At 72.4% G+C, this 57,355-nt stretch carries 50 protein-coding genes and 1 pseudogene (2 of these 51 cut by a window edge); 31 read left to right on the top strand and 20 right to left on the bottom strand.

Translation table 11 applies throughout. The features are described 5' to 3' along the window. The 3 genes from ACFWYM_RS25220 to ACFWYM_RS25210 all read left to right on the top strand — a co-directional run. On the top strand, positions 1-2,305 hold the 3' portion of the coding sequence (locus ACFWYM_RS25220) for a CARDB domain-containing protein (RefSeq protein WP_384841421.1). 746 nt of this gene lie to the left of the window's left edge; the window shows 2,305 of its 3,051 coding nt (coding positions 747-3,051); the start codon falls outside the window, past its left edge; its stop codon occupies positions 2,303-2,305. Between the two features lie 233 nt (positions 2,306-2,538). After that, positions 2,539-4,539 carry a hypothetical protein gene (locus tag ACFWYM_RS25215; RefSeq protein ID WP_384841418.1) on the top strand — a complete coding sequence of 667 codons (2,001 nt, stop codon included), beginning with the start codon at positions 2,539-2,541 and terminating at the stop codon, positions 4,537-4,539. 42 nt (positions 4,540-4,581) lie between these two features. Beyond that, entirely contained in the window at positions 4,582-5,052 is a 471-nt protein-coding gene (locus ACFWYM_RS25210) for a hypothetical protein (protein WP_384841416.1), read from the top strand. Positions 5,053-5,080: 28 nt separating this feature from the next. Here the strand turns inward: ACFWYM_RS25210 and eno are convergent, their stop codons facing one another. Further along, positions 5,081-6,364, bottom strand: a complete 1,284-nt coding sequence (gene eno / locus ACFWYM_RS25205) for a phosphopyruvate hydratase (RefSeq protein ID WP_384841413.1) — start codon at positions 6,362-6,364, stop codon at positions 5,081-5,083. A gap of 184 nt (positions 6,365-6,548) precedes the next feature. On the opposite strand from eno, the gene ACFWYM_RS25200 reads away from it, so the two are divergent. After that, complete coding sequence (locus tag ACFWYM_RS25200) at positions 6,549-6,977, top strand: MarR family winged helix-turn-helix transcriptional regulator (RefSeq protein WP_384841410.1); 429 nt, start codon at positions 6,549-6,551, stop codon at positions 6,975-6,977. Positions 6,978-7,057: 80 nt separating this feature from the next. Here the strand turns inward: ACFWYM_RS25200 and ACFWYM_RS25195 are convergent, their stop codons facing one another. Then, on the bottom strand, positions 7,058-7,726 hold the full coding sequence (locus ACFWYM_RS25195; protein ID WP_384841407.1) for a DNA alkylation repair protein: 669 nt from the start codon (positions 7,724-7,726) through the stop codon (positions 7,058-7,060). A 208-nt stretch (positions 7,727-7,934) separates the two neighbouring features. Between ACFWYM_RS25195 and ACFWYM_RS25190 the strand changes: the two genes are divergently transcribed. Next, entirely contained in the window at positions 7,935-9,125 is a 1,191-nt protein-coding gene (locus tag ACFWYM_RS25190) for an MFS transporter (protein ID WP_384841404.1), read from the top strand. A gap of 14 nt (positions 9,126-9,139) precedes the next feature. Continuing rightward, positions 9,140-9,679 (top strand): hypothetical protein, encoded by a 540-nt coding sequence (locus ACFWYM_RS25185; protein ID WP_384841401.1) that lies wholly within the window; start codon positions 9,140-9,142, stop codon positions 9,677-9,679. A gap of 21 nt (positions 9,680-9,700) precedes the next feature. Here the strand turns inward: ACFWYM_RS25185 and ACFWYM_RS25180 are convergent, their stop codons facing one another. From ACFWYM_RS25180 to ACFWYM_RS25170, 3 genes are all read right to left on the bottom strand, one after another. Beyond that, positions 9,701-10,117 (bottom strand): hypothetical protein, encoded by a 417-nt coding sequence (locus ACFWYM_RS25180; protein ID WP_384841398.1) that lies wholly within the window; start codon positions 10,115-10,117, stop codon positions 9,701-9,703. A 204-nt stretch (positions 10,118-10,321) separates the two neighbouring features. Further along, on the bottom strand, positions 10,322-10,651 hold the full coding sequence (locus ACFWYM_RS25175; protein WP_384841396.1) for a 5-carboxymethyl-2-hydroxymuconate delta isomerase: 330 nt from the start codon (positions 10,649-10,651) through the stop codon (positions 10,322-10,324). 300 nt (positions 10,652-10,951) lie between these two features. After that, entirely contained in the window at positions 10,952-11,779 is an 828-nt protein-coding gene (locus ACFWYM_RS25170) for an aldo/keto reductase (RefSeq protein ID WP_384841393.1), read from the bottom strand. On the opposite strand from ACFWYM_RS25170, the gene ACFWYM_RS25165 reads away from it, so the two are divergent. After that, positions 11,773-11,925: a hypothetical protein gene (locus tag ACFWYM_RS25165; RefSeq protein ID WP_384841390.1), complete on the top strand. Its 153-nt coding sequence runs from the start codon at positions 11,773-11,775 to the stop codon at positions 11,923-11,925. The genes ACFWYM_RS25170 and ACFWYM_RS25165 overlap by 7 nt on opposite strands. 8 nt (positions 11,926-11,933) lie before the next feature. Here the strand turns inward: ACFWYM_RS25165 and ACFWYM_RS25160 are convergent, their stop codons facing one another. Beyond that, positions 11,934-12,653, bottom strand: a complete 720-nt coding sequence (locus ACFWYM_RS25160) for a Clp protease N-terminal domain-containing protein (RefSeq protein WP_384841387.1) — start codon at positions 12,651-12,653, stop codon at positions 11,934-11,936. Between the two features lie 120 nt (positions 12,654-12,773). Here ACFWYM_RS25160 and ACFWYM_RS25155 point away from each other — a divergent pair, with 120 nt between their 5' ends. The 3 genes from ACFWYM_RS25155 (at position 12,774) to ACFWYM_RS25145 (ending at position 15,821) form a co-directional block, all read left to right on the top strand. Then, on the top strand, positions 12,774-13,484 hold the full coding sequence (locus tag ACFWYM_RS25155; RefSeq protein WP_384841384.1) for a helix-turn-helix transcriptional regulator: 711 nt from the start codon (positions 12,774-12,776) through the stop codon (positions 13,482-13,484). 31 nt (positions 13,485-13,515) lie between these two features. Then, entirely contained in the window at positions 13,516-14,100 is a 585-nt protein-coding gene (locus tag ACFWYM_RS25150; RefSeq protein ID WP_384841381.1) for a DUF3291 domain-containing protein, read from the top strand. A gap of 140 nt (positions 14,101-14,240) precedes the next feature. Beyond that, on the top strand, positions 14,241-15,821 hold the full coding sequence (locus tag ACFWYM_RS25145) for a PucR family transcriptional regulator (protein WP_384841378.1): 1,581 nt from the start codon (positions 14,241-14,243) through the stop codon (positions 15,819-15,821). Positions 15,822-15,857: 36 nt separating this feature from the next. Here the strand turns inward: ACFWYM_RS25145 and ACFWYM_RS25140 are convergent, their stop codons facing one another. Next, positions 15,858-17,003, bottom strand: coding sequence for a serine hydrolase domain-containing protein (locus tag ACFWYM_RS25140; RefSeq protein ID WP_384841375.1), 1,146 nt, complete (start codon positions 17,001-17,003; stop codon positions 15,858-15,860). Positions 17,004-17,290: 287 nt separating this feature from the next. Here ACFWYM_RS25140 and ACFWYM_RS25135 point away from each other — a divergent pair, with 287 nt between their 5' ends. From ACFWYM_RS25135 to menC, 4 genes are all read left to right on the top strand, one after another. Beyond that, positions 17,291-18,430: a dipeptidase gene (locus tag ACFWYM_RS25135; RefSeq protein ID WP_384841372.1), complete on the top strand. Its 1,140-nt coding sequence runs from the start codon at positions 17,291-17,293 to the stop codon at positions 18,428-18,430. A gap of 91 nt (positions 18,431-18,521) precedes the next feature. Beyond that, positions 18,522-19,604 (top strand): M20 family metallopeptidase, encoded by a 1,083-nt coding sequence (locus ACFWYM_RS25130; RefSeq protein ID WP_384841505.1) that lies wholly within the window; start codon positions 18,522-18,524, stop codon positions 19,602-19,604. Between the two features lie 89 nt (positions 19,605-19,693). Next, positions 19,694-20,431 (top strand): GNAT family N-acetyltransferase, encoded by a 738-nt coding sequence (locus tag ACFWYM_RS25125; RefSeq protein ID WP_384841503.1) that lies wholly within the window; start codon positions 19,694-19,696, stop codon positions 20,429-20,431. A 14-nt stretch (positions 20,432-20,445) separates the two neighbouring features. Beyond that, positions 20,446-21,567, top strand: coding sequence for an o-succinylbenzoate synthase (gene menC, locus ACFWYM_RS25120; protein WP_384841369.1), 1,122 nt, complete (start codon positions 20,446-20,448; stop codon positions 21,565-21,567). A 129-nt stretch (positions 21,568-21,696) separates the two neighbouring features. On the opposite strand, the gene ACFWYM_RS25115 is transcribed toward menC, so the two are convergent. Beyond that, entirely contained in the window at positions 21,697-22,359 is a 663-nt protein-coding gene (locus ACFWYM_RS25115; protein ID WP_384841367.1) for a TetR/AcrR family transcriptional regulator, read from the bottom strand. A gap of 139 nt (positions 22,360-22,498) precedes the next feature. On the opposite strand from ACFWYM_RS25115, the gene ACFWYM_RS25110 reads away from it, so the two are divergent. Further along, complete coding sequence (locus tag ACFWYM_RS25110) at positions 22,499-24,004, top strand: serine hydrolase domain-containing protein (protein WP_384841364.1); 1,506 nt, start codon at positions 22,499-22,501, stop codon at positions 24,002-24,004. Between the two features lie 15 nt (positions 24,005-24,019). On the opposite strand, the gene ACFWYM_RS25105 is transcribed toward ACFWYM_RS25110, so the two are convergent. From ACFWYM_RS25105 to ACFWYM_RS25095, 3 genes are all read right to left on the bottom strand, one after another. After that, positions 24,020-24,559: a DUF4436 family protein gene (locus tag ACFWYM_RS25105; protein WP_384841361.1), complete on the bottom strand. Its 540-nt coding sequence runs from the start codon at positions 24,557-24,559 to the stop codon at positions 24,020-24,022. A gap of 35 nt (positions 24,560-24,594) precedes the next feature. Next, a complete protein-coding gene (locus tag ACFWYM_RS25100; protein WP_384841359.1) occupies positions 24,595-25,761 on the bottom strand; it encodes an agmatine deiminase family protein in 1,167 nt (388 codons plus the stop codon). 251 nt (positions 25,762-26,012) lie between these two features. Then, positions 26,013-26,615, bottom strand: coding sequence for a TetR/AcrR family transcriptional regulator (locus ACFWYM_RS25095; RefSeq protein ID WP_384841356.1), 603 nt, complete (start codon positions 26,613-26,615; stop codon positions 26,013-26,015). Between the two features lie 232 nt (positions 26,616-26,847). On the opposite strand from ACFWYM_RS25095, the gene ACFWYM_RS25090 reads away from it, so the two are divergent. The 4 genes and pseudogenes from ACFWYM_RS25090 to ACFWYM_RS25075 all read left to right on the top strand — a co-directional run bounded on the left by ACFWYM_RS25090 (position 26,848) and on the right by ACFWYM_RS25075 (position 31,069). Beyond that, positions 26,848-28,575 (top strand): serine/threonine-protein kinase, encoded by a 1,728-nt coding sequence (locus ACFWYM_RS25090; protein WP_384841353.1) that lies wholly within the window; start codon positions 26,848-26,850, stop codon positions 28,573-28,575. Positions 28,576-28,658: 83 nt separating this feature from the next. Next, positions 28,659-29,240 (top strand): TetR/AcrR family transcriptional regulator, encoded by a 582-nt coding sequence (locus ACFWYM_RS25085; protein ID WP_384841351.1) that lies wholly within the window; start codon positions 28,659-28,661, stop codon positions 29,238-29,240. Positions 29,241-29,472: 232 nt separating this feature from the next. Further along, positions 29,473-29,871: pseudogene (locus ACFWYM_RS25080) on the top strand (ATP-binding cassette domain-containing protein); the annotation flags it as partial. Positions 29,872-29,905: 34 nt separating this feature from the next. Further along, entirely contained in the window at positions 29,906-31,069 is a 1,164-nt protein-coding gene (locus ACFWYM_RS25075) for an agmatine/peptidylarginine deiminase (RefSeq protein ID WP_384841348.1), read from the top strand. Positions 31,070-31,111: 42 nt separating this feature from the next. Here ACFWYM_RS25075 and ACFWYM_RS25070 read toward each other — a convergent pair whose 3' ends face one another. Beyond that, positions 31,112-31,420: a hypothetical protein gene (locus ACFWYM_RS25070; protein ID WP_384841345.1), complete on the bottom strand. Its 309-nt coding sequence runs from the start codon at positions 31,418-31,420 to the stop codon at positions 31,112-31,114. A 269-nt stretch (positions 31,421-31,689) separates the two neighbouring features. On the opposite strand from ACFWYM_RS25070, the gene ACFWYM_RS25065 reads away from it, so the two are divergent. Continuing rightward, entirely contained in the window at positions 31,690-32,430 is a 741-nt protein-coding gene (locus ACFWYM_RS25065) for a Type 1 glutamine amidotransferase-like domain-containing protein (protein WP_384841343.1), read from the top strand. 55 nt (positions 32,431-32,485) lie between these two features. On the opposite strand, the gene ACFWYM_RS25060 is transcribed toward ACFWYM_RS25065, so the two are convergent. Both ACFWYM_RS25060 and ACFWYM_RS25055 read right to left on the bottom strand, forming a co-directional pair. After that, complete coding sequence (locus ACFWYM_RS25060; RefSeq protein ID WP_384841341.1) at positions 32,486-33,784, bottom strand: chloride channel protein; 1,299 nt, start codon at positions 33,782-33,784, stop codon at positions 32,486-32,488. 84 nt (positions 33,785-33,868) lie between these two features. Further along, positions 33,869-35,092, bottom strand: coding sequence for a DUF418 domain-containing protein (locus tag ACFWYM_RS25055; RefSeq protein WP_384841338.1), 1,224 nt, complete (start codon positions 35,090-35,092; stop codon positions 33,869-33,871). 357 nt (positions 35,093-35,449) lie between these two features. On the opposite strand from ACFWYM_RS25055, the gene ACFWYM_RS25050 reads away from it, so the two are divergent. Then, entirely contained in the window at positions 35,450-36,061 is a 612-nt protein-coding gene (locus ACFWYM_RS25050; RefSeq protein WP_384841335.1) for a TerD family protein, read from the top strand. After that, positions 36,054-36,581: a SigE family RNA polymerase sigma factor gene (locus ACFWYM_RS25045; protein ID WP_384841333.1), complete on the top strand. Its 528-nt coding sequence runs from the start codon at positions 36,054-36,056 to the stop codon at positions 36,579-36,581. Before ACFWYM_RS25050 ends, ACFWYM_RS25045 begins: the two co-directional genes overlap by 8 nt. Before the next feature lie 15 nt (positions 36,582-36,596). Here the strand turns inward: ACFWYM_RS25045 and ACFWYM_RS25040 are convergent, their stop codons facing one another. The 3 genes from ACFWYM_RS25040 to ACFWYM_RS25030 all read right to left on the bottom strand — a co-directional run bounded on the left by ACFWYM_RS25040 (position 36,597) and on the right by ACFWYM_RS25030 (position 39,052). Further along, positions 36,597-37,685: a sensor histidine kinase gene (locus ACFWYM_RS25040; protein ID WP_384841500.1), complete on the bottom strand. Its 1,089-nt coding sequence runs from the start codon at positions 37,683-37,685 to the stop codon at positions 36,597-36,599. A gap of 83 nt (positions 37,686-37,768) precedes the next feature. Further along, positions 37,769-38,431, bottom strand: a complete 663-nt coding sequence (locus ACFWYM_RS25035) for a response regulator (RefSeq protein WP_384841330.1) — start codon at positions 38,429-38,431, stop codon at positions 37,769-37,771. 135 nt (positions 38,432-38,566) lie between these two features. Next, complete coding sequence (locus ACFWYM_RS25030) at positions 38,567-39,052, bottom strand: hypothetical protein (protein ID WP_384841327.1); 486 nt, start codon at positions 39,050-39,052, stop codon at positions 38,567-38,569. Positions 39,053-39,167: 115 nt separating this feature from the next. Here ACFWYM_RS25030 and ACFWYM_RS25025 point away from each other — a divergent pair, with 115 nt between their 5' ends. Continuing rightward, on the top strand, positions 39,168-40,211 hold the full coding sequence (locus ACFWYM_RS25025; RefSeq protein ID WP_384841325.1) for a DUF5954 family protein: 1,044 nt from the start codon (positions 39,168-39,170) through the stop codon (positions 40,209-40,211). An 80-nt stretch (positions 40,212-40,291) separates the two neighbouring features. Beyond that, on the top strand, positions 40,292-41,935 hold the full coding sequence (locus ACFWYM_RS25020) for a GMC family oxidoreductase (RefSeq protein WP_384841322.1): 1,644 nt from the start codon (positions 40,292-40,294) through the stop codon (positions 41,933-41,935). Between the two features lie 25 nt (positions 41,936-41,960). Here the strand turns inward: ACFWYM_RS25020 and ACFWYM_RS25015 are convergent, their stop codons facing one another. Together ACFWYM_RS25015 and ACFWYM_RS25010 are read right to left on the bottom strand one after the other, a co-directional pair. Continuing rightward, complete coding sequence (locus ACFWYM_RS25015) at positions 41,961-43,916, bottom strand: protein kinase (protein ID WP_384841319.1); 1,956 nt, start codon at positions 43,914-43,916, stop codon at positions 41,961-41,963. Positions 43,917-44,041: 125 nt separating this feature from the next. After that, positions 44,042-44,329, bottom strand: a complete 288-nt coding sequence (locus ACFWYM_RS25010) for an SDR family NAD(P)-dependent oxidoreductase (RefSeq protein ID WP_384841317.1) — start codon at positions 44,327-44,329, stop codon at positions 44,042-44,044. Positions 44,330-44,631: 302 nt separating this feature from the next. Between ACFWYM_RS25010 and ACFWYM_RS25005 the strand changes: the two genes are divergently transcribed. Beyond that, a complete protein-coding gene (locus ACFWYM_RS25005) occupies positions 44,632-45,720 on the top strand; it encodes an alpha/beta hydrolase (RefSeq protein WP_384841314.1) in 1,089 nt (362 codons plus the stop codon). Between the two features lie 20 nt (positions 45,721-45,740). Then, a complete protein-coding gene (locus tag ACFWYM_RS25000) occupies positions 45,741-48,113 on the top strand; it encodes an FAD-dependent oxidoreductase (protein WP_384841311.1) in 2,373 nt (790 codons plus the stop codon). 86 nt (positions 48,114-48,199) lie between these two features. On the opposite strand, the gene ACFWYM_RS24995 is transcribed toward ACFWYM_RS25000, so the two are convergent. Next, positions 48,200-48,496: a hypothetical protein gene (locus tag ACFWYM_RS24995; RefSeq protein WP_384841308.1), complete on the bottom strand. Its 297-nt coding sequence runs from the start codon at positions 48,494-48,496 to the stop codon at positions 48,200-48,202. Positions 48,497-48,890: 394 nt separating this feature from the next. On the opposite strand from ACFWYM_RS24995, the gene ACFWYM_RS24990 reads away from it, so the two are divergent. The 5 genes in view from ACFWYM_RS24990 to ACFWYM_RS24970 are tightly spaced (at most 14 nt apart) and all read left to right on the top strand, a layout consistent with a single transcriptional unit that may run on beyond the window. Then, positions 48,891-50,516, top strand: a complete 1,626-nt coding sequence (locus ACFWYM_RS24990) for an ABC transporter substrate-binding protein (protein ID WP_384841304.1) — start codon at positions 48,891-48,893, stop codon at positions 50,514-50,516. A gap of 12 nt (positions 50,517-50,528) precedes the next feature. Further along, the gene (locus ACFWYM_RS24985; protein WP_384841301.1) at positions 50,529-51,524 is read left to right on the top strand and encodes an ABC transporter permease; all 996 of its coding nucleotides are present in this window, start codon (positions 50,529-50,531) and stop codon (positions 51,522-51,524) included. Continuing rightward, positions 51,524-53,500, top strand: coding sequence for a dipeptide/oligopeptide/nickel ABC transporter permease/ATP-binding protein (locus tag ACFWYM_RS24980; RefSeq protein ID WP_384841298.1), 1,977 nt, complete (start codon positions 51,524-51,526; stop codon positions 53,498-53,500). Before ACFWYM_RS24985 ends, ACFWYM_RS24980 begins: the two co-directional genes overlap by 1 nt. Then, positions 53,497-54,501, top strand: coding sequence for an ABC transporter ATP-binding protein (locus ACFWYM_RS24975; protein WP_384841295.1), 1,005 nt, complete (start codon positions 53,497-53,499; stop codon positions 54,499-54,501). The genes ACFWYM_RS24980 and ACFWYM_RS24975 overlap by 4 nt, the downstream gene beginning before the upstream one ends. Before the next feature lie 14 nt (positions 54,502-54,515). Next, positions 54,516-57,355: the 5' portion of a serine hydrolase gene (locus ACFWYM_RS24970; RefSeq protein WP_384841292.1), read on the top strand. The gene runs 565 nt beyond the window's last position; 2,840 of the gene's 3,405 nt are visible here — the first part of the coding sequence; its start codon is at positions 54,516-54,518; the stop codon falls past the right edge of the window.

The raw sequence follows: 57,355 nt of genomic DNA, 5'->3' as shown, positions 1-57,355 counted from the left end.
CGTCGGCAGCGCCCCGGTCGCGGGCCTGGACGCCGGAGCGAGCGCGACCGTTCCGGTCACCGTCGGCAAGCGCAAGCAGGGCAGTTACACCGTGTCCGCGGTGGTCGACCCCGACGACACCGTCCCCGAGCAGGACAACGACAACAACAGCCGCGTCGCCGACAAGAAGTTGACGGTCGGCCGGACTCCGGGGCCCGACCTGGAGGTCACCGGCATCACCTCCGACCCGGCCAGCCCGGCGGTCGGCTCGGACGTCACCTTCGCCGTCAAGGTGCACAACCGCGGCACAACCGCCGTGGGCGCCGGCTCGGTCACCCGCCTCACCGTGGGCGGCACCACCTTGAACGGCACCGCGCCCGCCATCCCCGCAGGCTCAGCCGCCACCGTCGACATCGGCGGCAGCTGGAAGGCGACCAGCGGCGGAGCCACCCTCACGGCCACCGCCGACGCCACGAACACCGTCCCCGAGACCGACGAGGACAACAATGTCTTCGCCCGCTCGATCGTCGTCGGCCGCGGCGCGGCCGTGCCCTACACCGAGTACGAGGCGGAGGACGCCAGGTACGACGGCACGCTCCTGGAGAGCGACGCCCAGCGCACCTTCGGGCACACCAACTTCGCCACCGAGTCCTCGGGCCGCAAGTCCGTGCGCCTCAACTCCACCGGCCAGTACGTGGAGTTCACCTCCACCAGCGCCGCCAACTCCCTCGTCGTGCGCAACTCCATACCCGACGCCCCGGGCGGCGGCGGCCAGGAGAAGACCCTCAGCCTCTACGCCGACGGAACCTTCGTACAGAAGGTGACCCTCTCCTCCAAGCACAGCTGGCTGTACGGGAACACCGACCAGCCCGAGGGCCTGACGAACCGGCCGGGCGGCGACGCACGGCGCCTGTTCGACGAGTCGCACGCGCTGCTCGAGCAGACCTATCCCCAGGGCACCACGTTCCGGCTGCAGCGCGACGCCGGAGACGACGCCGCCTTCTACGTCGTCGACCTGATCGACCTGGAGCAGGTGGCCCCGCCGAAGGACAAGCCCGCCGAGTGCACGTCGATCACCGAGTACGGCGCCATCCCCAACGACGGCATCGACGACACCACCGCGATCCAGAAGGCGGTCACCGCCGACCAGAACGGCGACATCTCCTGTGTGTGGATCCCGGCGGGGCAGTGGCGCCAGGAACAGAAGATCCTCACCGACGACCCGCTGAACCGCGGTGACTACAACCAGGTCGGCATCCGCGACGTCACCGTCCGTGGCGCGGGCATGTGGCACTCCCAGCTCTACACCCTGACCCCGCCCCAGGACGCGGGCGGCATCAACCACCCGCACGAGGGAAACTTCGGCTTCGACATCGACGACAACACCAAGATCTCCGACCTCGCCATCTTCGGCTCGGGCACCATCCGCGGCGGTGACGGCAACCAGGAGGGCGGCGTCGGACTCAACGGCCGCTTCGGCAAGAACACGAAGATCAGCAACGTGTGGATCGAGCACGCCAACGTGGGCGCCTGGGTTGGCCGGGACTACAGCAACATCCCCGAACTGTGGGGCCCCGGCGACGGCCTGGAGTTCAGCGGCGTCCGCATCCGCAACACCTACGCGGACGGAGTGAACTTCTCCAACGGCACCCGCAACTCCACCGTCCACAACTCCTCGTTCCGCAACACCGGAGACGACGCGCTCGCGGTGTGGGCCAACAAGTACGTCAAGGACCCCGCCACCGACATCGGCCACGACAACACCTTCCGCAACAACACCATCCAGCTGCCCTGGCGCGCCAACGGCCTGGCGGTCTACGGCGGTTACGGAAACAAGATCGAGAACAACCTGGTCCACGACACCATGAACTACCCCGGCATCATGCTCGCCACCGACCACGACCCGCTGCCTTTCTCCGGCCAGACACTGATCGCGAACAACGGTCTCTACCGCACGGGCGGCGCCTTCTGGAACGAGGACCAGGAGTTCGGCGCCATCACCCTGTTCGCCCAGGGCCAGGACATCCCGGGCGTCACGATCCGCGACACCGACATCCACGACTCGACGTACGACGGCATCCAGTTCAAGACGGGCGGCGGCGCCATGCCGGACGTGAAGATCAGTGACGTGACGATCTCCAAGTCCACCAACGGCTCCGGCATCCTCGCCATGAGCGGCGCCCGCGGCAGCGCGACGCTGACCGGCGTGAAGATCAGCGACTCGCGCGACGGCGACATCCTCACCGAACCGGGCTCACAGTTCGTGATCCACGGCGGCAGCACGAAGTCCGGCGCCACCGCACCACCGAAGCGGCGCGAGCGGTAACGCTCCCACCCCTGGCCTCCCCGCCGGGCCGCCCGGACCTCATCTCACTGGGGTCCGGGCGGCGCACTCGGCACCGCGGGCGTGGCGGCGGCCCGGGCTACATCGCCCATGGTGCAGGGCTGAACGGCCCGGCCGAATGGCCCGGGACAGGGACCCGACGGTCCCTGCCTCGCACACGGCCCGACCGGGAACGCTGCCGAGGAGAGAGATGACGCGGGGAAACGGGGGACCGCATGAGCTGCTGGCCGCCTTGCTCGGAATGGTGCGAGTGTGTCGACGGTGGGTGCAGGCCCGCGCCGCTCAAGGCCAACGCCCTGCGCATCCGTACCGGCGACGGCCGGTACCTGAGGGCCATCAACGGGCCGACCGGGTACGCCGGTTACCTCGGGCCGACCTCCGAAGTGCCGGGCCCCTGGGACACGTTCCTCATCGACGAGCCGACGACGTGGCCGGTGCGCAGCGGTGACCAGATGGTGCTGCGCGCCGTCGACGACACCTGGCGGCCGCTGCCGGACGTCCTCGTGCGCATCGACCACGGCGTGCTGTTCCTGCCCAAGAAGGGCAAGAAGGATCCGCAGCTGGTGACCTATCAGTTCGGCGGTCCCGACCGTTCCGTCCTGGTGACGTCGCCGCTCACCGCCGGATACCCGGCCTACCGGCCCGGCGACCCGATCGAGTGGACGTTCACCATCACCAAGATCGAGGGCGGCAGCCCGGCCCCGACGGGTACGCCGATCGGGAGCGGGGATCAGGCGACGTTCACCTTCCGTACGCGCAACGCCGTCCAGCCGCTGCGGAGCTGGCGGCTGCGTGACGACACCGGCCCCCGCCGCGTCGACGGCGACGCCGCACCCGGCGGGGCGGCGGCCACCGTCTTCACCGTCGAGTTCAACGAGGTCCGGCCCGACTTGGGCTGGCGGCCGCCCACCGACACCCCCTGCCGCACCTGCGCGGGCGTCACCGCCGTGGTCACGAGCAACGCCACGGGGCGGCCCGTGGCGGGCGCGCACGTCACCGCCCTGGCGCCGAGCGAGCCGTTCGCCGGTGACACACCGCCCGCGCCGTCCGACGGCCGCGCCCGGTTGACCGCTGTCGTCGAGGGAGCCGTCCGCGACTGCGTGCCCGCCGGCTCCCTCCAACTGCAGGCCAGTGCCGACCGCTTCCAGACCAGGACGGTCACCGCCCAGGTCCCCGACCGGGGTTCCGTGGATGTGCCCATCGGCCTGGACTGCACCATGGTCACCGGACGGGTCACCGACACCGCGGGCAGCCCCATGCCCGGCGAGTGGGTCTACCTGACCGACCTGCAGGGCAACGCGCTGCTCGACCTGGACGGCAATCCGTACCAGACGAGGACCGACCTGAGCGGGCGCTTCCAGTTCGCGTGCGTGCCGCACCGGCAGCTCAAGGTGTCCACCGACCAGGACCCCAGCTCCGACCGCGTCGTGACCATCGGCCCCGAAGGCAAGCACATCGAAATCGTCGTGCAGTTCAGCGCGGCCACCGTCGTCGTCCGTGTCCTGGACGCCGACAACGACCAGCCCCTCGACGCCGCGGCCGTCCGCCTCACCACCAGCGACACGGCGGTGCGCACCGCCACCACCGGCGGCACCCCGCCCCAGGCCACCTTCACCGCCGTCCGCCCGGCGGGCGGCGCCACCGTACGGGCGGGCAAGTCCGGGTATCTGCCGAGCACCGTCAGCGCGAGCATCCCGGGCTCCGGCACGCTGACCGTCACCATCCGGCTCCGCCGCGACATGGCGGTGCTGGCCCCGTCCGCGTTCATCGTGCAGCTCGACTGGGGCGCCGCCCCGCGCGACCTCGATCTGCACGCCTCCGGCCCCGACAACGCGAACGGGCGCTTCCACTGCCTGTTCACCACCATGCAGCCGGTGCCCTTCGTCCGCCTGGACGTCGACGACCGCGACGCCACCGGCCCCGAGCGCATCACCGTCAGCCGGGTCGCCGGGGCCTTCGTCGCGGGGGAGTACCACTGCTGGATCGACAACTACTCCGGCGAGAAGACGTTCACCGACTCCGGCGCCTCGGTGACGCTGCTCAGCCTCGACGCCAACTCCGTGCCCGCACAGCGCGGTCGCTGGGTCGTCACCGATGTCCCCGGCGAGCCGGACCGGCTGTGGTCGGTGATGGGGTTCACCCTCGACGCCCAGGGACAGCTGACCGTCGCCTCCGTCATGACGTACCAGCACGGGGACTGGTCCACCCGCCTCTGACGGACCCGCCGCTGACGCACCGCCACGCCTTGGAGACCGCCCATGCCCGACAACCCGCACCAGGTCACGCTCCAGCGCCTGCTCGAAGGCCACCGGCAGGATCTCGCCGACCTGCGCGAGCAGTCGGCCAGGCTGCGCCGACTGCTCCGCCGCAGGCCGCCCTGGCCCGACGAACCCAAGCCGGGCCCGTCGCGGTCGGCGCTGGAGAGCGACCTCGCGGATGTCGAGCGGTCGATCGCCAAGCACGTCCGCCTCATCGCCCTCGGCGACGACGCACACATCGGCGAACTCCTCCAATCGCTGGCCGCCGACCCCGACTTGGCCCGGGAGGCGGTCGCGGACCCGTACGCCTTCGCGACCCGGCACGGCATCGATCTGCCCACGACCACGGACATCACCCTGCTCGTCGCCGACCGCGACATGTCCGCACGGATCCGCAACCTCGACCCCGACATGCCGTTCGAGGCCACCTGGACCCAGGACGGCTTCCAGGCGCCGCCGGAACCGCCGTAGGCCGTGTCCGGCCTGGCGGCTGTCCGCCCTAGTGGCGCAGACGCAGCGCCTCCGCGCCCGCGTACCGGGCGCTGTCGCCCAACTGCTCCTCGATCCGGATGAGTTGGTTGTACTTGGCGGTGCGGTCGGAGCGGGACAGCGATCCGGTCTTGATCTGGCCGCAGCCCGTGGCCACCGCCAGGTCCGCGATCGTCGTGTCCTCCGTCTCGCCCGAGCGGTGCGACATGACGACGGTGTAGCCCGCGCGGTGGGCCGCGTTCACGGTGGCCAGGGACTCCGTCAGGGTGCCGATCTGATTGACCTTCACCAGGACCGAGTTGGCGACACCGGAGGCGATGCCCTCGCGCAGCAGGGTCTCGTTCGTGCAGAACACGTCGTCACCGGTGAGCTGGCAGCGCGCACCGACCCGCGCGGTCAGCTCCTGCCACCCCGCCAGGTCGTCCTCGGCCATCGGGTCCTCGATCGACACGATGGGGTAGGAGTCGATCAGCTTGGCCAGGTAGTCGGCGTTCTCGGCGGGCGTGCGCCGTACGCCTTCCCCGGCGTAGTCGTAGACGCCGTCGCGGAAGAACTCGGACGACGCCGGGTCCATGACCAGGCCGATGTCCGTGCCCGGCCGGTACCCGGTGCGCTCGACGGCGGCGACGACGAAGTCCAGGGCCTCTTCGGCGGTGCGCAGCGAGGGCGCGAAGCCGCCCTCGTCGCCCACACCCGTGGAGTGCCCGGCGGCGAGGAGGTCGCGGCGCAGGGTGTGGAAGATCTCGGACCCCATCCGCACGGCCTCGGCGAAGGTCTCCGCGCCGATCGGGGCGATCATGAACTCCTGGAAGTCCAGTGGATTGTCGGCGTGCGCGCCCCCGTTGACGATGTTCATCATCGGTACGGGCAGCAGCCGGGCGTCGGAGCCGCCGAGGTAGCGGTAGAGCGGCAGGCGGTGGGCGGCGGCCGCGGCCTTGGCGGTGGCCAGGGAGACCCCGAGGATCGCGTTGGCGCCGAGCCGCGACTTGGCGGGGGTGCCGTCCGTGGCGACGAGCGCGGCGTCGAGGCCCGCCTGGTCCTCGGCCTCGCGCCCGATGACGGCCGCTGCCAGCTCCGTGCCGACGTGGCGCACCGCCTGGTCGACGCCCTTGCCGTGCCAGCGGGCCGGGTCCCCGTCGCGGAGTTCGACGGCCTCGCGGGCGCCGGTCGAGGCGCCGGAGGGGACTGCGGCCCGGCCTGTGGATCCGTCCGCCAGCTCCACGTCCACTTCGACGGTGGGGTTGCCCCTGCTGTCGAGGACGCGGCGGCCGGTGACGGTGGTGATGGCGGTCATGGGAGCCCTTCCCGTTGGTCGCATGCGTGCCGGGGTCCGGCTGCGGCGACGGTGGCGCTGAACCCGGCACCGAAAACTCTACAGCAATGCTGTGCAGTCGTGCTGTTTAGCTTTGCTATTCAGTGTTGCTGTACAGTCCTGCTGTGCAGGGCGGCTGAGCAGCAGTGCTGCGTTAAAATCCGGTATGCCCCTGACGACTCCGGAATCCGCCACCGTCGCGGCCGAACTGCGCACCGCGATGGGAAAGCTCACGCGGCGCGTGAAGCTCGAGGACCAGATGCCGCACGGTCAGGTGGCCGTCCTCGGCGCGCTGGACCGCAGTGGCGCGATGACGACCAGCGAACTGGCGGCCGACCAGCGGGTGCGCCCGCAGTCCATGGCCCGAGCCGTCGGACTGCTCATGGAGCAGGGGCTCATCACACGCCGGGCACACCCGACCGACGGCCGCAAGAGCCTGGTCGAGCTCTCCGCCGCGGGGCAGGAGCTCCTGGAGGAGGAGCGGGGGCGCCGGGCGGACTGGCTCGCGCGGGCGATCGAGGCGGAACTGACGCGCGAGGAACGGGAGTTGCTGGCCCGGGGGATCGGTCTGGTGGAGCGGCTCGCGGCGCACTAGCGCCCGTCGTCCGGGTCGATCCCTCGGCCCGGCCCGGGGGGGAGGGGGAGTGGGAGAGTCGGCGGAACCCGCCGGTCCGCCTACTCGCCCTGGCGGCGCACCATCTCGTTGATCCACGTGGGCGCGTACGGGGACGTGCAGCCCGGGGGAGTCGGATAGTCCTTGAACACCTGAAGGCGCTCCCCGATGGCGAGGGCCCGGGCGCGGTACTCGGCGTGCTTGACCCCGATCTGGGCCAGGCAGAAGTTCATCGCCCACTGCAGCCGGTCGGGGGCGTCCTTCAGCTCCGCCTCGATGACGTCGAGCAGCCCCGCGAGGTCGAGACCCTTGGGCTTCTTCTGTACGCGGTCGGTGGTCAGCGCCCAGCCCGCGCTCGCGACGGCCGGATCCGGGTCGGCGGTCCAGGCCAGGCGCAGCTCCTCGGCGTGCGGGCTCTTCTTCGCCACGTTGACGACGAGCCAGTCATGGACCTTGGGCGTGCGCGCCTCGCGCAGCATGCCGTCCAGCTCGTCCCGCCCGAACTCCTTCGGGCGGCAGACCAGGGTCGCGAGGAGCCGTGCCGCGCTGTCGTCCGTCGCCCAGAGCTCCCGGGCGAGGTCCTGCCGCGTCCCCAGCCGCTTGGCGATCGCGCGCAGCTTCGTGAGGTTCACACCGTGATCGTCACCGTGCTTCTCGTTCACCGCGCGTGCCTTCGGGTCCTCGAGCCCGGCCAGCTCCGCCCTCACCTCGGCCGGAGTCGTCTCGGCCACCGCAGCCTCCTGTCCGTCACCCGGGTCCCTGACATGCGCCATCCACCCTAAGCCGGAAGCCAGGACGAGGCCGTCCGGGGCCGGTCGCCCACGCCCGGACGCTTGTACACGGTTTCCGATTCATCTAACCTTCCCGGGTCTCTTCGCCATCCAGCCGGGATAACCGAGGCCGCGTGCCCGAAACCCTCTACCGGGAATCGGGGCCACCATGGATCTTCGCCTCCTGCTGCTGACTCTCTGTACGTTCGCCGCCGGGCTCGCCGAGGCGATCCTCACCGGCGTCCTGCCCTCGCTCGCCGCCGACCTCGACGTCTCGCTCAGCCTCGCGGGCCAGCTCACCAGCCTGTACTCGCTGAGCTTCGCCGTCGCCGCGCCCCTGCTCGGCTGGCTGACCCGCGGCGCAGACTGCCGCCACCTGCTGGTGGTCACCCTGGTGGTGTCCGCCGCGTTCAACGCGGGCGCCGCGCTGAGCCCCGGCTACGTTCCGCTGCTGCTGATGCGCATCGGCATGGCCGCCTGCAGCGGGCTGCTGATCATGCAGTCCAGCCTGCTGGCGGTGGAGCTGGCACCGAAGGCACAGCGCGGACGCGCCATCGGGCTGATCTTCATGGGCATCAGTGGTGCGCTGGTGTTCGGCGTACCGGCCGGAGTGCTGGTCGACGAGTGGTTCGGCTGGCGCTGGATCTTCGCCGCCATCGCCCTGTACTCGCTGCCGCTGGCCGCCCTGCTGCGCTTCGCCCTGCCGCGCCGCGCCCTGGACAGCGCGGCCGACGGCGCCGCGTACCGCCGCCAGCTGCGCGACCCGGCCCTGAATCTGGCCCAGTTGGTGTCGATCCTGCTGCTGGGCGGCCACTTCACGCTCTTCGCCTACATCACCCCCTGGTTCGAGCAGGTCGCGGGCATCACCGACAGCCAAAGCATCGCCCTGACCCTGCTGCTGATCGGCGCGGCGGCGATCGGCGGCGGCTACCTCGGCGGCTGGCTCAGCGACCGCATCGGCCACCGCCGTGCGCTGGTGGTGGTCCCGGTGCTGTTCGCCGCATCCATGCTGGCGATCCCCCTCACCCGCGCCGTCGGGCAACGGTGGCTGCTGCTCTGCGCGTTGATGGTGTGGTCCACTGTCAGCTGGATGATCTCGCCGGCGGTGCAGAACTATCTGCTGGGCAGCGACCCGGACAGCGGCAGCGCCGGGGTGGCCCTGAACACCTCGGCGATGCACCTGGGCGTGGTCCTCGGCGCGGCGCTGGGCGGCGCGGTGATCAGCCTGGCCGGCATCGACTGGACCCCATGGGTCGGCATCGCCCTGGTCGCGCTGTCGGTGCTCTGCGCCACGGGGTCCCTGTGGCTGCGCCGCGAGCCCGCCGACTCCCCTCCCGGCCTGGAGGCCGCCCACGGCTGACAGAATCTCCGGCCATGGCGAACAGCGGACTGTGGGTCGGCGTCCTCACCGCGCTGACCGCGCTCGGAGCGAGCTACATCACCGCGCGGGCGACCTCGCGCGCGGCCCTGGCCCAGGCCCGAACCACCGCGCGAGCACAGGCCGTTCGGGAGCAGCGCGACCGGCGCCGCTCCACCTACCGGGAGTTGATGACCTGCGCGCACGCCTTCAACGAGGTCGTCTGGCAGATCGACGCCGTGGACGCGGCGAGCGACCGGGCCGACAAGGACCGCATCCTTGCGCAGATGTACGAGCGCATCGGCCCGGTCATCGGCGGCATGAGCAAGGCGCTCCACGAGGTCCGGCTCGACGGCCCCGCCGAGGTGTCCACCGCCGCCGAGCAGGTACGGCACCGGGCACGCCGCGTCCAGCCGCTGCTCAAGGCGCTGACAGGCGACGACGACCCCGGGCGCCGGCACGCATACGACGCCGCGTACCGGGACTTCCGGGACGCCCATCTCGCGTTCGTGGGCCTGGCGAGACGGGCGTTGGAGGTCAAGGACGACGAGGGCTGACGCCGTCGCGCCGTCGCAGGGTCACCACTTCCCGGAGCACTCGTAGTCGCCGCACAGCTGGAGCAGGACCTTCTTGGCCCCGTAGTAGACGTACGACTTGCCCGGCTTCAGCTTCTTGAACTGATAGCGGCCCGAGTTCCAGTAGATGTGCGCGTAGACGTCGGCGCCGTTGACCCGGCTCGCGCCGAAGTGCCCCTTGTAGCCGCCACCGCTGTAGCGGTACCAGGTCTTCCACACCCGGGCGTTGGCCCCCTGGATGTACAGGGTCGTGGACGCCTTGCTCTGGATGTGCACGTCGTCGGCCGCCGCCGGTGACGACGACGGCGCCGCCGTCGAGTGGGCGGGCGCGGCGAGCGCACCGCTCGACAGCAGGCCGAGGCTGAGCCCCGCGGCCAGCACACCGGCCGTGAGGGACCTGCGAAGGGTCCGAGTCGCCATGAGTTCCGTTCCTCCCCTTGGATCACCCGTGGTCGCCGCGCCGCCAGGGCACCGCAACCCCTACGACCACCAGGCTCACCGCCACCGCCGCACCCCCACCACAACCACCGCCGAGATGACGACAATCTGGGACGTACACCGTTATGGCCTGCGCAAACAACCCGCGTCATGACAACGCCCTGGGACGCGTCCCGCCCCGAACTCCTACGGCGTGTGGATGCGGTAACTCGTGGGCAGGTCCCGGACCTCGGCGGACGTCACGGTTCCAGGGGTGGTGATGTGTTTGCCGAGCAGCGCCAGCACATCGTCCGCGAGCCGGTCCTTCACCGCCTCGGTGCGGCCCGGCATGAGCCCGATCGTGACGTGTGCGACGCACGCGTGGGGGCCGTCGCTGTGGCTCTCGACCGCTCGGCACAGGGTCTTGCACACGCCGCGGGTCGCGGACCGCTCCCGCACCATCGGATGGAGCTCCTCGATGAACGCCCGGCAGTCGAAGTCGAGCGTCGCCGTGTAGTCGACGGTGATGTGCGGCATGGGGTCCTCGGTGGCGCGGCAGTGTTAAGTGTCAGGTGCACCTATATTGCCGTACGGCCTCGTCGGCGGAGACGGGAGCCCCGCCGCACGGGGCAGAGCCCCACCCCGGCCACCTAGGGCCTGTCCGGCGGATCTTGCCGCGGTCGCGGGCTGTTCCACGCCGGTCTGCGGCGTTGTCGTCGGTTGCCGACGCTCCGCGTTGTCGCCCTCCTCCGCCTTGCATCTCGACGCACCACAGCCCGCTCACCAGCGACGGACGGCACAGCTCGGAATCATGCGGCCTGATCCGCCGGACAGGCCCTAGGCCAGGGCGTCGAGGCGGTCGCGCTGGGCCGGGGTCAGGCGGAGGTGTTCGGCCCCCAGGTTCTCCTCGAGGTGGTCGATCCGGGTGGTGCCGGGGATGGGCAGGATCACCGGGGAGCGGCCGAGGAGCCAGGCGAGCGCCACCTGGGTGGGGGTGGCGTCGAGGTCGGCCGCCACGGCGGTGACCTCGGAGCTCGCCCCCGCCTCTCCCCAGGCGACCGGGCGCCACGGCAGGAACGCGATCCCCGCCGCCGCGCACGCCGCGAGCACCGGCTCGTGCTCGCGGTCGAGCAGGTTGTAGTGGTTCTGCACGCTCGCGATGTCGACGATCTCCCGGGCCTCGTCGAGCTGGCCGACGGTGACCTCGGACAGCCCGATCCGGCCGATCCTGCCCTCGTCCCGCAGGTCCCGCAGCGCGCCGACCTGGTCGGCGAGCGGAGTCTCCGGATCGACGCGGTGCAACTGGAGCAGCTCGATCCGCTCCACGCGCAGCCGGCGCAGCGCCTGCTCGACCTGGTCGCGCAGCACCTCCGGTCGGCCGTTGAGCTGCCACTCGCCCGCAGAGTCCCGGGCGACGCCGACCTTGGTGGTGATCAACAGGTCGTCCGGGTAAGGGTGCAGGGCCTCGGCGAGGAGTTCCTCGTTGGCGCCCCCGCCGTACAGATACGCCGTGTCGATGAGGGTGATGCCGAGCTCGACGGCCCGCCGGGCGACCGTGAGCGAGGACGCGCGGTCCGGACCGGGTTCGGTCGGCAGGCGCATGGCCCCGAACCCGAGCCGCCGGACCTTCAGGTCTCCGCCGATGCTGAACGTCGTCGATGCCACGTGCTGCCTTCTCCCCCTCGATCAGCTGGATCAGCCGGATCAGCTGGATCAGCCGGATCAGCTGGATCAGCTGGATCAGCTGGATCAGCTGGATCAGCTGGATCAGCTGGATCAGCTGGATCAGCCGGATCAACGGCCCACGCTAGCAGCGCAGTTACCCCTGCTGTGCCGGACGGTCGGCGTCCGCGATCAAGGCGTCGAGGGCGGCCGCGTCGAATCCGGCTCCCCTCAGGACGTCGGCGGCCACTCCACGGCCCACCTCGGCCAGGCCGAGCAGCAGGTGGTGGCAGTCGATGCCCTCGGAGTCGTCGTGCCCGGACCGCGCCTCAGCGAGCGCGATCGCCTTACGGGAGTAGGGCGTCCACGCGATCCGCTCGGCCGCCTGGGAGGCACCCATACTCAGCCGGTCGCCGACGCCCCGGTGGACCTCCTCCGCCGCCACGCCCGCGGCTTGCAGGAGCCGGGTGGCGCTGTTGTCCTCCGCGGTGAGGCCCCAGAGCAGGTGCTCGGTGCCGATGTAGTTGTTGCGGTGCTGCACCGCCGCCTTCTTGACGTGCACCATCGCCCGGCGCAGGTCCTCGGTCATCGTCTCGGGGCCGTAGCGCTTGTGCGGTGCGTGGAAGCGCTGCTGGACCGCCTGCCGGGTCACGCCGAGCGCGGCGCCGATGTCGGTCCACGAAGAGCCGTGCATCCGGCAGTGCTCGACATAGTCCTCGACCAAGTCGTCGGCCAGTGACTGGAGTTGGCCCGAGAGCTGCGCGGCGACCGTCAACAGGGCGAGCCAGTCGGGCTGTTCCTGTCCGTCGGGGCGGTGCGCGGTGTCGCAGCGCCGGTCGACTTCGGCAATGAGATCGTCCAGGTCTGGAAGGGCCATGAGGCAAGTACGTCTTGACAATCCGAAACTGTCAAGGAGTGGTTGCCTTTTCGAGGGCGCCGATGGTGGTCTGCCGCCCACCTTTCTATCTCTAACCTGCGTTGTTTCTAGAATGTCCGCGTGGAAGACATCGAGGCGATCGCGGCGCTGCAGGATCCGGTACGGCGCCGCCTGTACGAGTACGTGGCGGCACGGGGTCGAGAGGTCGGCCGCAACGAAGCGGCCGAGGCGGCGGGGGTCGCGCGCACGCTCGCGGCCCACCACCTGGACAAGCTGACCGAGGCCGGGCTGCTCGAGAGCGGCAGCCGCCGGCTGACCGGGCGCTCGGGGCCGGGGGCGGGCCGCCCCGCCAAGGTCTACATGCGGGCGCGCGCCGAGCGCTCGGTGTCGCTGCCCGCCCGCGACTACCGCACCGCCGCCGAACTGTTGGCGGAGGCCGCCGAACAGGCCGGTCTCGACGCCGGACTGTGGGCGGCCGCGCGCCGCCGGGGCGAGGAACTGCGCGGCGAGGCGGCGCCCTGCGGCGGCCTCGACGAGGCGATGGAGGTGCTGGCCGCCCGCGGCTATGAACCGCACATGGAAGGCGCCGCAGACGCAGTAGACGCCGCAGGCGCCGAAGAGAAGGAAGAGGCAGCAGGTGCCTCTGCGGTGCGCATGCGCAACTGCCCCTTCCATGCCGTCGCCGAACGCTTCCCGCCGCTCGTCTGCGGCATGAACCTCGCACTCCTGGAGGGGCTGCTCGGCGCGGACGGTCCGGTCCGCGCCCGCATGGACGCCCGGCCGGGGGAGTGCTGCGTCGTGGTCGAAGCTTCTAAAAACAATGGGCGTTGACATAGAAAGTCGGGACTGCTGGGATGAAGCCATGACCGCATCCGTGCCTCCCGCTTCCTCCGCGCCCTCCGCGTCCTCCAGGTCCTCCAGGTCCTCCGCTTCTTCCGCGCCCGCCCCGCCCGCCGCCCACCTCGCCCAACTCAACGTCTCCACGCTCCTCCACCCCCTCGACCACCCGAGCCTGGCCCCGTTCGTCGAGATGCTCGACCCGGTCAACGCCGCCGCCGACGGCGCACCCGGCTTCGTATGGCGGCTCGTGGAGGACGGGGCACCCGACGCCACCGGTCTGCGTCCGGCGGGCGAGGACGTCATCGTCAATCTCTCGGTGTGGGAGACCCAGGAGGCGCTGTGGGACTTCGCGTACCGCAGTGGGCACTTGGAAGTGATGCGGCGGCGTCGCGAGTTCTTCGCGCGGCACGTCGCATCGCACCTGGTGCTCTGGTGGGTGCCCGCAGGTCACATCCCGACCGTCGGCGAGGCCCTGGAGCGGCTGGCTGAGCTGCGGGCGCACGGACCGTCCCCGCGCGCGTTCACGTTCGCCTCCTCGTACACCGCGGCCGAATCCGCCGCCCACCTCCAGGACGCGCCGCCGACGGGGAACGCGGCAGCGGTGTAGCCGGCGTGCCCCGATCTTCGAAGCCGCCTGAACCTCCACGGCCCAACCGTCATCATCCTTGTGGCTGCCACGGTGGCAGCCGACCCGGGACGGCGGTGCGGCCGGGCCGGGGGCCGAGGCAGTGAGGAGCACCCGGGCCCATGGACGTCTGTACGCTCGGCGACTTGATCGACGTCGTGGGCAGCCCGGCCCTGCGGCTCCACACCGCCTCCGCCGGAACCGGCTCGCCGGTCACCGAGGTGCTCCTGTACGACGCGCACGCCCCGCTGCCCCACGCGCCCGGAGCCCTGCTGCTCGCGGTCGGCGTACGGGCCGCCGAGGCCGGTCCGCTCGTGCGGGCCGCCGCGGAGGCGGGCATGACCGGAGTCGTGGTGCGGGGCACGGACGGGCCGGCCGCCGAGGCCGAGGCGCACGGCGTGGCGCTCCTGACGGTCGGCGAGGACACCGCCTGGCACCACGTCCATCTGATGCTGGCCGCGGCCGTCGACGCCCGCTCCGCCCAGGGCGCCGGACTCGGGGACCTGTTCGCGCTGGCCGACGCGATCGCGGCGGCGACCGGCGGCGCCACCGCCGTGGAGGACCCGCGCCAGCGGATCCTGGCGTACTCCACCGTGCCGGGCCAGCCGGTCGACGAGGACCGCCGTCAGGGCATCCTCGGCCTTCAAGTCCCGGGCAGCGTGGACAACTCGGAGCAGGTCCGGCAGGTGTTCGCCGCGCCCGCACCGGTGCGCCTGCCCCCGCTCACCGCGGCCGACCTGCCCCGCCTCGCCTGCGCGGTGCGGGCCGGCGGCGAACCCCTCGGCTCGATCTGGGTGGTCGACACCGGCACCCTCGCCCCCGACGCGGAACAGACCCTGGCCCAGGGCGTGTCCACGGCCGCGCTGCTCCTGCTGCGCCGCCGCGCCGCCCAGGAACTGACCCGGCATCAGAACGCCGACCTGCTGCGCCGGTTGCTGGACGGCGCGGCCGACGCGGCGACGGCGGCGCACCGGCTGGGCTGGAACGCGGTCCGGGTGGCCGCCTTCGCGCTGGACTCCGCGGCCGGCGTGCCCGACGCCGAGCGGACCTCGCTGCGCCTCCTGGACCTCGTACGACTGCAGTGCGATGCCCGCTACGGACGGCACGCCTGCGTACTCCTGGACGGGGTGGTGTACGCGCTGCTGCCCGCCCCCGAGGCAAGCGGCGGGGCGGGCGGACCGGAAGCGCGGACGACGGCCGACCGGCGGCACCGGCAGCTGGCCGAGGACATCGTGGGCCGGGCCGGGCCTTCGCTGCGGGTGCCCGTACGGGCCGCGCTCGGCGCGGTGGTGTCCTGCCGCGACGGGGTGACGGCCTCGCGCGCGGACGCGGACGCGGTGCTGCGGCTGCTGGACGACGCCCTGCCGGTGGCCGCCGTCGACGAGATACGGCCCCGGGTGACGCTGCTGCGGCTGGCCGATGTGATGCGGGAGCGCGGGGAGTTGAGGGCGGGCGCCTGGCAGCGGGTGCTGGACGCGGACGCCGAGTACGGCACCGAGTACGCCCGCACCCTGACGGCCTGGTTCGGCACGGGCTGCGACGTGGCGAGCGCCGCCAGACAGCTCTCCGTGCACCCCAACACCTGCCGCTACCGCCTCAAGCAGATCGGCGCACAGCTCGGCATCGACCTCGACGACGCCGACGAACGGCTGGTGCTGTGGCTGCAGTTGAGGGTGCTGGCAGAGCCCGACGCCCCTGCCTGAGCCAGGCTCAGACAGGGGCGCCGGGCCGGTACCCGGTCAGCGCAGGTCGTGGATGAGCCTGCCGATGATGGCGTCCACCTTGTCGGAGTCGAAGCGCTCCGAGCCGATCAGCAGCGTCACCGCCCGCCGGCCGTCCCCGGTGACGGCGTTCCTGAGCTTGTGCCCGGACTCCATGGAGCCGCTGTGACCCCAGGTGACGAAGCCGGGGACGGTCTCGTAGCGCTCGACACCCAGGCCGTAGCGCTCGCTCGGGGCGTCCGTCGTGATGGTCTTCTCCATCTCGGCCAACTGGGCCGGGGCCAGCAGCTTCCCGCCCCGCAGCGCCGACCAGAACGCGGTCACGTCGGCCCCGTTGGAGACCAGCGCCCCCGACGCGTCGGCGCCGGAGACGTTCCACTCCGTACGGTCCGCCAGCTTGCCCTTGCGCTCCGCGTAGCCGCGCAGCTCCGGCTTGGGCAGCGTGGTCCGGTCGCCGGGCCAGGACGTGTGCCGCAGCCCGAGGGGACGGATGATGCGCTGCTTGATCTCGGTGCCGATGCCGCGCCCGGTGACCTTCGAGACGATCATCCCGGCGAGGTTGTAGTTGGTGTTGGAGTAGGCGAAGCCGGACGGTGTCCGGTCGTCGGGCGGCGGCAGCTTCAGCGTCATCCTGACCGTGTCGAGCGGTTCGAGGTGGTCCCAGCGGTAGTCGTCCTCGTTCTCGTACGCGTCCAGGTAGTCGGGCAGGCCGCTGGTGTGCTGCAGGAGCTGGCGCACCGTGATCCTGCGCCCGTCGTAGTGGTCGGTGCGGATCAGGCCGGGGAAGAAGTGGTCGACCGTGTCGTCGAGCCGGAGCCTGCCCTCGCCGACCAGCTGCAGCACGACCGTGGCCACCCAGGTCTTGGTGTTGCTGGCGATGCGGCTGTGCTCGTTGCCGACGACCTTGCGGCCCGTCTTGAGGTCGGCGAGGCCGATGCCGGTGGTGAGGAGGCCGCAGTCGGGGCTCTTCACCGTCACGCTGATGCCGGAGGCGCCGACGTGCTCCAGCGCGTCCAGCGCCTTCTGGATCGGGTGGGCGTCACAGCCGGAAGCCGGGGCGGATGCGCCCGACGAGGCCGACGCGGCGGGGGCAGCCATCAGCGAGGCCGTGACTGCCAGTGCTGCGGCAAGAGTGGTCCTTCGTCGCAAGGTGTCCTTGTGCATGCCGTACACCGTCGGGCCTGGGCAGGCCCGGTGCATGCGGTGCCCAGCCAAACATCCGGGGCGGGTTTTGGCCGTGCGGCCAAGGGGCCGTCTCGCGCGATCTGCTAGCCCGCGTCCGGGGCTGCGCGGACACGAGGCCGATCGGCGGCCTTGTGCTGCCGTCCAAGTGGAGGGCCACTGATTTGTTCTGCAGGCCAAAGAGCGGGGAGGTCCGACCTGCCTACGTTGAGGTCCTGACCCAGGCCCCTCCCCGAAACCCTGGGCTCCGCACCGTGAAAGGCCCCGTCGTGTCCTTGGACCTGCATCACCGCGCCGTCGTCGCCGACGCCCACAACGACCTTCTCATGGCCGTCGCCGCCCGCCCACCGGAACGCTGGGGCAGCTTCTTCCGGGAGCGGTGGCTGCCACAACTGCGCGCGGGCGGCATCGACATCCAGGTCCTGCCCGTGTTCATCGACGAGCAGTACCGGCCCGAGGGGGCGCTGCGGCAGACCCTCCGCATGATCGAGTGCGCCCACGTTCTCGCCGAGGAGAACGCCGAACACGTCGCGCTGTGCCTCGACGGCGCGGACATCGACAGGGCCCTGGCCGAGAACAGGATCGCCCTCGTGCTCGCCCTGGAGAGCGCACCGGGCCTCGACGCCTCCGTCGAGCTCTTCTCCACCGTCCACCGGCTCGGCGTGCGGATCGCCTCGATCGCCCACTGGGGCCGCACCCCGCTCGCCGACGGCAGCCGCGAGGACGCCACCGGCAGCCGCCTGACCGCCCCCGGAACCCTGGCGGTCCAGGAGATGGAGCGCCTGGGCATGCTCTTCGACATCTCCCATCTCGGCGCCTCCGGCGTCGCCCACGTCCTGGAGCTCGCCACCCGCCCGCTGATCGCCACCCACTCCAACGCCCGCGCCCTGCGCGACCACCACCGCAACCTCACCGACGAACAGATCCGCGGCGTGGCCGCCACCGGCGGCGTGGTGTGCGTGAACTTCATCCCCGACTTCCTCACCGACGACCAGGCGAAGGTCGGCGTCGACCGCGTCGTCGACCACATCGAACACATCGCCTCCGTGGCCGGGACCGACCACGTCGGCCTCGGCGCCGACTTCGTCCGCGAGGTCATCGCGGACGTCACCCCGCCCTGCTGCGAGAACACCGACGGCGAAGACCCCCACTTCGACTTCCCGGAACTCGAGGGCCCGGCCGGGATGCCCCTGGTCACGGAGGCGCTGCTGCGCCGTGGCCTGCCCGAGGAGGACGTCCTGAAGGTCCTGGGCGGAAACATGCGGCGGCTCATGGCCGCGCACCTGGGAGTCCGCAAGGAAGACCTGGGAGTCCGCGAGGAACACCTGGGAGTCCGCGAGGGCCGCACGGCCGTACGCGACGAGCACAAGGCAGCACGCACGGAAGGAACCGCCCATGCCGCACGATGACGCCCGCACGACCACGCCGGAGGGCCACGCGCCGGAGGGCCACGCGTCGGACGGCCATGCGCCGGACAACCCCGCCCCGGCGCTCGACGCCATGCTCGCCGACCTCGAAGAGCTCGTCACCTGCGAGTCCTTCTCCGCCGACCACGACGCCCTGGCCCGCAGCGCCCAAGTCGTCGCCGCGCAGGGCCGCCGACTGCTCGGCGCCGCACCCAAAACCCTCGTCAGCGAAGGCATCACCCACCTCCAGTGGACCTTCGGGACCCCGCGCATCCTGCTGCTCGGCCACCACGACACCGTCTGGCCCACCGGCACGCTCAGGACCCACCCCTGGTCGGTGGAGCAGGGCATCGCCCGCGGCCCCGGCGTCTTCGACATGAAGGCGGGGCTGGTCCAGATGTTCCACGCCCTGTCTCAACTCCCCTCCCTGGACGGCCTTTGCGTGCTCGTCACCGGCGACGAGGAGACCGGCTCGGCGACCTCCCGCCCGCTCATCGAGGACCTCGCGCGCCAGTGCTCGGCCACGCTCGTCCTGGAGCCCTCGGCACCCGGAGGAGCCCTGAAGACCAGCCGCAAGGGCGTATCGCTGTACGAGCTCACCGTCCACGGCCGCGCCGCCCACTCCGGGCTCGAACCGGAGAAGGGCATCAACGCGGGCACCGAACTCGCCCACCAGCTCCTGGCGTTGGAGCGCATCGCCACCGACGTCACCGCCGCCACCGGACCCGGGACGACGGTCACCCCCACACTGCTGCGCGCCGGAACGGCGAACAACACCGTGCCCGCCCTCGCCGAACTGACCGTGGACGTCCGCGTGCCCGACCCCGCCGCGCAGCAGGCCGTCGACCGCCACATCAAGGCCCTCACGCCGCGGGTCCCCGGCGCCCGCCTGGACATCGGCGGCGGACCCAACCGCCCGCCTCTGGACGCCGGTTCCTCCCGGAAGCTCTTCGCGCAGGCCGCCGAGGAGGCCGCCCGGCTGGGCCTCGAACCGCTGCGGCAGGCCGCCGTCGGCGGCGCCTCCGACGGCAACTTCACCGCCGGGGCCGGCTGCCCCACGCTCGACGGCCTCGGCCCGGTCGGCGACGGCGCGCACGCCGACCACGAACACGTCGTCACCGCCACCATGCCGGACCGCGCCCGGCTGCTGACCCGCCTCGTCGGAGCACTCCAGTGACCCCCATGACCCCCACGAGCCCGATGAGCCCGCTGAGTTCGACGACTCCGGCGGGCGGCATACGACCGACCGTACGAGAGCTCCACGGCATGGCGGACTTCGAAGCCGTCAGCCACCTCTACGCCGACATCTGGGGGAGCGAACCCGGCAGCACCCCCATCTCCGCCGAGGTCATCAAGGCCCTCTCGCACGCGGGCAATTACGTCGCCGGAGCCTACGAGGGCGACCGCCTGACCGGTGCCTCCGTCGCCTTCTTCGGCGATCCCGTCGGCAGCTGCCTGCACTCCCACATCACCGGCGCCGTCATGGGCCGCGGCGCGGGCCTCGCCCTCAAGCTGCACCAGCGGCAGTGGGCCCTGGAGCGCGGCCTCCAGCGCATCACCTGGACCTACGACCCGCTGATCCGCCGCAACGCCTACTTCAACCTGGTCAAGCTCGGTGCCCGCCCCGAGGAGTACCTGACCTCCTTCTACGGAGAGATGGACGACGCCATCAACGGCGGCGACGAGTCCGACCGGGTGCTCGCCGTCTGGGAGTTGACCGAGCCCGCCCCGCCCGCCGCCGAGCTCCCCCCGGGCACCGCGCACGCCCTGCGCGACCACGGCGGCCTCCCCGAGCCCCTCGCCACCGACGCCGAGACCGTGCTCATCGACCTCCCGGACGACATCGAGTCCCTGCGCCGCACCGACCCGGCCGCCGCCCGCGCCTGGCGCCTCGCCGTACGCGAGACCCTGGGCGACCTCCTCGCCGAGGGCGCCGAGGTCACCGGCTTCCACGAACGCCGCCGCTACGTCGTCCGCCGCCCCCGCCCCGACCGCCAGCCCTGAGGAGCCCCCACCCCATGAAGACGAAGATCTCCGGCGTCGAACTGCGCCGCATCGCGATGCCGCTGGTCGCCCCGTTCCGCACCTCCTTCGGCGTGGAGACCAGCCGCGACGTGCTGCTGGTGCGCGTCGTCACCGCCGACGGCGAGGGCTGGGGCGAGTGCGGCGCGATGTCCGAGCCCCGCTACTGCTCCGAGTACGTCGACGGCGCCCAGAACGTCCTGCGCTCCTTCCTGATCCCCGCCCTGCTGGGGGCGGGCGCCAAGGACGGCGTGGACGCGCAGGAGGTGGGCCGGATCCTGGACCCCTTCACCGGCCACCGCATGGCGAAGGCGGCCCTGGAGACAGCGGTCCTCGACGCCCAACTCCGCACCACGGGCGAGTCGTTCGGCGGATACCTGGGCGCCGCCCGCGATCGCGTCCCCTGCGGCGTCTCGGTCGGCATCATGGACACCGTCCCGCAACTCCTCGACGCCGTCGACCGCTACGTCACCGAGGGCTACGTCCGCATCAAGCTGAAGATCGAGCCCGGCTGGGACATCGAGCCGGTCCGCGCGGTCCGTGAGCGCTTCGGCGACGACCTGCTGCTCCAGGTCGACGCCAACGCCGCCTACACCCTCACCGACGCCCAGCACCTCGCCAAGCTCGACGCCTTCGACCTGCTCCTGATCGAACAGCCCCTGGCCAACGACGACATGGTCCAGCACGCCCAGCTCGGCAAGGTGATGCGCACCCCGATCTGCCTGGACGAGTCCATCGAGTCCGCCGCCCACGCGGCCGCGGCCATCTCGCTCGGCGCCTGCTCCATCATCAACGTCAAGCCCGGCCGGGTCGGCGGCTACCTGGAGGCCCGCCGCATCCACGACCTCGCCCGCGCGCACGGCATCCCGGTCTGGTGCGGCGGCATGCTGGAGACCGGCATCGGCCGCGCCGCCAACGTCGCCCTGGCCGCCCTGCCCGGCTTCACCCTGCCCGGCGACACCTCCGGCTCGCACCGCTACTTCGCCACGGACATCACGGAGCCGTTCGTCCTCGACGACGGCCACCTCGACGTCCCGACGGGCCCCGGCCTCGGCGTCGCACCGCTGCCCGACCTGCTCAAGGAGGTCACCACCTCCACCGAATGGATCGAGCTCTAAGACAGCCCGGTCACGACGAGGGCGGCACCCGCAACACGACTGCGGGCGCCGCCCTCGTCAACATGCCCCAGAACATACGGAGTTGTGGCGTGCCCGAGCAGCCGGGCACCCACCCGTGCCGCGCGACCGTCAGGCCGGTCCGGTGCCCCCGGCCGCGGCGTACTGCCGGCACTCGCCCGTGAAGACGACCGCGAGTTCGTCCGCGATGACGGCGGCGGCCACCTCGCCCGCGGACGGCCCGGTGCCCTGGGCGGCGTCCCGGTAGACCTGCATGGCGAGGCCCTCCGTGACCGCGGTCAGGCGGACGGCCGCGGGCCACGGGTCCAGCTCCGGCGCGACCTCGCCGCACTCCTTGCCGTTGTGCACGGCCCGCGCCACGTCCTCGCGCAGCCGGTGGGCGGTCTCCACGTCGACGACGGCGAGCGCGGCCGCGTCCAGGGCCCGCCCGGCGAACGCCCGCGTCACCCGGAACTCGGTGCGGCGCGTCTCGTCCAGCGGCAGGAACTCGGCCAGCGCCTCGGCCAGGACGTGTGAGATCGGCCGCCGGTGCTCGATGCCGGCCCGGATCCGTTCGTCGGCCCGGCCCTTGATGCGCGCGCTGACCTCCTTGAAGGCGTGCAGCAGCATCTCGTCCTTGGAGCGGAAGTAGTGCTGCACGAGCCCGACCGACATCCCGGCGGTCGCGGCGGTCCGCGCCACGGTCACCGCGTCCAGGCCCTGTTCGGTGATGAGCCGGCAGACGGCGTCCGCGATCTGACGGCGGCGTTCTTCGTGGTCGGCGATCCTCGGCACTTGATAACCGTAGCAGCGTACGGTAAAAACCCAATAACCATATGGCTGTACGGTTATTCGTTCCGGCCCTGCTCTTCATGTGGCCTGCTCCTTCAACTGCCCTGCCCTGCCAGGGCGTTGACGACGATGAGGAAATCCCATGTCACGGCACTTACGACGGGTGGGCGCGCACGCGGTCGCCCTGCTCCTCCTGCTCCTGCTGATCCCGGCGCCCGCGGCCTCGGCGGCTGACACCTCGTCACCGTCCGGGCGCTACGCGGCGATCGACGCCTACGTACGGGAACGCATGAAGGCGACCCGCGTGCCCGGCCTCGCCTACGCGGTGGTCGGACCCGACGGGCCCGTCCACCAACGGGCCTGGGGCAGGGACGGGCGCGGGCGGCAGGTGACGCCCGACACCCCCTTCCTGTGGGGGTCGGTGGCGAAACCGGTGGCCGCGACCGCGGTGATGACGCTGGTCCAGGACCACCGGCTGGGCCTGGACGACCGCGTGGCCGACCACGTGCCCGCCTTCCGGTTCGGCGGATCCGCGCACGCCTCCCGGGTGCGGGTCCGTCACCTTCTCGGGCAGACCGCCGGGATCCCGGCGGCGGCCACGTTCAAGGTCACCGACTGCTTCGCCGACGACTGCCCCCGACCGGCGGAGCGCGTCAGCGCCCTGGACGGGGTGAAACCGCTGGGCCCGCCCGGTGCGAAGTACGCCTACAGCAGCGCGAATTACCTCGTCCTGGCCGCGGTCGTCGAGGCCGTCACACGGCAGCCCTTCGCCGCGTATCTGCGCCGCGCGGTGCTCGCCCCGGCAGGCATGGACAGCGCCGTCGTCGACCGGGCCTCGGCCCGCGAGCGGCAGCTGGCTCCGGGGCACCAGTACGTGTGGGGGCTGCCGGCCGCGACCGCCGACGGCGTCGACGCGCACGGGGCCGCCTACGGCTACACGGGCGGGGACCTGGGCGACCTCGCCGCCTTCGCCGCGCTCCAGCTCCGCGCCGGAGTCGGTGACACATCCGTGCTCACCCCCGCATCCGTGCGGGCGATGCGTACGGAAGGCCGGCTCCAGCCTTCCGGGGACGGTACGGGCTACGGCCTCGGCTGGCGCGTCGGCGGCCTGGACGCCCCGCTCGACCGGGCGGTCTGGCACACGGGCGGCACTCCCGGCTACGCGGGGATGCTGTTCCTGCTGCCCGAGCGGAACACCGCCCTCGTACTGCACCAGAACCTGTACGAGCTCCTCGACGACGACGAGGTCATGAAGGTCGGCTTCGGTGCCGCCCGGATCCTGGCCGGCGGTGCGGCGCCGTCGAGCGGCACGGCGTGGCTGTCGCCGTACACGTCGATCCTCTGGGGCACCACCGCGCTCGCGGTGCTGCTGCTGGGGGCGGCCGTCCGCTCGGTCTTCCTTCTGCGCCGTCCCGTCACGCGGTCGTCCCGCCTGCGCCGCCTTCTCGGCACCCTTCCCTGGTGCGTGGCCGCGGCGGTGGTGCCGGTCGCGCTGCTGCTTTTCGCCGACGGGATGAGCCCGGGCAGGCTGTGGATCTGGGCGCCCGACGTCCTGATCGCCGCCGCCGGGGCGGCAGTTGCCGGGCTGGTGACCGTGGCGCTCCGTGTCGTCCATGTGATCCGCCCGGCCCGCACCGGAGACGAGTGACCGGCCGGGCGCCGTCTAGGGAGCGGGCGGGTCCGACGGGTGGGACTCGGCCCGCATCCCCATGACGAACAGCGCGTCGCTGTTGGTCAGCGTCATCCGTACGGGCACCGCCTCGGCGCCCTGCACCGCGCCGAACTCGAGAGTCGTCCCGTAGGCGTCGAACGGATAGTCCGTGATCGATCCCGACGACAGGGTCACGGGCACGTCCACGGTCGAGATGCGGCTGTGGGCGGGGAAGCTGAGGTCGCCCCGTACCGAGGGCGAGGTCTGGAGCGTCAGGGTCTCGGCGGGGGAGACGCCGCCCGCCTCCGCCAGGCTCCCGCGCGGGGTGACCAGGAGACGGAGCACCAGCTCCCGGCCCGCCGCGTCGACCCGCTGCACCGATGCGGCGATGTCCACCCGGTCGGGGGCCGAACCACCCGCCCGGTAGCGGGAGTCCAGCGCCTGGCGCTCGCCGAACTGCAGCCAGACCCCGACGGCGACGGCCGCGGCCACGGCGCACAGCACCAGGCACACGGCCAGGATGCGGCCGCGGGACCGGGGGAGACGTCGCATCGTGACCACAGCCGCTCCGTGGGGGTGGGCCGGGGTCAGTCGACCGGCTTGCCGGGCTCGTCGTGGGTGGAGCAGTGGATGCCGCCGCCACCCGAGGCGATGGTGTCGATCTGGACCTGCACGATGTCGCGCTTGGGGAAGTGCTCCTGGAGGATGCCCTTGGCCCGCTTGTCGGCCTTGCGGTCGCCGAACTCGGGCAGGAACACGGAGTCGTTGGCGACGTAGAAATTCGCGTACGTCGACACGAAGTCGTCGCCCTCGCCGGTGATCTCGTACAGGTCGGGCTGCGGCAGGTCGACGATCTCGAAGGAACGTCCCCTGGCGTCGGTCGCCTTGCTGAGCACGGCCTTGGCCTGGTCGGCCGCGCGCGACCAGGAGTCGGCGGGGGTGTCGGGGTGCGCCCGGTCCAGCAGCACCACGCCGGGCTCGGTGAACCGCACGAGGCTGTCCACGTGGGCGTCGGTGATGTCCTGGCCGCGCACACCGGCCAGCCAGATCACCTTCTTGACGCCCAGGGTCTGCTCGAGCTCGGCCTCGATCTGATCGCGGCTCTTGCCGCGGTTGCGGTTGTCGTTGACGATCGAGCTCTCGGTGACCAGGAGCGTGCCCTCGCCGTCGGTCTCGAACGAGCCGCCCTCGGCCACCAGCGGTGCCTTCGTGCGCGGGATGTCGTACTCGGCGAGCAAGGTCTTGCCCACCTTGCCGTCGTTCGTGTGCTCCTGCTTGTTGCCCCAGCCGTTGAAGTTGAAGTCGACGCCCAGGACCTTGCCGTCCTGCTCCACGAAGACCGGCACGGTGTCGCGGGCCCACAGGTCGTCGACGGCCAGCGGGATGACCTCGACGTCGCGCCCGCACGCCTTCTGGGCGGCCTTCTGCTGGTCGGGCCGCGCCATCATCACGACGTACTCGTACTCCGCGATGGCCCGGGCGACGCGGGCGATGTCCTCGCGTACATAGCGCAGGTCGTCCTCCCACACGGACTCCAGGGCGGGCCACGACATGAACGTGCGCGCGTGGCTCTCCCACTCGGCGCCCATGCGGCGCCCCTTGGTGTGCGTGTCCGTGTCCGTGTCCCGGTCGGTGTCGGCGGCGCTCGCGACGTCGGAGCCGCCGGGGCCGCAGGCCGATGCGCCGAGGATCACGGCGCCGATGCCGCCGATCGCGCGCAGGGCCGAGCGGCGGGAGGGAAGGAGGTGGGACACGGTGAACTCCGATCATCGTGATGGGGACAAGCTAGCCGCCGGTGTGGCGGGCCGCTCGACGAGCGCGTGGGGTGCGGGCGGCGGGGGAGGAGGGGTGTGGGGGTGTGAGCCGGTGCGCGCCCGAGTCATGTGCACGGTCGGCGGTGCGTGCCGCGCCGAGGGACGGCCGGATGCCGCGAGGGCGGGTGGGCTGGGTGGGGTGGCCGTGCCGGCACGGTGTTCCTTCACTGTCGCATGGACTGAAAATTCAGTCAAAGAGCGACGGCGGTGCGCCGCTCCAGCTGCGCGACTTCCACCGCGATCGCCTCCCGCATCAGCTCGCGCGCGTGCTCCAGGCGCAGGAGCCCGCTGAGCCAGCGTGTGCTGAGGCCCTCCAGCGTGGCGGTGAGCCGCTCGGCGCCGAGGGTGCGGGCGGATGCGGGAGATGCCGGATGGATGCGGCCGAGGGCGTCGGTCAGCCTGCGGAGCCAGATCAGTCGGGCCCCGGCGAGCGCCTCGCGCAGCTCGGGGTCGAAGACCGCGGTCGCCTGCAGCTCGCCCCAGGCCGTGCTGTTCTCGCGCACCTCGGGGCGGTCCTGGAACTCGAGGAGCAGCGAACGCTCAAGCGCCTGGCGGGGGTTGTCCTCGCGGCTCCCTTGCCCGGGGTGTCCGCCGGTGTAGCGCTCCGCGCGGTCGCTGATGAACTCCAGGGTCCGGTGCAGGATGCCCGCGCGGTCCTTGAAGTGGTAGTAGACGAGCGCAGTGGAGATGCCCGCTTCGGCGGCGACCTCCGACACGCGAAGGCCGCGGACCCCGCGCCGGGCGATGACTCTGGCCGCCGCTCTCAGGATGTCCGTCCTGCGGTCCGCCCCCACGCCATGCCCTCCTGGTGCGCCAGCTGATCATCGATTCCGCGATCCGCATCGTCTCACATTGACTGAAACTTTAGTTAGCGGCACGATCATGCCTCGTGGCGGCCCACGGCCGTCGCGCCCCCGTGAGCCGGACCCCTCCCGCCCCGCCTTCTGCCCTGCCCCGCGTCCCAACCCCTGCCCCGCGTCCTGTCCCGCATCCCGGCCCCTGCCCTCTCGCCGAAAGAGCCACCGCATGTCCCCTCAGCCTCCCGGCGTGCCGTCGGCCCCCGCGCCTCTGTCGGCCGACGACCCCCGAGAGATCGGCGGCTACCGCCTCCACGCCCGGCTCGGAGCCGGCGGCATGGGGGTCGTCTACCTCGCCCATACGCCGGGCGGGCGGCCCATCGCCCTCAAGGCAGTACGGGCCGAATTCGCCGCGGACCCCGAGTTCCGCAGGCGCTTCACCCACGAAGTGGCCAGCGCCCGGAGCATCCACGGCCTGTTCACGGCGCAGGTGGTGGACTCGGGCGTGGACGCCCCCACGCCGTGGCTCGCCACCGCCTACGTCCCCGGACTCTCCCTCCAGGAGGTCATCAGGCGGCACGGACCGCTGCCCGTGCGCACGGTGCTGCTGCTCGTGGCGGGCATCGCCGAGGCGCTCCAGGCCATCCACCGGGCGGGCGTCGTCCACCGCGACCTCAAGCCCGCCAACGTGCTCATCGCCGGGGACGGCCCCCGCGTCATCGACTTCGGCATCGCCCGCGCCGCCGACGCCACGGGCCTGACCGGCACCGGACTGCGAATCGGCACCGCCGCGTACATGGCGCCGGAACAGGCGCAGGGCCTCGCGGTGACCCCGGCGACCGACGTCTTCGCGCTCGGCGCGGTCGCCGCGTACGTGGCCGGGGGAGTGCTGCCCTTCGGAGAGGGGCCCGAATCCGCGGCGCTGTACCGGGTCGTCCACGAGGAGCCCAACCTGTCCCGGGTCCCCCCTGACCTGCACGCCCTGATCGGCCACTGCCTCGCCAAGCACCCCGCGCACCGGCCCGGCCCGGGCGACCTGATCGCCGCCGCGCACGCCCACCCCGCCATGGGCGCACGGCCGGAGTTCACCGAGGGGTGGCTGCCGCGCGGGGTCAGCAGCGAGATCGCGACGCGCGACGAGACGAGGGACCCGCAGGATGCACACGACCCGCAGGGCGCACGGAACCCGCAGGACGCACAGGATCCGCAGGACGCACAGGATTCGCAGGGTTCACAGGTGACGCACCAGGGCCCGGTACGTGGGGCCGGTGGCACCGAGCGGGTCCACGCCCAGCCCACGGTCATGGCCATCCCCGCCGCTCGGCGGGCTCCCGACGGCGAGGGGCGGACCGGTCGCACGCGGCGCCGCGGCCGACGGCGCAGGACCGTGGTGGCCCTGGCGGTCGTGGCCGCGGTCCTGGTGCCGCTCGGCGCCGCCGCCCACTACCTGCTGGACCGCCGCCACGAGCCGTCGCGGAACCCGTCCGACGCCTCCCGCCGCTCGCACGCACCGACCGGCCGCCCTTCGTCGCAGCAGCCCTCGCCCCCGCCCCTGTCCACACCCTCGTCCTCGCCAGGGAGCGCGTACGTCCCCGCCTACACGGACGCCGAACTCACCGCCCCCGACCCGGACTACGAGTTCGACCTGGCGGCCGGGAAGGTCGTCCCCGCCGAGACCGCCGAGTGGTACCTGGCGCGGACCGGCACCGAGTTCGTCCTGCCGGACGACAGCGACGCCTTCGTGGCCGCCGGATACGTGCTCAGCCCCGCCGACTGCGTACGGGGGATCGAGACGGAACCGGTGACCGAGCTCCCGTTCGACGAGCTCGCCGACGAACGCCCCTTCTGCGTCCGCAGCCCGGACGGGAAGAGCATCGCCATCGCGCGCCTGGTCGAGGCCGCATCCGACGAAGGCCCCGTGGCGGCGGTCATCAGCCGCCTCCGCAGGAGCGGTTGACGCCCGCCCGGTGCCCCGGCGTGCGATGTCCGGCGCTCGGCCGAGATCACCGGGCCGGGAACGGGCGGGTAGGGTTCGGATCCATGGCGCCCCGCACTACTCAGATCCTCGAAGCTGCCGCACGGCTGATCGCCCGTCGCGGTGTACGCGGCCTGCGTGTCGAAGAGCTGGCCGCCGAGGCGGGTGTCTCCACCGGGCTGATCTACTACCACTTCAAGGACCGCACCGGGATCCTGCGCCACACCCTGGAGTTCATCAACGACCGGGCCGAGCGCTACACCACCAGCCGCGACAGCGACGCCGAACCGCTCCCTCCCCGTGAGGAGCTGGAAGAGACCCTCCTCCTGGAACTCCAGGACACCCCGGAGGTCCGGGAGAACAGCTCCGCCTGGGGCGAGTTGCGCGCGAGCGCCGTCTTCGACGAAGTGCTGCGCGAGGACCTGGCCAGGGCGACGCTGGTGTGGGTGCAGGAGGTCGCGGCCCTCATCGGACAGGTGCAGCCGATGACCCCGGCGCCCGCCCTGGCAGCGGCCGGCGAGCGGCTCACCGCTCTCGTGGAGGGGCTGAGCATGCGCTGGCTCAGTGGTGGCCTCCAGATCGAGCATGCGCGAGACCTGGTGCGCGGCGCCATCGACGCCGAACTGGCGCTGCTGCGGGAGAAGTAGCCGCTCCCGATCCCGCTCCCGATCCCTCTCTGGCTCCGGCTCACTCTCTGCCGGGTCACCTGCCGGGTTCTGTCGGGTTCTGTCGGGCCTTGTGTCGGGTCTTCTGCCGGGCGGGGTTTCATCCCGTAGCCCGGCGGGTCTAGCCGTTCCCGAAGTATTGACTGAAAATTCAGTCAGTGTCATGGTGATGCCGCTGGCCCGCCGATGAGCGGTCGATGGCCATGCCGAACCTCGCGCCGCCGACGCCCTGCCCCGCCGGCTCTCCGGCGGCCAGCGCCAGCGCGTCGCCATCGCGCGAGCCCTGGCCGTCGAGCCCGCGGTCCTCGTCCTGGACGAAGCGGTCGCCGCGCTCGACGTGTCGGTGCAGGCCCAGATCCTCAACCTGCTCGCCGACATCCGCGACCGCACCCCCATCGGCTACCTGTTCATCACCCACGACCTCGGGGTGGTCCGCCACATCACGGACGACGTGATCGTGATGCGCCACGGCCGCGTCGTCGAGGCAGGCACCACCGCGGACGTCCTGTCGGCGCCCAGGCACCCGTACACCCGGCTGCTCCTGGAATCGGTCTCGCGCCCGGGCTGGGACCCGGAACGGATCGCGGCGGCCCGCCGGGCCCTGACCGCCTGACCGCACATCCCACTCACAGCACGAGGAGGCACCAGTGAACGACCACCCCACAGCGCGCAGCCACACGAGACCGTCACCGAGCAGGCGTACGTTCCTGACGGCGGCCGCGGTCGCCACGGCGGGCGGGGCTCTCGCGGGCGCCGAAGCGTGGGCCGGATCGTCGTCCGCGTCGCGCACGGCGGCCAAGGCAGGCTCCTTCGCCGTCCCCGCCGAGGACGTCCGGCACACCAGGACATGGATGGCGTGGCCGGACAGCAGCTCCATCTGGGGCCGCCGACTCGGCGGCGTCCAGGCCGACATCGCCCTCATCGCGCGGACCGTCGCCCGGCACGAGCCCGTCACCCTGTGCGCCAATCCGGCGAGCGCCGCCACAGCCCGCTCGATGTGCGGGAGTTCGGTCGAGGTGATCACGACCGTCCCGGTCGACGACTGCTGGATGCGCGACTCCGGGCCGGTGTTCCGCACCGACGGCGCGGGCGGCCTCGACGCGGTGGGGCTGCGCTTCAACGGCTGGGGCGGCAAGCAGCAGCACGCCAAGGACGCGCGCGTCGCCGAGGGGATCGCCGCCCTGGCCGGGGCGCCGTTCACCGGCGCCGACCTGGTGGGCGAGGGCGGCGCGATCGAGCAGGACGGCGCGGGCACCCTGATGGCCACGCGCAGCAGCCTCCTCAACTCCAACCGCAACCCCGGGATGTCCGAGGCGGAGCTGTCGGACGCGATGTGCGCGGCCTACGGCGCCGACAAGGTCATCTGGTTCGACGGCGTGCGCGGCCAGGACATCACCGATGACCACGTCGACGCCACGTCGCGCTTGCTCACCCCCGGCAAGGCGCTCGTGCAGTGGCCCCTGGACTCGGACGACGACGCGTACGCCAAGGACGCCCGCGCCCAGTACCGGGTCCTGTCCGAGGCCACGAACGCCGCCGGACAGCCCATCGAGGCGACCAAGCTCCAAGGCCCCGACTACGACAAGATCCGCTCCCGCGACGCGGAGTTCCTCGCCTCCTACGCCAATTACTACCTCTGCAACGGCGCCGTGATCAGCGCCCACTTCGGCGACGCCACCGCCGACGCGGCGGCGAAGTCGGCCCTTGCCCGGCTGTACCCGGGACGCGTCGTCGAGCAGCTCGACATCGACCGGCTCGGCGCGGGCGGCGGCGGAATCCACTGCGTCACGCAGCAACAGCCGGCCGCCTAGGGCCTGTCCGGAGGCTCAGGCCCTGGACGCGCCGCACTCGGCTCAGTCGCCGTCCTCGCGCGTGGCGAACCGGCGTGCCTCGCGCCGCCCCGCGTAGCGCTCCTTGCGATTCGCGGTCTTGTTCATCCCCTGCCGCTCCTTGTTGCAGGAGCGCACGGTGCATCCCGCACAGCAGCTGTGGCCGAACAGCAGGGCGCCGGGGTGTTCCCAGCGGCAGCGGGTGTCGTCAGTGTCCTCCTGAGTCGGGGTCGGCGGCAGGTCGCAGGCGCCGAAGCGGTGGTCGTGCACCGACCGGGGGTGGTGTTCGAGGTGGCGCACCCACAGCGGTTTCGTCTTGTCCGTACGGGACATCGCGTTCCTTCTGGAACCAGCCGCCCGGGCTCCCGGACCTTCCGGGCGGGCGGCTGGGTTCGCCACTTCACGGCGGAATGCATGACGCCCTCCCTGTCTTCAGCCATGGCCCCGATGGAACGGAACCTGACAGCCTATGGACCGGCCCGGGGGAGAGGAAAGGCATTTTCGGTGGCGGTGTCGCCGCTGTCGCCGGGGTATTCGATTGCGCGGGCCGCCACGGCTTGGCAGGGTTCGGGGAACCCGTCAGCCCGTGAGGAGGCGTTCCTGTGTCGGTCGTCGCGGAGCCCCGGCTGGCCCTTCTCGGGGGAGGCTTCTCCACCGACGACGACGGCCTGCTGGACGACTGGCTGCTCGGACACGTGCGCGCTCCGCGGCCCAAGGTGTGCTTTTTGCCCACTGCCAGCGGCGACGCTCCCGCCTACGCCGAGCAGTTCCACGCCGCGTACGACGCACGCGCCTGCGAGCCGAGTGTCCTGCCGCTGTTCCGGCGGGACAGGGACGACGCCGCCCTGCGGGCGTTCCTGCTGGCCCAGGACGTCATCTACGTGGGCGGGGGCAACACCGCCAACCTGCTGGCGGTCTGGCGCGTGCACGGCGTCGACCGGATCCTGCGTGCGGCGTACGAGCGCGGCACGCTGCTGTGCGGTATCAGCGCCGGTGCCAACTGCTGGGCCGAAGGCTCGCACACGGACTCCTTCGGGCCGCTGACACACCTGTCCGACGGGCTGGGGCTGCTGCCCGGCTCGGTCTGCCCCCACTACGACAGCGAACCGGGGCGGCGGCCGTCCTATCGGGAGGCCGTGGCGAGCGGCGCGCTTCCGCCCGGCTGGGCGGTGGAGGACGGCGCCGCCGCCGTCTTCACCGACGGCCGGCTGACGGAGGCGGTGACCCGCACCCCGCAGGCCGGTCTCCACCGGGTGGAGCCCGACGGCGACGGGGGAGCGGTGGAGCAGGCCCACCCGTGCCGCCTTCTCGACGGAGCACGGCGCCCCGCCCCGCCCGTATGACCTGTGAGGAGGGCGGCCCACACCCCAGGCCGGGCCGCCCTCCTCACCACGCCCCTCACGACGGGGATGCCCCGGCCCCGGCCCGCTGCCCTTCCCGCCGCACCGTGGCCCGGGCGGCCATCCCGCGCACGCACAGCGCCCGCACCGCCATGGCCCCCGCGACCGTGAGCAGCAGGGGCACCCCCAAGTCCCAGGGGGCATCGGTGAATTCGAGGGTCAGGACGACGGCGGTGACGGGCATGCGCTGCGCGACGGCGAGGAACGCTCCGGCGCCCACGACCGCGTACGCGCCGATCGAGGAACCCGGCCACAGCAGCACCCAGGCACCGCCGGTCACCACTCCGAGCAGCGCCCCGTTCGCGAACGACGGGGTGAGCAGGCCACCGGAGGCGCCCGCGCCCAGGCACAGCACGACGACCACCGTGCGCAGGACCAGCAGGACGGCGGCCAGGGCGATGCCGGACTGTGCGGAGAAGGCGACCTCGGCGGGTGCCTTGCCGTTGCCGAGGATCTGCGGGTAGGGGATGGCGAGCAGCCCGGTGGCCAGGAACGCCGCGGGCAGGGTCAGAAGCAGCGTCCGGCCGCGCGGGGCCCGGGCGCGCGCGGCCCGCGCGGTGGCGCCGAACAGGTAGGCGCAGCCGCCGATGACCGGCCCGGTGAGCACCGACCAGACGATCAGTGACCCGTCGACGTCCAACTCCGGCAGGTGGTAGATCGGTTCGTCGGGCAGCGCCAGCCAGGACACCCCGGTGGCGAGGGCCGCGACGGTGGCCGCCGGGATCACCGCGCCCGCCGCCCAGGTGCCGAGCAGCACCTCCAGGGTGAAGACCAGGGCTCCCAGCGGCACGTCGTACACGGCGGCGAGACCGCCCCCGGCCGCGCACGCCACAAGCACCTGGCACTGACGCTTCGTCAGCCCCGCCCGTCGGCACGCCTCCCCGGCGAAGGCGGCCGCCAGCTCGCGCGGCGCCACCTCCCTGCCCAGCGGAGAGCCGAGCGCCACGGTCAGGATCTGCAGCAGCGCGTGGACGGTGGTGGTGAGCAACGGCATCCCCGGCCGCTCGGCCCGCACCGCGTCCCCGACGCCGACCAGCGGCCGCCCGAAGCGGTACAGGGCCCACCAGCCCACGCCGCCGACGACGCCCGCAAGGACCATCACGGCCACGCGCCGCAGCGGCGACGCCGCCTCCACACCCGCCAGGAACGGACCGCTGGAGTAGCCGTACGCGAGGTGCTGCACCGCGTGCAGCAGCAGGGCCAGCACGGTGCCGGCCGCCCCGGCGATCACACCGACCACCACGGTCATCAGGGCGAACCGGTACGGGCGCACACCCGGGGAGTCACGGTCGGTCACGGGTGAACACTAACCGTGAAGGAGAGGGTGAGACCGCCTCCACGCCGGTGCCCGCGACTTCGGGCGTGGGACCGGACTGCCGGGCTACTTCACGTACTGAGCCGGCCGCGTCGCCATGCCGAGCAGCCACTCCAGCGGACCCCGCCCGAAGAACCGGGACCACAGCGTCGCGAACACCATGGCCGCCACGATGAAGCCGAGCAGCACGTGCAGCGAAGGGCCGGGCAGTTCCTCGACGCCGAGGAGGCGGATGCCGACGATGTGGAAGACGTACGCGGTCAGGGACATGGTGCCGACCGCGATGACGGGGGTGGCCAGGCGGCGGAAGCGGGGGAGCGCGTCGGCCGCGATGAGGCACAGAGCCAGGACCGCGACGGCCACGCCGGTGTTGGCGACGATGGACAGGGTCGTCTCGCTGTGCGGCGAGGCCGCCAGGAGCCAGGCCGCGGTGTCCCCGGTGGGATAGCCCGCGATGTCCGACCACCACGCCGACAGGGCCGAACTGCCCTCCCCATAGCCGGAGTCGGCGAGCGCGGCGGCGGCGCCGGGCACGAGGTGCAGCGCCAGCCAGGAGCCGCCGTAGCCGACGACGGCCAGGCAGACGCCGGTGACGGCCAGGCGTATGCGCACCGCCGTGGCCGCCAGGTCGAGCCGGGCCACGGCCATGCCCGCGATGACGAACGGGACCCACGACAGGGCCGGGTAGCTGCCCGTGAACAGCAGCGAGACCAGGCCGTCGGCGTTGTCCGGCCACGTCCAGAGGGAGCCGGAGCCGGTCTCGTACGGGAGGTGCTGCTGGATGACGTACAGGACTTGGGGCAGGACGAGCGCGCTCGCCGCGGCGATCACGGCCAGGGGCTTGGCGGAGAGCCGGTACAGGGGCAGGACCAGCAGGAAGTACAGGCCGTAGAAGGCGAGGATGACCTCGACCGGGGTGCCGTAGAGGGTCAGCGCCGTGCCCAGGAGCAGCAGGATCAGGGCCCGGATGACGACCTTGGCGACGGCCTGGCGGCCGGCCCGGCCCGTCTTCGGCGTCCGGCGGCCGGTCATCAGGACGATCGAGAACCCGGCCAGGAAGGCGAAGAGCGCCGACGCCCGGCCGTGCGCGAGCTCCATCAGGAACCCGGTCGCGCCACCCCGGGACGGGTCCGGGCCGACATGTGCCGCGTACATCCCGAACACCGCCAGGCCGCGGGCGAGGTCCACGCCGATGAGACGTCCGGTCGAGGCAGGACCGGGCGGGGTGGCGGGTGCGGAGGGTGTCGGGCGGCCGGGCGCAGGGAGGGTTCGAGCTGCGTTCTGCGTCATGCATCCGAGGCTGACCGCCGGGTCCGGGGGCGGGTATCCGGCAGCGGTCCGGACCGCCCCCGCCGACCGGCTGCGGAGCGACCCCCACCCGGCGGGTGGCGCACCGGGGCCCGGTGGGCAGGGCCGGGGCGCGGGAGCGCCGCCCCGCCGGGCGGCGGGGGCGGACCTGCCGGGCGGCGGGGCAGCGCCGGACACCTGCCGGATATCGGCCGCACGCCCCTGTCGCGAGGCTGATGTCACCGGCTCAGGCCCCCGCAGAAGCAGAAGCAGAAGCCGACGCCGAAGCCGAAGGGCCGTAGCCGTAGCCACGGCCCTTCGACCGTGCCGCTCCGCCCGCACTCACGCTCAGGAACCCATATGCCCGTGCTCATGGCCAAGGGCCAGCAGATCGAACTGACCAAGGACAACGGCCGCCCCCTGGGCCTGATGCGGATGGGTATCGGCTGGCACACCACCCCGCACCACGGGCTGCTCGGGGCCCTGGGGCGCCGCCACCGCGTACACCTGGGCACCTTCGCCGTCCTGTACGGGCGCGGGCGGTTCATCGACGTGATTTTCACCGAGAATCCGGCGAGCCCGGACGGGTCGATCGAGCACACCGGCAGGCCACTGCCCAGGGGCATCGGAGCGGAGGGCGACAAGAGGGCCAAGGGAGACAGGGACGACAAGGAATACGTCTGCGTCAATCTGTCGCGGCTGCCGGCCTCCGCGGACCGGATCGTCTTCGTCGTGAGCTCCTTCTCGGGCCAGACCTTCGAGCAAGTGGGCAACGCCTACTGCCGCCTGGTCGACGAGAGCTCCGGACGGGAGTTCGCGCGCTACACGTTCACCGAGGCCGGCCCGCACACGTCGCTGATCATGGCGGACGTGCGGCGCAACGGCGGCGGTTGGGGCATGTCGGCGATCGGCAGGACCGCCGCGGGCCAGACCTTCCCCGATCTGCTGCGGGTGATAGACGACCATGCCTGAGCCCACGGTGTGCTTCCCGCGGCACGAGGAGTTCGCGGAGTACGTACGGCTGCGCAGACCGGCCCTGCTGCGCAGCGCGCGCCGCCTCATGGCCGACCCGGCCGACGCCGAGGACCTGTTGCAGACGGCCCTGATGCGCACGCGCGCGCACTGGGCGGGCATCGCCGACAAGTCCCTCGCCGACGCCTATCTGCTGCGCGCCATGATCAACCTGCGGACGGAGTGGTGGCGGGCGCGGCGGCTGGAGGAGGTGCCGATCGAGCACCTTCCGGAGACGGCCGGGGAAGAGATCGCCGTACAGCAGCTGCTCGACCGGCACCAACTGCTGGATGCGCTCACGGCGTTGAGCGTCCGGCAGCGCAGCGTGGTCGTGCTCCGGTACTGGGAGGAGCTGAGCACCCAGGAGACCGCGCACGCGCTGGCGATGTCGACCGGGACGGTCAAGAGCACCCTGCACCGGTCGCTGACGATCCTGCGGCAGGAACTGACCGCGCAGGAGACAGCTGTCGGAGCCGGGTGAGCCGCGGGCGCGCGGTCAGTCGGCGCGGGCGGGGATGCCGAAGCTGATGCGGTAGCCGCCGTCGGGCAGCGGGCCCGACACGAACGTGCCGTCCAGCAGCTCGGCCCGCTCCCGCAGCCCGACCAGACCCTGGTGCGCGCTGGGCAGGGTCAGCGAGGGACGGGTGGGGGCGGTGTTCGTGACGGTCACGCCGAACTCGTCGCCGCGGTCCCACAAGTCCACCGTCGCGCGCGCTCCCGGGGCGTGCTTGCGGACATTGGTGAGGGCCTCCTGGACCGCGCGGTACAGGGCGCGCTGCGCGGGGGTGGCGATGTCCGCGGGGAGGTCACCGGTGACGGTCGTCTCGATGCCGCTCCCCGCGATCAGCTGACGCAGGTCGGCGAGGGTGGGCTGCGGGGTGAGTTCCGTACCGCTGCTCCCCGAGGCGCGCAGCAGCGAGACCATGTGCCGCAGTTCGTCCAGGGTGTCGACGCTGAGCGAGCGGATGGTGCGGGCCGCGTCCTGGGTGCCGGAGTCCTTGGCGGAGACCTGGAGCGCGCCCGCCTGCACGGCGATCAGGCTCACCTGGTGCGAGACCACGTCGTGCATCTCGCGGGCGAGCTGGGTGCGTTCGCGGGCGACGGCGGCCTGGGCGTGCAGGGCGCGTTCGTGCTCGCGGGCCTCCTCGATCTCGTCGAGCTGATGCGACAAGTCCCTTCTGGCCTGGACGAGTTGGCCGACGAGGACCGGTGCGAGCACCATGCAGAGCACATAGCCGAAGTAGACCAGGGTCCAGGTGCGGTCACTGGCGTCGAGGTCGGTCGGCGGCCAGGTGATCGACGAGGCGAGCGCGGACAGCAGTGCGAGGACGGCGAGCAGCCGGCGGTTGCGGGTGCGCTCGGCCAGGGTGAACAGGGCGATGACGGGGGCCGCCACGACGTCCAGGAACAGCGAGCCCGGCAGGGTCAGCACGGTGACGGTGATCGGGAAGCGGCGCCGGAAGAAGAGGCAGCCGCAGGTGAGCGCCGCGACTGCCTGCTCCAGCGTCGAGGGCTCTTCCAGGTTCCACCACACGTCGAAGACAGAGACGGCGACGAGCGCGCAGTCGATGAGCCAGGCGGGCAGCCTCCCCAGGATTCCCGTGAGCCCCGCGGACCTTGCGGCCTTCGCAGCCTTGGCGCTCTTCGCGGCTTGCGCAGTCGTCGGGGTCACTGTGGTGCCTGCCGGTCGTCCAGGAGCCCGGCGCGCTGGGCGAGCAGCGCGGCCTGGACGCGGCTGCTCACGCGCAGCTTGCCGAGGATCGCGCTGACGTAGTCCTTCACCGTGCCCGGGCTCAGATGGATCCGGGCCCCGATCTCCCCGTTGGAGAGCCCTTCGGCGATCAGGACGAGGACTTCGCGTTCGCGGTCCGTGAGATGGCCGATCCGCGCGACCTCGGCGTCGTCGCGCGCGGGCCCGGCCGGGTGGCCGCGCAGGACGGCGTGGGACGCCTTGGGTGACATCACGACGCCGCCTGCGGCCAGCGTGCGCACGAGCTGCGCCAGCTGGGCGGGGTCGGTGTCCTTGAGCAGGAACCCGGCGGCACCGGAGCGCAGCGCGGTCAGCACGTACTCGTCGGTGTCGAAGGTCGTCAGCATGGCCACGACGGGCGGATCGGGCAGCGCGCGGATGTCGCGCAGCACGGTGAGCCCGTCGACATCGGGCATCCGGATGTCGAGCAGGACGACGTCCGGCTCGGCCGCGCGCACGGTCGCGAGGGCGTCGCCGCCCGTCGCCGTGGCGACCACCCGCACGTCGTCGGCCGCGCCGAGGATCAGCTCGAAACCGGACCGGACGAGCGCCTCGTCGTCCACGACCACTACCCGGATCACGCGTTTCCCTCCGTACGCCGCCCGACCCTGACCTGTCGAGGCTATGTCCACCAGCGGGCGCCGGCGTCCCAGCGCGGGAGAGAGCAGCCGGTCAGCGGGGTGTCTCCAGCCGGTTGGCGGGACGTCCGGGGCCGCTCATGCTGTGTCGTCCTGCGCCTGCGCCGCCCGGGCCACGAGGTCTGCGGCCGTGCAGTCGGGTCCTGTTTTGGCGAGGACCTTGGAGGTCAGCTCCTCGAGACAGTTGCGCAGGCGTGACCAGTACAGGGGAGTCATGCCGGTCGCTCGCACCGAGACCACCCAGATTTCCCGTACGTCCTCCAAGCCGCGGTACTCGGCTGAACTCCTGATGGGGGCGAACAGCTCGGCCGACGAGCTGTCTCGCAAGACGTCGAGGAACCGTTCCAGACGGAGACCGACGACATCGCCGCGTGGGGCGTCGACGGCCAGCGCGTAGCAGACGATCAGGGCGAGGGTGGACAGGCGGCTTCTGAAGTGGTCGCCGTCCACCTCCCACGCGTCGCACCGTACGTCCAGCCACACCTTCACGTCACGCGTGCTGTCCACGAACGCCATGAGCGCACCGCTGACTTCTCGGCAGCGGACCACCAGAGACTGGGACACGTCGGCACCCCCCGAGGCAGAGCGAAGGTGATCATTCGGCGTCCTCCGGCAGGAGAATTCGATCAGTTGCGGCCTTCCGACCTGCCGTGTTCCCCGAGGGCACCACGATGGCGCCATGACCGAAGACTGGCAACGGCGTCTGGCCCGGCTGCATGCGGATCTCGTGGACCGGGACGATCCCGTCGAGCTCGCAGCGGAGTCCGACGCAGTGGACGCCTCGGTCCGGTATCCGCATCTGGCCCTGCGCGGGCCGGTGTTCGGGCTCGCGGTGCAGGATCCCGCGGACGGGCCCGAGTGGCGGGTGCTCTCGCCGGTGGTGGACGGCACGCCCCAGCAGGCCCGCGACGCGCTCAACTCGCACCTGTGGTTCAAGGCCAAGGACGAGGCGGACGGGCCCGCGATGCGACGGGACCTGCTCGCGGCGGTCAAGGTGCTCGAGAGCGAGCCGGTCGACGAGATGGAGGTGCTGGGGCTCCGCTACCGGGTGGTGCGCGGGGACGAGATCGCGCGGATCGGCGAGGACGGCCTGGAGCCGCCCCGGCCCACCGACCGGGACGCGACCGACCGGACCTGGCGGGAGCACCGCAGGACGGCCGCGTCGGCAGGGGCGGACGGGATGATCGACATCGGGTTCGAGGTGAGCAGCGGCACGCGGACGGGCAGCCCGATGACCGGCGCCCTGCTCGCGGCGCTGCGGGACTTCGCCTACCGGGGCGCCCGCTTTCCCGACGAGGTGACCGCCGACTCCGAGCGGGCCGTGGTCACCCACCCCGACATCGCCCTGCTGCCCGTCGGCTACGGCGTGGCCGAGCACAGCGCCGAGGAGGGCTGGCAGCCGCGCACGGGGCCCAAGTCCACTCCGCACGAGGCCCGGCGGACCCTGTACGGAGCGATGACGGAGAGCTGGCCGATGGTCCACGAGTTCGACGCCGAGGAAAGGGCCCGGTACGCGCGGGCCGCCGAGGAGTTCCGGGCGGCGGGCGACGCCAACGAGGTGCGCGTGGGGGAGCTGCTGTTCCGGATCTGCCGCATCCAGCGCCTGGTCCGCATCGGACCGGACGGGCCGGAGACTCCCCGCCCCAGCGACGAGGACACCTACGGGCCGATGAAGATGCACCCGACCATGGACGACGACGGCACTGTTCATTTCGGCACCTGACGTCACAGGCGCAGGCAGGGCCAGGGGTACATCTGTCCTGCGTATTGTCCGTTGGCCTGGAACGTGTTTCACTGCGCCGCGTGACTGACACACCATCAGATCTTGAGGCGGACTACATCGTCGTGGGCGCGGGCAGCGCCGGCTGCATCGTGGCGCGCAGGCTCGCGGACACCGGGGCGAGCGTGATCCTGGTGGAGGCGGGGGCCGGGCGCCTTGAGCGATCGCGCGTCATCCGGGTCCCCGGCATGATCTCGGTCATGCACTCCGTGCCCCAGGTCAAGAAGCGCTTCGACTGGGGCTACTACACCGTGCCGCAGAAGCACGCCGCCGACCGCCGCATCCCCGTCACCCGCGGCAAGCTGCTCGGCGGCTCCAGCGCCATCAACGGCATGCTGTTCGTGCGCGGCCACCGCCGCAACTACGACGACTGGGCCGCGGCGGGCTGCACCGGCTGGTCGTACGACGACATCCTGCCCTCGTACCAGCGGATGGAGGACTGGGAGGGCGGTGCGAGCGAGGTGCGCGGCGCAGGCGGCCCGGTCGCGGTCACCCGGCAGAGCGGACTCACCCCGGCCTCCCACGCCCTGATGGAGGCGCTCGCCGAGGGCCTGGACACGCCCCGCAACGACGACTACAACGGCGCGGAGCAGAGCGGTGTCGGCATCGTGCAGATGAGCGCGCGCGACGGCGTCCGCTACAGCGCTTCGCACGCCTACCTCGGCGACGACCGCCCGCCGAATCTGCGCATACGCTCCGCCGCCATGGTCACGCGCGTCGTGCTCGACGGCGACCGGGCCGTCGGCGTGGAGACAGCCGACGGCAACCGGCGCCAGGTGCTGCGCGCCGGACGCGAAGTCGTCCTGTCCGCCGGGGTGGTGGGCTCGGCTCAGCTGCTGCTCCTCTCCGGCATCGGCCCGGCCGAGCAGCTGCGCGGCCTGGGCCTCGACGTCGCCGCCGACCTGCCGGTCGGGCGCAACCTGCACGACCACCTCTTCGTGCCGATGACCTTCCTCGCCCCCAGCGCCCAACACCGGGGCACCGCCTCGCACTTCTTCGGCGGCATGCTCGCGGAGACGCTGCGCGGCGGCAGTTGGCTCGGCCGGACCGTCTTCGAGGCGATGGGCTTCGTCCGGACGGCCGCCGCCGAGACCCCCGCCGACCAGCCCGACCTGCAGCTGCACGCCCTGCCCTGGTCGTATCCGAGCCCGAACCAGGACGCTCCGGTCCGGCACAGCGTCGACAAGCGGCCCGCGCTGACCGTGATGCCGACCCTCATCTACCCCAAGAGCCGCGGCGAGTTGCGCCTGGCCTCCACCGACCCGGCCACCGCCCCGCTGATCGACCCCGGCTTCCTCTCCGACCCCGCCGACGCCCGCTTCCTCATCGAGGGCATGAAACTCGTACGGGACGTCATGGCGCACAAGCGGCTCGACGAGGTCGTCACCGGCGAGCTGCACCCGGGTGCGGCGCTCGCCACCGACGCGGACCTCGCCCGCGAACTGCCCCAGCGCATCCACTCTGTGTACCACCCGGTCGGCACCTGCAGGATGGGCGCAGCCGACGACGCGGACGCGGTCGTCGACCCGGAGCTGAAGGTGCGCGGAATCCAGGGCCTGCGCGTTGCCGACGCCGCCGTGATGCCGTCCATCACCGGGGGCAACACCAACGCGCCGGCGATGCTCATCGGGGAGCGGTGTGCGGAGCTGATGACGAAGAAGAGCTGACATCGGCCGGAGCGGGTGCGCCGCGTCAGCGCCGCGGCAGCTGCCGGGCGATGTTCTTCACGACGGTGGCCGCGAACGACCGTGCGCCGTCGCAGAGTTGCTTGTCCGGCTGCGGCGCGTACACGGTCAGCTGGAACAGCTCGACCGTGTGGTCGCCGACGGAGTTCGTGTAGGTGCGGTGCGGTGTCCGGACCGTACAGCTGTCGTCCTCGGCCTCGTCGACGACGGCGTAGCTCCGCGTCCCGGCGACGTCCACCGGCTTGCCGTCCTCGGAGTCGAGCGCGTTGTCGCGGCTGAACTGCAGCTCCACTTCGCGCTCGCCGTCGTCGCTGGACCAGTCGCAGTCCCAGGCGCCGAACCCGCGGTCCTTGTTCTCCGTCCGCACGCCCGGGAGGCGCTTGAGGGCGGTGGCGTCGAGGAGGGTGCAGGCGTCGAGCCGGGCCAGCGACCGCGTGGCGGGCGCCGAGGTGCGGCGGGGCACGGAGCCGTCGGCCAGCACGCCGACCACGTGATCGGTGGCGGCGTCGGCCATGGCGCAGGGGTCGGGGGAACCGCGGCCGAGGTCCTTGCCGATGACGCGGATCTGCTGGTCGTCGCCGGTGCGGACGGCCCGCATGCAGACGTTGTCGTCGCGCTTCAGGCTCACGACCGTGAGGTCGCCGACCGTCCGGGTGGTCAGGGCGCCCTCGAACTCGTCCTGGTCGTCGTCCAGGTTGACCTGGAGGTCGGCGTTGTCGTCGCCGCTGCGGTTCTTCAGCAGCACGTCGCACCGGTCGAACTCGCCGTAGTCCGGGTCGAGTTCGGTGTCGCCGAAGCGGCTCAGCGAGGCGGCCCTCAGCAGGGCGCACGGGTCCGCCGTGCGGGCGTTGCCGACGGTGCCGGGCCGGCCCGCGGCCGAGGACCTGCCGCCGCTGCGATCGCGCGTGCCGCTCCCGTCGTCGGACGCCCACGGACCGAACAGGAACATCCCGGCCGCGGCCGCACCGGCCACCACCGTCGCCGCGGCCGTGATCGCCCACGCGCGGCGGTGCCGGCGTACCGGGCGCGGGAGTTGGAGCATGAACGGGGTCAAGTCCGTCGTACGGCGGCCGCGCCGCGGCAGCCGGAGCGTGAACGTGCGGCTGTCGTCCAGCTGCTGCTGGACGTGCGGGGGCGGCGGGGTGGCCCGTGCAAGGAGCTTCCACGCCCGGGCCGCGTCGGGGCGGTGGCCGGGATCGGCCGCCAGCAGCGCGGTGAGCGGCTCGGTGAGCCGGCCGGACCGGCGCGGGGCCTCGATGTTCCCCTCGACGGCCCGGGCGAGATACGCCATGAGGTGCTCGGCCTCGCCGTACGGGGACCGCCCCTCGACCGCCGTGAACAGCGAGGCGCCCAGCGAGAACACGTCGGCCTTCTCGCCCACGGGCCGTCCCCTGGCCACCTCGGGCGCCAGATACCGGGGCTTGCCGCGCACACTGGCCGTCGTGCTCCGGGAGGCGTCGGCCCGCAGCGCCCGGGAGATCCCGAAGTCGGTGAGCCGGGCCACGCCTTCGCCGGTGACGAGGATGTTCTCCGGCGTCACATCGCCGTGCACCACGCCCTCGCCGTGGGACTTCGCCAGCGCGTCCGCGATCTGGCAGCCGACCGACCCGGCCTCCTCGGGCGTCAGCGGGCCGCGCTCTTCCATGATCTGCGCGAGGCTGCGCGCCGGGACGTACTCCATGATGATCCAGCAGGCGGCGTCCTCGTCGACGAAGTCGAAGACCCCCACGATGTTGGGATGGTGCAGCCTGCCCGCGTGGCGCGCCTCGTACATCAGCCGCCGCGCGGCCCGCTCGTCGTCCAGGCGCGCGCACTTGGCCGCGATCCGCCGCTCGAGCCGCTCGTCCCAGGCCCGCCAGACGACGCCCATGCCGCCGCTGCCGATGGGCTCCTGCAGGAGATACCGGCCGGCGATCCTGTCCCCGGCCTCCGGCGTCACCGGCACCCTGTCACCCTCCCGCATGCGTCCCCACACTCCTGCGACCGGTCACGGACCGTACCCGTCGGATGCCGGGCGGTGATCCGCTTCACAGGACTTCGCCGAGACCTGACGACGAGCTTCACGACAGCGCGGCGGCGAACGCGCCCTCAGACGATGCGCGGTCGACCATGGGAAGCGCCGAGCCCGCCGTCGACCGGAATGTGGGCGCCATTGACGAAGCGGGCGTCGTGGCCGTCGGAGACATCCGCGACGCGCGTGACGACGCGCGACCCCTGCGACGCGTCCGCGGCGGACTGCTTCAGCTTCTCCTCGGTCCGCCCCACGGAGATCACCGTCGCGCCCTCGCGCCCGGACCGGGCCACGGTGGCGGCTCCGATGCCGGACCCGCCGCCGGTGACGATGACGACCTGATCGGTGAATCGGCTCTGGTCCATGTCAACTCCCCATCGGACAGCGGTAGATGAAGGTGCCTCACGAGGCTATGGGCTGTCGCCGGTTCACGGTGGTCGCGTTCCGGACCATTGACGAAGGGTGCGCTCTCCTCAACCCTCAACTCCCGCTGCCGCAGGGCGGATTCCCTTCCTCGCCCCGGCCCACTACGTCTCAGGTTTACGCAGAAATCAACCCACCGCGGGACGTCCCTGCCGTGGCCGAGCCGTAGCTTGCCAAGGAGACAGGGGGGCGCCGTCCTTGATGGCCGGACTCATCGGGGGCGGGTTCCGGGAGGGGAGGGCAGGTGGAGCGGCGCATCATTCCCCGGCACACCGTCGAGGGCGTGCGGGACGCGCGGATCAGCACGCATCCGTTCGGCACCGAGGACGGTCTGACGCTGCACCTGACGCGGTTCCACAGGGGCGCCTGTGACGACGTCGTGCTGCTCGTGCACGGGCTGACCGCGTCCAGCGACCTGTTCATCATGCCCGAGCACGAGAACCTCACGAACTTCCTGCTGGACCACGGCTTCACCGATGTGTGGGCCGTGGACCTGCGGATGAGCAACCGGTACCCCTTCAACACGGAGGCGGGCGACAGCACGCTCGACGACGTCGCCCACTACGACCACCCGGCCGCCCTGGCGGAGTTGCGCCGGCACGTCGGGGACCGGCGCGTCCACGTCATCGCGCACTGCATGGGCTCGACGACCTTCTCGATGAGCCTGTTCGGCGGTGTGGTCGACGGCATCGCGAGCTTCGTCGCCCAGAGCGTCTCGCTGATCGTGCGGGTGCCGACGTGGTCGCGGTGGAAGACGGCGACGGTTCCCCTGCTGGCGCGCGTCGTCCCCGAGGTCGGGCCGCGGATGGCGCATGCGCCACGGTTCAGCCCGGCGTGGACGATCTCCCGGCTGGTGTCCCTCGCGCACCCCGAGTGCGACAACTCGGCCTGCCACATGGTGAGTTTCATGTGGGGCGCCGGCTGGCCCGCGCTCTACAGCCACGACCGGCTGTCACCCGTCACGCACGACCGCATCGGCGACCTCCTCGGGCCGTCGGGGCTGCACTACTACCACCACATCAGCGACATGATCCGGGCCGGCCGCGCGGTCAAGCGCGACCCCGCCGATCCCCGCCACGCCGCGCTGCCCGACGACTATCTGGCCGACGCGGCGCAGCAGCGGACACCGATCCTCTTCCTGACCGGCGACCGCAACCGCGTCTTCGGCGACGCCAACGTCGTGTGCCACCGCGAACTGTCGCGGCACGCCCCCGCGTCGTACGAGCTCGCCGTCCTGCCCGGCTACGGATACGTCGACCCGATCATCGGCAAGGACGCGCACCTGGACGTCTTCCCCGTGATCGTCGACTTCCTGAAGCGGCGGGCGGTCTGACGTGGGGCGGGCGGTCTGACATGGGGCAGAAGAGGAACGGTGGTGCGGAGCACGTGGACGCCGTCGTCGTCGGCTCCGGTTTCGGCGGCTCGGTCGCCGCGTACCGGCTCGCCGAGGCGGGGCGGCGCGTGGTGGTCCTGGAGCGGGGCCGGGCCTACCCGCCGGGCAGCTTCGCGCGCACGCCCGCGCAGGCCGCGCGGGCCTTCTGGGCGCCGGACGACGGCCTGTACGGACTCTTCGACGTGCGCGGATTCCGCGGCTTCGACGCGGTGGTCGCCAGCGGACTCGGCGGCGGCTCCCTCATCTACGCGAATGTGCTGCTGCGCAAGGACGAGCGCTGGTTCGTGGCGGAGCAGCCCCTCGCGGGCGGCGGATACGAATGCTGGCCGGTGACGCGCGCGCAGCTCGACCCGCACTACGACGAGGTGGAGCGGATGCTCGCTCCGGTGCCTTACCCGCTGGACCGCCCCGGATACGCGGACACGGCCAAGACGCATGCGCTGCGCGCGGCCGCGGACCGCCTCGGGCTCGACTTCTCGCTGCCGCCCCTGGCCGTGCGCTTCGCACCGGAGGACGGGGCCGAGCCCCGCACGGGAGCGCCCGTCGCCGCCCCGGAGTACGGCGATCTGCACGGCGTCGGCCGGCGCACCTGCAAACTGTGCGGGGAGTGCAACATCGGCTGCAACGAAGGCGCCAAGAACAGCCTCGACTTCACCTATCTCGCCGCCGCCCGCCGGCACGGCGCCGACCTGCGCACCGGCCACGACGTCCGCCGCATCGGCCCCCGCACGGGCGGCGGGTACGAGGTGCGGTACGTCACCTACGGACCCCAGGACGACGGGCGGCCGGCCGCCGCCGACGACCGGCCGCCGCGCACGCTCACCTGTGACCGTCTCGTCCTGGCCGCGGGCGCGCTCGGCACCACGCACCTGCTGCTGCGCAGCGCCCGGCGGTTCCCGGGGATCAGCACGGCGCTCGGCACCCGCTTCTCCGGCAACGGCGACCTCCTCTCCTTCGCCGTGCGGGCCAAAGGGGCGGACGGCCGCGGCAGGAGCATGGGACCCAGCCGCGGCCCCGTCATCACCGGCACCATCCGGCTGCCCGACGAACTCGACGGCGACGACGCCCTCGGACGCGGGGCGTACATCCAGGACGGGGGCTACCCGGCCTTCGTCACCTGGCTCGTGGAGGCCGCCGACGTCCGGCACGACGCCACCCGAGCCTCCCGGTTCCTGCTGCGCCACCTGGCGGCCCGGGCCACGCGGCGCCCCGAAGTCCGCCTCGCCAAGCCGGTCTCCGACCTCCTGGGAGACGGCGCCCTCTCCGACACGAGCCTCCCGCTGCTCGGGATGGGCCGGGACGTCCCGGACGGCGAACTGCGGCTGCGCGACGGGACCTTGGACGCGACGTGGTCGCCCGCCTCCAGCGCCGCCTACTTCGCCCGCCTCCGCGCGGCGCTGCGGTCCGTCGCCGAGGAGATGGGCGCCCGCTACGCGGACAGCCCCAGCTGGCTGCTCAACCGGACGGTCACCGTGCACCCGTGCGGCGGGAGCCCGATGGGCCGGGACCCGGTCGAGGGAGTCTGTGACACCTTCGGAGAGGTCTACGGGTATCCGGGTCTGTACGTCATGGACGCCGCGGCACTTCCCGGACCGGTCGGCACCAATCCGGCGCTGACCATCGCGGCGCTCGCGGACCGCGCGTGCACGCACCTGCTGGAGCAGGCTTCCGGCGCGACGGCAGCACACCCCGGCTCGCCGGAACGCCCCGCCCACCTCGGCACCTACGTGCCGCACACCTCAGTCCAGTTCACGGAAACCCTGCGCGGACACTGCGCTGTGACGCCGCCCGCGGACGGTTCCGTCGCACACCGTGCCACCGAGGAGCCCTTGTCGGCGCGCCTCACCGTGACCGTCGACGACATCGACGACTTCCTGGACGACCCCGAGCATCCGGCCCGCGCCGACGGCTGGATCGACGCCGACGCACTGGGCGGCCGCCGTCCCGTGGAGAGCGGCGTGGTGAACATCTTCGCGACGGGCACGGCACCGGGGCGCCGCGAACTGCGCTACCGGCTGTATCTTGCGGACGCCGCGCAGCGCCCCTGCACCCTGGTCGGGACGAAGCACCTCGCGCCCGCCCCGGTCACCCGCCTGTGGCCGGACACCACCACGCTCCGCTTCCGGCTGCTGAGCGGACACGTGCCGCAGGGGGCCGAACGCACCGCGCCCCGCATCGGCACGGGCGTGCTCCACATCAGGCCCACCGACTTCCTGCGTCAGCTCACCACGCTGCGCACCACGGGACCGCGCGGCCCCGCGGCACTCGCCCGGTTCCACCGGTTCTTCCTCGACCACCTCTGGAAGCTGTACGGCATCACCTCCCCGCGCTGACACGCGAACGCTCCCGCGCTGACACGCGAACGCTCCTGGGCTGACGCGCGATCGCTCCTGCGCTGACGCGCGAACGCCCCGGGACGTCAACGGTCTTCGACCACGGCCAGGACTCCCACCATGCGATGGAGCCGTCGGCGGGTCCGGGCGGCGTCGGCCCGGTCCACCACGATCTCGGCGGTGGCCCAGGCCGAACGCACGGAATCCGAGGCCGCGTAGGACAGCTCCTGGACCGGCACCGAGCGCAGCGTCGAGACGATCTTGGCAAGGACCTCACGGCTGTCGTGGAGGGTCACGGTGAACCGGCAGGTCGGGCTCTGCGCGGGCGCCGTCTGCGGCAGGGGCCGTGCGCAGGGGGCGGATTCGACGGTGCTGTTCGTCATGGCAGGTGCTTCCTTGTCTCGGTGTTCTGTGGCTCGGCGGGCGGCGTCGTGGCGGGCGAAAACAAAAAGACCCCTCGCTGATCGCGAGAGGTCTGCGTGCGGGCGGTGAGCTGCCGGGAGGGCTTGCCTCCGGGTCACCTCGGGGCCGGCACGCCGAGGCTGGTAATGAGCTGACGCAGCATGGCGCGGATGCTGGCACGGACCGGCGCCCCCGGCAACGCCATCTCACGCTGCGGACACCCCGAGCCACGGCCTGACACAACGTCATGGACCCTCGTATGTCGGCCCCGATGAACGAGCCGCTCCGCCTTGTCGTGGACGACGAAGCCCTCGCCGACCCCGTGCCCTACCTTCCCGACATCACCGGTTCGCAGCCTCGGAAGTGGGGATCCGCATGTCCACGTGGGAGAAGCCAGGCCGACCGCTCGCAACAGCCGTGGGGGCACTGGTCGCGGTCGCCGCGCTGGTGGTCGCCGGGTGCGGGGGGACGGCCGGTTCGGGCACCGCAGCGGGCGGCGCCCTGGCGGACGGCAAGACGTTCACCACGTCCTTCGCCTCCGACCCGGGCACCCTCGACCCGGCGAAGACCGTCATGTCGATCGCCATCGGCATCAACCGCTATCTGTACGACCCGCTGATCCACCTCGACGACCAGGGGGAGCCGGTCGCCGGGCTCGCGCAGAAGTGGCAGGCGACGACCGCGAAGGCCACCTTCACGCTGCGCCCCGGCCTCACCTGCTCCGACGGCAAGCCGCTGACCGCGAGCGAGGTGGCCGCGAACATCAACTACATCGGTGCCCCCAAGAACAAGTCGCCCCTGGCCGGTGTGCAGATCCAGCCGGGCACCACCGCGAAGGCCGACGACAAGCAGCGCACCGTCACCCTCAAGAGCGGCGCCCCCGACGCGTTCCTGCTGCGCAACGCCGGTTCCGTGCCGATCGCCTGCGGCCAGGGGCTGAAGGACCGCACGGCGCTGGCCAAGGGCGGCAAGGAGAGCGGCACCGGCATGTTCACCCTGACCGAGTCGGTGGCGGGCGACCACTACACCCTCACCCGGCGCAAGGACTACGCGTGGGGGCCGGGGGACTTCAAGCGCGACACCAAAGGGCTGCCGGACAAGGTGACGGTCCGGATCATCCCGAACGAGACGACGGCCGCCAACCTGCTCCAGTCGGGCCGGCTCAACGCCGCGGCGATGACCGGCCCCGAGCAGAAGCGCCTCGCCGCCCAGAAGCTGTTCCACGCCGATGTGCAGGCGCCGCTGGGCGAGTTGTGGTTCAACCAGGCCACGGCCCGCCCCGGCGCGGACGAGAAGGTGCGCCGGGCGCTGGTCCAGGCGCTGAACCTGTCCGACGTCGGCAAGGTCATCACCAACGGCACCGGAAAGCCCTCCCAGGGCATGCTCACCGACGAACCACGGGCCTGCACCGGCGACGCCGTCACCGGAAACCTCCCCGAACACGACCTGGCGGCGGCCAAGTCCGCGCTGGACAAGGCCGGTTGGCGGCCGGGCGCCGGAGGGACCCGTACCAGGAACGGCAAGAAGCTCACCATCGGCCTGATGTACGGCTCCCAGCACGGAGCCACCATGGCCGCGGGCGCCGAGCTGATCCAGAAGGCGTGGCAGAGCGTCGGGGCCGAGGTCAAGCTGAAGCCGCTGGACAGCCCAGGAATCAACAGCGCGCTCTTCGGCTCCGGCGACTGGGACGTCTCCATGGGCCCCGTCGCCCTCTCCGTACCCACCCAGCTCGTCCCCTTCATGAGCGGGCCGACCCCGCCGAAGGGCGTGAACTTCGCCGGAGTCGACAACGCCTCGTACCAGAGCCTCGTGCAGAAGGCGTCCGCCGAGGTCGGGGCCGCCGGGTGCGCGCAGTGGCAGCAGGCCGAGGAGTCACTGGTCGAGCACGTCGACGTGGTGCCGTACTACAACTCGCTCACGCCCGTCTTCGGCAAGGCGGCCCGCTTCAAGGTCAGCCAGGGCGCGATCGTCCCGTCCTCGATCCGCATGTACGCCAACTAGGAGGCCGGTTCGATGACGACTGCGACGGTCGGCGGGGCCCCGCCGCTCCCCGCGTGGCGCGGCAACCGGTGGCTGCTGTTCGCCCTGCGGCGCTCGGCCCGCCTCATGGTGTCGCTGTGGGCGCTCGTGACCGCGGCGTTCCTGATGATCCACCTCATCCCCGGCGACCCGGTGCGCGCCGCCCTGGGCATGACCGCCTCGCCGGAGACGGTCGCGGCACGGCGCACCGAGCTCGGTCTCGACGATCCGCTGTGGCAGCAGTATCTGCACTTCCTGAGCGGGCTGTTCAGCGGCGATCTGGGTAGCTCCACCATCAGCGGGCAGCCCGTGGCGCAGACGATCGGCGAGCGACTGCCCGCCACCCTCCAACTGGCCGGTCTCGCCTTCTTGTCGGCGCTGGCCGTCGCGGTGCCGCTGGGCACGGTGATGGCGGCCCTGACGCGGGGCGGGCGCCGCCGCGGTGCCGAACTCACCTTCACCTCGGTCAGTGTGTTCCTGGCCGTCGTACCGGAGTTCCTGCTCGCGGTCGTGCTGGCCTATGTGTTCGCGGTGCGGCTCGGCTGGTTCCCCGTGGCGGGCCGGGAGGGGCCGGGCTCGTACGTGCTGCCGGTCCTGGCCCTGGCCATCGGTCCCGCCTCGGTCCTCGCCCGGATCGGGCGGGTGGAGATGCTGTCGGTCCTGGGCCAGGACTACGTGCGCACCGCGCGCGCCAAGCGGCTGCCCCCGCGCCGCGTGTACCTGCGGCACGCCCTGCCGGGCGCCCTCACCGCCACGCTCACGCTCGGCGGACTGCTGCTCTCCGCCATGGTCGCGGGCACCGTGCTGGTGGAGAACGTGTTCGCCTGGCCCGGCCTCGGCTCGACGATCGTGCAGTCCATCCTGCAGAAGGACTATCCGCTGGTGCAGGGCATCGTGCTCGTCTACGGGGCCGGGGTGCTGGCCGTGAACCTGCTGGTCGATGTGGCGCTCGCGGTGCTCGACCCGCGCTCGGCGATCAGGGAGGTCTGATGTCCGTGTCGAGTACCCGGCCTCGTTCCCGGCGCCGCTCCCGGCCCCGCTCCCGATGGACGGCCGTCGCCCGCACACCCGTGGGCGCCTGCGCCGGGCTGTTGCTCCTCGCGGTGGTCCTCCTGGCCGTCCTCGCCCCGGTCCTGTGGGGCGACCGGGCCTCCGTGGTGGACACGGCCGCCATCCAGCAAGGGCCTTCCTCCGCCCACCCGTTGGGCACGGACAACCTGGGCCGCGACATCCTCTACCGCGTGCTGGTCGCCACCCGCCTCTCGCTGCTCCTTGCGGTGGCGGCGACGCTGCTGGGCGTGGTCGTGGGGCTGGTGCTGGGGACGGTGCCCTCGGTGCTGCCGCGCCGGGCGGGGAGGTGGGTGACCTCGGTGGTGAACATCGCCGTCGCCTTCCCCGGCCTGCTGCTCGCCCTCTTCTTCGCGGTCATCTTCGGCGTGGGCGCGACGGGCGCGGTGCTGGCGATCGGCCTGGCGATGGCGCCCGCGTTCGCGCGGCTCACCCAGACGCTGAGCGCGTCGGTCGTGGGCCGGGACTTCGTGGCGGCGGCCCGGACCGTCGGGGTCGGCCGGATCCGGCTCCTCGTCCGGCACATCGTGCCCCACATCTCCGAGCCGCTGGCCGTCAACGCCACCATCGGCGCGGGCAGTTCACTCCTAGCCTTCGCCGGACTCTCGTTCCTCGGGCTCGGCGTGCAGGCGCCGGAGTACGACTGGGGGCGGCTGCTCGGGGAGGGCCTGGGCCGCATCAGCCTCACCCCCGCGCCCGCGCTCGCGCCTTGTGTGGCGGTCGTCGTCACCGGCCTCGCCTTCAACCTCTTCGGCGAAGCCGCGGCGGCCGCACTCGGCGTACGCACCCTGTCGCACCGCACCGTCGGCCCCCGCCCCGTTCCGCGGCCCGCCCCCGACGCCGCCGCCGCGCACCGGCCGGACAGTGACCGACAGCCCGTCCTCGCGGTGGAGCACCTGCGGGTCGCCTTCCCCGGGCCCACCGGATGGACCACCCCCGTACGCGGCGTCAGCTTCACCGTCCACCCGGGCGAGGCCGTCGGCGTGGTGGGGGAGTCGGGCTCGGGCAAGAGCGTGACCGCGATGGCCGTCTCCCGGCTCATCGAGCCACCCGCCCAGGTCGCGGCCGCACGGCTGGAGTTCGGCGGCACACCGCTGCTCGACACCGAACAGCACGTGCTACGGCCGCTGTTGGGGACCTCGCTCGCCATGGTCTTCCAGGACCCGATGTCCTCGTTCCACCCGGGCATGACCATCGGACGGCAGCTCGCCGAGGTCGCCGAACAGCACCAACACCTGTCCCGGCGTGGCGCGTTCGCGCGTGCCGTGGACCGGCTGCGCGCCGTGCGCGTGCCCGCGCCGGAGCGGCGGGCGCGGCAGTACCCGTACGAGTTCTCCGGCGGCATGCGCCAGCGCGCGATGATCGGCATGGGACTGATGGGCGACCCCCGGCTGATCATCGCCGACGAGCCCACCACCGCCCTCGACGTCACCGTGCAACGGCAAGTGCTGCGCCTGCTCACCGAGGTGCGCTCCGAGCGCGGCACCGCCGTCCTGCTCATCAGCCACGACATCACGGTCGTCGCCCAGAACTGCGACCGGGTGCTCGTCATGTACGCGGGCCGGATCGTCGAAGACCTGCCCGCCGCGGACCTGTTCACCGCCGCACGCCACCCCTATACGCGGGCCCTGCTGGCCGCCGTGCCCGACCTCGACACCGACCGCACCCGCCCGCTGGCCGTGATCCCCGGCCGCCCGCCGGAACCGGACCAGGTACCCCAAGGGTGCGCGTTCGCGCCCCGCTGCCCCTACGTCGACGAGCACTGCCGCCGCGAGGACCCCGAGCCGGTCACACACACCATCGGACACCGCATCGCCTGCCGGCACCCCGTCGCGGACGACGAGACCGCACGGGTCGAGAAGAGCACGACGAAGAGCACGACCGGAGGGACGGCATGAGCGAGCTCGTCTTCGATCAGGTGAGCGTGCGCTACGGCGCCCGCCACCACGCCCTGACCGCCGTGGACGGCGCGAGCCTGACGGTGCCGTCCGGTCAAGTGGTGGGCCTGGTGGGGGAGTCGGGCTCGGGCAAGTCGACGCTGGCCCGCGCCGCCGTCGGACTCGCGCCGGTCAGCACGGGCCGCATCCTGCTCGACGGCAGCGACGTGCGCCGGCTCCGCGGGCGGCGCCGCCCCGTGCAGATGGTCTTCCAGGACCCCTACTCCTCCCTCGACCCGCGCATGAGCATCGGGGACTCCATCGCCGAGGCGCTGCCCCGCGCACGCCCACGCGGCCTGCGTGGCAAGGCGGTTCGCCGGGCCGAGGTCGCCCGGCTCCTTGCACAGGTCAACCTCGATCCGGAGCGGGCCGTGCTGCTGCCCGGACAGCTCTCCGGCGGTCAGCGCCAGCGCGTCGCCGTCGCCCGGGCCCTCGCCGGGCAGCCGCAGGTCGTCATCGCCGACGAGATCACCTCCGCGCTCGACGTCTCCGTCCAGGGCACCGTCCTCAACATGCTCAGCGACGTGCAGCGGCAGCTGAACCTGACCATGCTGTTCATCTCGCACAACCTGGCCGTGGTCCGCTACCTCAGCGACCACATCGCCGTGATGTATCTGGGCAGGATCGTCGAAGCCGGTCCCACCGAGGAGGTCCTCGCCGATCCACGCCATCCCTACACCCGCGACCTGCTGGCCGCCGTGCCGAGCCGCACCTCACCGGCACCGGCCGACCGACCGCCCGCCCCGGAACCCGCCGCCCTCGCGGCGGCCGAACCCGCCGATCCGCACCACCCGCCACCCGGCTGCCGCTACCACCCGCGCTGCCCCGCGGGCCCCCTCGTCCACGCCGGCCGCGACCTGTGCCGCACCTCGGACCCCGCCGAGGGCGCCGGGCGCCGACCCCACCACGCGGCCTGCCACTTCACGACCCCCGTACCGCCCTCGCCATCACTCCGTCCATGAGGAGACCGCACACCGTGACGCGACGCCTGGGCCTCGACGACCTCTCTGCCATCGCGCTGCCGGAGCAGCCCGCACTGTCCCCGGACGGCACGCGCATCGTGTACGTGCTGCGCACCACCGACCCCCAACGTGACCGCGACATACGGGAGTTGTGGACGGTCCCGACCGGCGGAGGGACGGCGCGCCGGCTCACCCGCGGACCCGCCGACACCGCACCGGCATGGTCGCCCGACGGCCGCCGGCTCGCGTTCCTGCGCGGCGGCGACGGCCCGCCGCAGCTGTGGCTGCTGCCCGCGGAGGGCGGCGAACCCGAGCCGCTCACCGACCTCCCGGCGGGCGCCGGAGCACCGGTGTGGAGCCCGGACGGCATCGCGATCGCCTTCACGGCCCCGGTCGACAGCCGTCACGCGGAGGCGGTCCCCGCACGGACCCCGCCTCCCGTCGTGACGGACCGGATCGACCACAAGGCCGACGGACCGGGCCTGTGGGGCACGGTCCGCCAGCACCTGCACCTCGTGGACCTCGACAGCCGTGCGGTACGCCGGCTCACCCACGGCGACTGGCACGCGGGCGGCCCGGCCTGGTCGCCCGACGGGCACAGCCTCGCCTTCTGCGCGGCACGCGACGCCGACGCGGACCTGACGCTGCGCTCCGCCGCGTACGTCATCAACTGCGCGACCCCCGGCGCCGAACCGCGCCTCGTCGGCAGTAGCAAGGGCATCGCGCAGACCGCCACCTGGACCGCCGACGGCGACGCCCTGCTGGTCGTCGGCCGCGCGGACACCGCCCTCGGCCACGCGAGCGTGCTGCGCGTCCCGCTGCACGGCGGCGCGCCCGTCGACCTCACCGCCGGACTCGACCGCAATGTGATGCCCGGCGGCCCCGGCTACCCGGGAGCCCCGCCCCGGACGGTGAGCGAAGGACGGGTGCTGTTCTGCGTACGGGAGCGGGGCTGCACCCACCTGTACGCGATGAACACCGACTGCGGCGCGCCCCGGGTGCTGCTCGGCGGCGCGGGCCGCGTCGTCTCCGGCCTGGCCACCGCCGAGGACACCGCCGCCGTCGTCCTCGCGACCCCCACGTCGTACGGGGAGATCGCCACCGTCGAGCTCTCCACCGGCCGCGAGCAGGTGCTCACCCGGCACGGCGCGGGGCTGGGGGAGGTGGAGCTCTTCGCGCCGCAGGAACGGGAGTTCACGATCTCCGACGGCACCACGGTGCACGGCTGGCTGCTGCGCGACCCGGCCGTCACCGGCCCCACTCCCCTGCTGCTCGACATCCACGGCGGCCCGCACAACGCCTGGAACGGCGCGGCCGACCCCTTCCACCCCTACCACCAGGTCCTGGCGGCCCGCGGCTGGTCGGTGCTGCTGCTCAACCCTCGGGGCAGCGACGGCTACGGCGAGGCGTTCTACACCGCCGCGCGCGGCAAGTGGGGCCGGGCCGACGCACCCGACCTCCTCCAACCGCTGGACGCGCTGGTGGCCGAACAGGTCGCCGATCCACGCCGGTTGGCCGTCGCGGGCTACAGCTACGGCGGCTATCTGACCTGCTACCTCACCAGCCGCGACCACCGCTTCGCCGCGGCCGTCGCCGGAGGCGTGGTGAGCGACCTGACCAGCATGTGCGGCACCAGCGACATGGGCCACGCGCTGGCCACCGCCGAGCTGGGCGGCCCGCCCTGGCAGCACCGCGACCGCTACGCGGAACTCTCCCCGTACACGCGCGTGGAGGACGTCCGCACCCCGACGCTGGTGGTGCACGGCGCCGACGACGAACGCTGCCCGGCCGGCCAGGCCGAGCAGTGGTTCACCGCACTGCGCGAACGCGGCGTGCCCGCACGCCTGGTGCTCTACCCGGGCGGCTCACACCTGTTCCTGCTCGACGGGCCGCCCTCCCACCGCCGCGACCTCGCCCACCGCATCGTCGACTGGGTCGAACACCACACCGCCGAGCCCGGACACCCCGCCCGCGCCCCGCTCGACCTCGCCCACTGGCAGCGGCGGCTGACCGAACTGGCCGCCCGGCACCGGGTACCGGGCGCCGTCCTGGGCATCGCCCGCGGCGACGACACGGCGACAGCCGCCTGCGGAGTGCTCAACAGGGACACCGGCGCGCACGTCACCGAGGACTCCCTCTTCCAGATCGGCTCCATCACCAAGGTGTGGACCACCACCCTGGTCATGCAGCTCGTCGACGAGGGGAAGCTCGACCTCGACGCCCCCGTCGCCGACGTCTTGCCGGAGCTGCGCCTGTCCGACCCGGCCGTGGCCAAGCAGGTGACCATGCGGCATCTGCTCACCCACACCAGCGGCATAGACGGCGACGTCTTCACCGACACCGGCCGCGGCGACGACTGCCTCGAGCGCTACGTCGACCACCTGGACACGGCGGCGGCACAGATCCACCCGATGGGCGCGACCTTCTCCTACTGCAACTCGGGCTTCGTCCTCGCCGGCCGGGTCGTCGAGAAGCTCACCGGCACGAGTTGGGACAGCGCCCTGCGCGAGCGGCTGTGCGCACCCCTGGGGCTGACGCACACCGTCACGCTGCCGGAGGAGGCGCTGCGGTTCGCCGCCGCGATGGGGCATGCCGCGCAGGGCGACCAGGACCCGCGGCCCGTCGCGGCCTGGGGCCTGCCCCGCTCGGCCGGACCCGCCGGGCTGATCACCGCCAGGGCCGCCGACGTCCTGGCCTTCGCCCGCCTGCACCTCGCCGGTGGCACCGCCGCGGACGGCACCCGCGTCCTGTCGCAGCGGGCCGCGCGCGCGATGACCGAGAAGCAGGTCGACCTGCCGGACGTGCACTCGCTCGGGGACTCGTGGGGGCTGGGCTGGATCCGCTTCGACGGCGG

The organism is Streptomyces sp. NPDC059009 (genome assembly GCF_042740175.1).
In the GTDB taxonomy this organism is placed as follows: domain Bacteria; phylum Actinomycetota; class Actinomycetes; order Streptomycetales; family Streptomycetaceae; genus Streptomyces.
Note: the sequence above shows the minus strand (reverse complement) of the source record. Positions and strands in the feature narration are given on the sequence as shown.

Coding starts and splice junctions, on each gene's coding strand:
- ACFWYM_RS24980 (WP_384841298.1), top strand. CDS start 51,524: ATGTCCGTGTCGAGTACCCGGCCTCGTTCCCGGCGCCGCTCCCGGCCC.
- ACFWYM_RS25110 (WP_384841364.1), top strand. CDS start 22,499: ATGTCACGGCACTTACGACGGGTGGGCGCGCACGCGGTCGCCCTGCTC.
- ACFWYM_RS25050 (WP_384841335.1), top strand. CDS start 35,450: ATGCCCGTGCTCATGGCCAAGGGCCAGCAGATCGAACTGACCAAGGAC.
- ACFWYM_RS25130 (WP_384841505.1), top strand. CDS start 18,522: ATGCTCGCCGACCTCGAAGAGCTCGTCACCTGCGAGTCCTTCTCCGCC.
- ACFWYM_RS25180 (WP_384841398.1), bottom strand. CDS start 10,117: ATGGCGACTCGGACCCTTCGCAGGTCCCTCACGGCCGGTGTGCTGGCC.
- ACFWYM_RS25160 (WP_384841387.1), bottom strand. CDS start 12,653: ATGGCCCTTCCAGACCTGGACGATCTCATTGCCGAAGTCGACCGGCGC.
- ACFWYM_RS25045 (WP_384841333.1), top strand. CDS start 36,054: ATGCCTGAGCCCACGGTGTGCTTCCCGCGGCACGAGGAGTTCGCGGAG.
- eno (WP_384841413.1), bottom strand. CDS start 6,364: ATGACCGCCATCACCACCGTCACCGGCCGCCGCGTCCTCGACAGCAGG.
- ACFWYM_RS25185 (WP_384841401.1), top strand. CDS start 9,140: ATGGCGAACAGCGGACTGTGGGTCGGCGTCCTCACCGCGCTGACCGCG.
- ACFWYM_RS25000 (WP_384841311.1), top strand. CDS start 45,741: ATGGGGCAGAAGAGGAACGGTGGTGCGGAGCACGTGGACGCCGTCGTC.
- ACFWYM_RS25055 (WP_384841338.1), bottom strand. CDS start 35,092: ATGACGCAGAACGCAGCTCGAACCCTCCCTGCGCCCGGCCGCCCGACA.
- ACFWYM_RS25010 (WP_384841317.1), bottom strand. CDS start 44,329: ATGGACCAGAGCCGATTCACCGATCAGGTCGTCATCGTCACCGGCGGC.
- ACFWYM_RS25210 (WP_384841416.1), top strand. CDS start 4,582: ATGCCCGACAACCCGCACCAGGTCACGCTCCAGCGCCTGCTCGAAGGC.
- ACFWYM_RS25190 (WP_384841404.1), top strand. CDS start 7,935: ATGGATCTTCGCCTCCTGCTGCTGACTCTCTGTACGTTCGCCGCCGGG.
- ACFWYM_RS25175 (WP_384841396.1), bottom strand. CDS start 10,651: ATGCCGCACATCACCGTCGACTACACGGCGACGCTCGACTTCGACTGC.
- ACFWYM_RS25025 (WP_384841325.1), top strand. CDS start 39,168: ATGACCGAAGACTGGCAACGGCGTCTGGCCCGGCTGCATGCGGATCTC.
- ACFWYM_RS25085 (WP_384841351.1), top strand. CDS start 28,659: ATGGCGCCCCGCACTACTCAGATCCTCGAAGCTGCCGCACGGCTGATC.
- ACFWYM_RS25215 (WP_384841418.1), top strand. CDS start 2,539: ATGAGCTGCTGGCCGCCTTGCTCGGAATGGTGCGAGTGTGTCGACGGT.
- ACFWYM_RS25090 (WP_384841353.1), top strand. CDS start 26,848: ATGTCCCCTCAGCCTCCCGGCGTGCCGTCGGCCCCCGCGCCTCTGTCG.
- ACFWYM_RS24995 (WP_384841308.1), bottom strand. CDS start 48,496: ATGACGAACAGCACCGTCGAATCCGCCCCCTGCGCACGGCCCCTGCCG.
- ACFWYM_RS25200 (WP_384841410.1), top strand. CDS start 6,549: ATGCCCCTGACGACTCCGGAATCCGCCACCGTCGCGGCCGAACTGCGC.
- ACFWYM_RS24985 (WP_384841301.1), top strand. CDS start 50,529: ATGACGACTGCGACGGTCGGCGGGGCCCCGCCGCTCCCCGCGTGGCGC.
- ACFWYM_RS24990 (WP_384841304.1), top strand. CDS start 48,891: ATGTCCACGTGGGAGAAGCCAGGCCGACCGCTCGCAACAGCCGTGGGG.
- ACFWYM_RS25015 (WP_384841319.1), bottom strand. CDS start 43,916: ATGCGGGAGGGTGACAGGGTGCCGGTGACGCCGGAGGCCGGGGACAGG.
- ACFWYM_RS24975 (WP_384841295.1), top strand. CDS start 53,497: ATGAGCGAGCTCGTCTTCGATCAGGTGAGCGTGCGCTACGGCGCCCGC.
- ACFWYM_RS25140 (WP_384841375.1), bottom strand. CDS start 17,003: ATGCACAAGGACACCTTGCGACGAAGGACCACTCTTGCCGCAGCACTG.
- ACFWYM_RS25150 (WP_384841381.1), top strand. CDS start 13,516: ATGACCGCATCCGTGCCTCCCGCTTCCTCCGCGCCCTCCGCGTCCTCC.
- ACFWYM_RS25125 (WP_384841503.1), top strand. CDS start 19,694: ATGGCGGACTTCGAAGCCGTCAGCCACCTCTACGCCGACATCTGGGGG.
- ACFWYM_RS25105 (WP_384841361.1), bottom strand. CDS start 24,559: ATGCGACGTCTCCCCCGGTCCCGCGGCCGCATCCTGGCCGTGTGCCTG.
- ACFWYM_RS25070 (WP_384841345.1), bottom strand. CDS start 31,420: ATGTCCCGTACGGACAAGACGAAACCGCTGTGGGTGCGCCACCTCGAA.
- ACFWYM_RS25145 (WP_384841378.1), top strand. CDS start 14,241: ATGGACGTCTGTACGCTCGGCGACTTGATCGACGTCGTGGGCAGCCCG.
- ACFWYM_RS25165 (WP_384841390.1), top strand. CDS start 11,773: ATGCCACGTGCTGCCTTCTCCCCCTCGATCAGCTGGATCAGCCGGATC.
- menC (WP_384841369.1), top strand. CDS start 20,446: ATGAAGACGAAGATCTCCGGCGTCGAACTGCGCCGCATCGCGATGCCG.